We start from the raw sequence: 57,420 nt of genomic DNA, 5'->3' as shown, positions 1-57,420 counted from the left end.
GCGCACTTGAGCTAGGCACCCGCGGCCATGACGTCACCGTTGTCGAGTACGCCCGACAGCTCCGGCTCACCGGCACACCCATCGACATCCGCGGTGACGCGATCGAGGCCGTGGACAGAATGGGGCTGCTCGCGAAGATCCAGAAGCAACGGGTCCGGATGTCCGAGCGCACCCAGTTCGTCGACAGCGCGGGCGAGCCGGTGGCCCGGATCCCGATGGCGGAGATCAGCGACTCCGACGACGACATCGAGCTCCTCCGCGAGGACCTCGTGCGCATCCTCGCCGGAGCGCTCCCGGACACCGCGTCGATCCGCTTCGGCGACTCGATCGAGACCCTGACCGACGGCGGCGGGAGCGGGGCCGGTGTCGATGTGCACTTCGCATCGGGCCGCACCGGGCGGTACGACCTGGTGCTCGGCGCCGACGGCCAGCACTCCGCGGTCCGCAGGCTGGTGTTCGGGCCCGAGGAGGACTACCTCCGGCACCTGGGTGTCTATTTCGCCCTCGCCGACCATCCCGGCGAGGCCTTGTCCGAAGGCGCCAACTCGATCTACAACGTCCCCAGTCGAATGGCGGGCGTCTTCCGGTACAACGGCAAGGCCGTCGCGGTCTTCCAGTTCCGCTCGGAGCCCATCGACTACGACCACCACGACCTGGAGTCCCAGAAGAAGATCCTCGTCGAAGCCTTCGCGGGCCACCGGTCGTGGCGGATACCGGAGTTGCTCGATGCCGCCCTCGCCGATCCTGGTTTCTACTTCACCTCCGCGAGCCAGATCCACCTGCCCTCCTGGCACTGCGGCCGCGTCGCCCTCGTCGGGGACGCCGGGTACAGCCCGGCCTTCCTGTCCGGCCGGGGCACCTCACTCGCGCTCACCGGCGCCCGCTTCCTCGCCGAGGAACTCGAACGGTGCGGCGACGACCACACCGCCGCGTTCGCACGGTACGAGGCCCGGCAGCGCCCGTACGTCACCTTCGCCCAGAACCGTGTCCACAGCGGTCGCGACCGCATGCTGCCGACCACCTGGGCCGCCATCGCCGCCCGCAACGAGGCGCTGCGAGGGATGCGCACAACGCCCGACGGCCCTCAGCAGACCACCCCCCGACGCGCTGGAGAGAACGCAGAGTGAACGACACACTGGAAAAGCCCGCCCCTCGCGCCCAGGAGCAACGCTGGAGCAGGCAGCTCATCCTCTGGGCGGCCGTTCTCACCCTCGCCAACGTCCTGGCCGACGTGGTCATCGGCTCGCCCATGATGGTCCTGCCCCAGTTATTGGAGCATTTCGACACCGACCAGGCCGCCTGGCTGAACGCGAGCGCGATGCTGGCCGGGGCCATCTGGTCACCGCTGCTCGCCAAGAGCTCCGACATCTTAGGCAAGCGCCGGATCCTCATCGCCACGCTGCTCCTCGCCTGCGCGGGAGCGCTGGTCTGCCTCGTGGCCCCCAACGTCTGGGTCTTCCTGGTGGGGCGCTTCCTCCAAGGCGCCGCCTTCGCCGCGGTCTTCCTCACGGTGGCCCTCGCACGCCAGATCTGCACCCCGCGGGTGGCGATGGCCCTGGTCGGGCTCGTGACGTCCGGCTCGTCGATCGTCGGAATCATCGAGCCGTTCCTGATGCAGCCGGTCATCGATGCGTTCGGCTACCGGAGCGTGTTCATCGTGGCGGCGCTGCTCGCCGCGGCGGCCGCGCTCTGCGTGCGGTCCTTCATCCCGGAGTCGCCGATCCGCGGCACCGGCCGGATCGACGTCGGCGGGGCGTTCCTGCTCGGCGGCGGCCTCGGCGCGGTACTGGCCTACACCAGCCTCGGGGCCGACCTCGGATGGCTGTCCGCGGGCATGCTCACGCTGCTGGCTGCCGGTGCCGCCGCGTTGGCCGGCTGGGCGTTCCTCGCGCTGCGGGTCGACGAACCCATCATCGACATCCGGGGCCTCAGCGGCCCGATCCTGCTGACGCTGCTGGCCCTGGTGCTGGCGGCTGGCTCCTTCCGGAGCATGCTGCAGCTGACGGGCATCATCGCCCAGGTCCCCTCCGAACTGGGGCTCGGGTACGGGCTGGGCGACGGAGAGGCGGTCGCGGTGCTGCTCGCCGCACCCAATCTCGGCATCGTGATCGGCGGCACCTGCGCGGGATGGATCGCGGGGCGGTTCGGTCCCGCACTGCCCCTCCTCGGCGGCATCGCCGTCGGGACGGTGGCGACCTTCGCGATGCTGGCGGGCGTATCGGTACTTCCGCTGGCGGTCGCCTGCGGCGCCATGCTCGGCATGGCCGCCGGCGCGATCGGCGCCTCCGGCTACAACCTGGCGACGGACATCGAAGCGCCGGAGCGGCAGGGCACGATCGCCGGTCTGGTGTCGGTCGTACTCGCCCTCGGCTCGGTCGTCTTCAACTTCGCCGGGGGCGAGGTGCTCAAGGCGACGGTTGTTCCCGGGACCTCCGCCGACGGCGCCCCCGTGAGCACGGCGACCGGCGTGTACCTCTACGTCGCGATGGCGGGAGTGCTCTTCGTCCTCGCCGCGGTGCCCGCGATCATGCTGGCACGCGACCGGCGGGCACGGCGTGGGTGGGAGTGACGGACCCTCCCTGGCTTTCGCCCACGGCCCTAGCGTCGAGTCATGAACGCTGAACAATTGATCGCGGACCTGCACGGCCGGTGGTGTTCGGCTGGGAACGCAACGCGGGGGACGCGCCGTTCGACTTCCGGCGCACCTTCGGCGAGTTCTACGACTTCGGCTCTCCGGACGTCCGCCTCTACGACGACTTCGACCCCGATCAGCGGGTGGCGACCACAGCCGCCGGCTACGGCTCGATCTGGGAGCCCGGCTTTCGCGCGATGGTCTCCGCGCATCATGCCGTCGACGACGGCCCGCACGTCATCGCGGGCCACGATCTGGCCGCGTCCACCCTGACATTCGTAGCGCGGATCACCCTGCCCGACGGCGCCACGGACATCCGCACCACGACCTCACTGGTCTGGCACCGAACGCCGGACGGCTGGCGGATCGTCCGCGAGCACAACTCGACCAAGGTCCTGCCCGCGGGAACCCTCGACGGCGTGCTGCCCGGCGCGGGCCGCGGCTCCGTTTCGGGTTCCGATGGCGCCCCTGAATGTCCTGTGCGCGCCGCATCATGAGGAACGCCCCGGGCGGCCTACGGCAGGCGCCACTCCACCGGCGCGCTCCCCTGCCGCAGCAGCAGATCGTTGGCCCTGCTGAACGGACGCGAACCGAAGAAGCCGCGGTCCGCCGACATCGGCGAGGGATGAGCCGACTCGATCGCCGGGAGGTCTCCCAGAAGTGGCCGCAGATTGCGCGCGTCACGCCCCCACAGGATGGACACCAGGGGCTTGCCGCGACCCGCCAGGGCCCGGATCGCCTGCTCGGTGACCTCTTCCCAGCCCTTGCCCCGGTGCGCGCCGGGCTTGCGCGGGGCGGTGGTGAGCGCCCTGTTGAGGAGCAGCACCCCTTGCTGCGACCATGGCGTCAGATCGCCGTTGGACGGACGGGGCAGCCCCAAGTCCGTATGCATTTCGCGGAAGATGTTCTCCAGGCTGCCCGGCAGCGAACGCACCTCGGGCGCCACCGCGAAGCTCAGCCCGATGGCCATCCCCGGCGTGGGATAGGGATCCTGGCCGACGATGAGGACGCGGACGTCGTCGAAGGGCTGCTGGAAGGCCCGCAGGACATTCGCCCCGGCCGGGAGGTAGGTCCGGCCGGCCGCTATCTCGGCCCGCAGGAAGTCCCCCATCACGGCGATACGTTCGGCCACAGGTTCCAGGGCCTTCGCCCAGCCCGCTTCGACAAGTTCATGCAAGGGTCGTGGTGCCACAGCGCGTCACCCTACTGGCACACAACCGGTCCCCGCACAAGCACAGAACCCCTCACGCCCGTACGCCGCCCTCGGGGCTACGCTCTTCCTTCCGAGAAGGAGGGGAGCCCGTTGCGTCCAGTGACCGTGACCGGAGCGTCGGAGGGATCCGGGTTTCTCGCCGTGGACTCCGGCGGGTCCGGGCTGCGGGCCGTGCTGGGAACGGCCGGGCGCGGGCCGCTGGCCCGGCGGGAGTCGGCGGAACCGGTCCGCACGGGCGGCGACCGGGGCATCGACCCCGAGCACTTCATGGCCCGGCTGATGCCCTTGGTGCGCGCGCTGACCGCGGAGGCCGGGCCGGTGCGGTTGACCACTGTCGTCATCGGCGCCGCCGGGCTCGCCTCCCTGGGTGAGGCGCTGCGCGCCGAACTGCCGGGTGCCCTGGCCCGGGAGCTGGGGGTACGGAGGATCGCGCTGGCCGCCGACGCCGTGACGGCGTACGTGGGTGCCCTCGGGCCGCGCCCCGGTGCCGTGGTCGCCGGCGGTACGGGTCTGATCGCGATCGGCACCGACCTGACCGGCTGGCGTCGCGCGGACGGCTGGGGGCATCTGCTGGGCGACTGCGGGGGCGGCGCCTGGATCGGGCGGGCCGGTCTCGAGGCGGCGCTGCGCGCCCATGACGGGCGCGAGGGCGGCTCCGCCTCGCTGCTGGCGAGCGCCGAGGAGGTGTTCGGGCCCTTGGCCGGGCTGCCCGGTCGGCTGTATCCGCGGCCGGACCGGCCCGCCGTCCTCGCCTCCTTCGCACCCCACGTGGCCGCCTGCTCCGAGGGGGACCCCGTCGCGGCGGGCATTCTGCGCGCGGCCGCACGGCACATGGCCGACTCCGCGGCAGCCGTGTGCCCCTCCGGCGGCGAGCCCCGTGTCGCCGTCACCGGCGGCCTGTTCAGACTGGGCGATCCGCTCCTCGGGCCTGTGGACGAGGAACTGGCGCGGCGGCTCCCGCACGCACAGCGGGTACCGGCCGAGGGCGACCCGCTGCACGGCTCCGTGCGCCTGGCGACCGAGCTGAGCACCGGTGCCCTCACGCTGCCGGGTGACGGGACGATGCTGTCCGTGACAACCCTTTCGGGTGAATAATCCGACCCTCATGATCCGTACGTAACTCAATCCGTACGTAACTCATCAGACAAAACCGGACGTATACCGCTCACCTGCACCCTCCCCGAACAGGAGAGCCCAGGAAACCAGTAACATGCGGCGCCATGAGTTCCCCCACTGGACCCGAGTCCGGCCTGCCAGTACGAATGCCGCGACCCCGCCAGCCGGGACGGCACCGCCGCCCCGAGCCGCTGGTGGCTCCCGAGGGCGCGCCCGCGCTCGTCCTCGCCGTGCCGGGCACGCCCAGTAGCGCCACGCGCAGCCTCGCCGAGGAGGTCGTGAGCATCGCCCGCTCCGAGCTGCCCGGCCTCGACGCCCGGATCGGGTACCTCGACGGGGACAACGCGGAGTTCTTCACGCTCCAGGCCGTGCTCGCGCACGCCGCCGAGGAGCGCACCGCACGCTTCGAGCAGGCGCGTGCCGCCGGCATGGACGTCCGGGAGCCCGACGGGCCCGTCGCCGTCGTCGTGCCGCTGCTCGCCGGCCCGGACAGCGCGCTGCTGCGCCGAGTCCGCCAGGCCGTCATGGAGAGCCATATCGCCGCGGAGCTGACCGATGTCCTCGGCCCGCACCCGCTGCTCGCCGAGGCGCTGCACGTGCGGCTCTCCGAGGCCGGTCTGGCCCGCGCGGACCGCGCCCGCCTGTTCACCGTGGCGACCGCCGCGGACGGCATCATCCTGGCCTCCGTGGGCGGTGACGAGGCCGTGCAGGCGGCCGGGATCACCGGCATGCTGCTGGCCGCGCGCCTGGCGGTGCCGGTCATGGCCGCGGCCCTGGACCAGGAGGGCTCCATCGCGTCCGTCGCCGAGCAGCTCCGCTCCTCGGGCTCACAGCAGCTGGCCCTCGCGCCGTATCTGATCGGCCCGGAGATCGAGCCGGGTCTGGTCGAGGAGGCGGCCAAGGAGGCGGGCTGCTCCGCGGCGGAGTCGCTCGGGCCGTACCCGGCGATCGGGAAGCTGGCGCTGGCGAAGTACACGACGGCGTTGGGCATCACGCCGCAGCAGGTTCAGCAGACGCCGGCACGCTGACGCGCCCTGTGCATGACTGAGTGGGCCCGCTCCGGTTCGGGGCGGGCCTTCGCCGTAGGGGTGTCGATCAGCCGATGACCACGCACGACGCCGCCGTCACCCTCATCGAGCCCCCTCGTCGCGGGACGCCCGTGCGCGGGTCGGTGGCGAACCAGGTCACATCGCCTGAGCGTTCGTTGGCCACGTACAGGAAGCCGTCGGACGCGGTCAGGGCGCGTGGCCAGTGGCCGCCGCAGGGCACCGTTGTGACCAGGTGCAGGTCCTCCCCCTCGACGGCGAACACGGACAGGACGTCCTCGCCTCGGGTGGCGGTCCATACGAAGCGGCCGTCGGGTGAGGTGGCGATCCCCGAGGGGTAGGCGTCGCGCGCCGGTGCGCCCGGCAGGACCGGGGCCTCGGTCAGCGGTGTCAGCACGCCTTCCGCCGCGTCCCAGCGGCAGACGGTGACGGAGGGGCTGAGTTCGTTGACGACGTAGGCGTACGAGCCGTCCGGGTGGAAGGCCAGGTGGCGGGGCCCGGAGCCGGGCCGCAGGGCGGTCTCCCGGTGCAGGACCGGGGCACCGTCGGCCAGCGTGCACACCCGCACCGAGTCGGTGCCGAGATCGACGCTGACGGCCCAGCGCCCGCTCGGGTCGGGCTGCACCTGGTGGGCGTGCGGCCCGAGCTGGCGCGGGGTGTGCGGTCCCCCTCCGGTGTGCTGGAGCACGCCGGAGGCGGACCTCGCGAGCGTGCCATCGGGCCGGACGGGGACGGCGGTGACACTGCCCGAGCCGTAGTTGGCGGTCAGGACGTGTCCGGCGTACAGACCGAGGTGGGTCGGCCCGCCGGCGTCGACCGGCACGGGCGGTCCGGCCGGCTCGGGCTTGTCCCCCGTCACGCGGTACGCGGCCACCGCGCCCGCTGCCGTCTCACTGACCGCGTACAGCGTGTCCCCGTCGGACGCGAGGGCGAGGTAGGCCGGGTCGGGGACGACGTTCACGCTGCTCAGGAAGGTCAGCGCGCCGCTGTCGGCATCGACGGCCGCCGTCACGACGCCGGGGCCGCCGGCCGCCGTGAACGACCCGATGAACGCCCGCCGCCTGCTGCCGTCCGCCATCGCTGTGCCCTTTCGTCCCTGAGCCGTCCGGAATGACCGCGCGGTCGATCATGCGCGGTCTAGACCAACGGGTCAAGAGGGTGCGGCGGCTCGTCGCTCAGGTGCCGACGAGTCGCTCAGGCGCCGACCAACGGGGAGCCCGCGGTGTCCGCAGCGGCCTGGCGAGCTAAGCGAGGGCCCGTTCCAGGCCGTGCAGATGAGCCAGGACCGGCTCCGTCGCGGACGGTCCGTCCGGCTGGACCAGGACGTCGCCGCCCTGGGTGAGCGCCTGGACCGCGGCCTCCACGCGCCGGGCAGGCGGTGCCCAGGCGGGCGTCGTGGGAGGCCCCCGGGTCGGCGGCGACGGCGACCAGGCCGCGGACCTCCCGGGCGCAGTCGTCGAGGAGGGCGAGCACATGCCGCGCCCGCCGCGCAGGGCCCGCTGGATCCAGGCGTCGGTGACGCTGTGGGTGGTGACGGGCAGGACGAGGATCACGGCGAGTGCGGCGCCGAGCGCCCCGACGCCCGTCTCGGCGGAGGGTTGGCAGAGCGGGGCGCTGGCCAGCGGTCGCGCGGAGCACCGTTCAGGAAGGGACAAGCGGAGGGCGCGGAGAGGACCCGAGCGGCATGGCCAGCTCCGACAGAGCCTTCTCCAAGCCCCGCAGATGTACGAGGGCCGACTCCATCTCGTCCTGCTGAGGCATCTCGCCGCCGACGGACGCCACTCGCCTGCCCCCCAGGTCGCTGACAGTGAGTGCTGCCACCGCTCCCTCGACGCGCCAGCAGGCGGCGGCCAGACGGGCGTCGTGCGACGCGACAGGATCAGCGGCAATGGACACCAGACCCCGCACTTCGCGTGCGCAGTCGTCGAGCAGCTCGATGACCTGGCGGGCACGGGCTTTCCGGGCGCGGAAGGGGGCCAAAGGGTGCATCAACGGGGCAAGAGCCATCCGTACCCGGCCGAGCAGCAGTTCCAGTTCGGCGGCGTGCGGGGCAGGGTCGCCCTTCGGATCTCCAGCGAGGCGAGCGGTCGCTTCGGCCGTGGCAGCGTGGACGCAGTGCAGTGCCCGCCGGATCCAGGCATCGTTCGTGGCGTGCGTGGTGACCGGCAAGACGAGAGCCACGGCCAGCGCGGCACACAGCGCGCCCACACCGGTCTCCGCAAGACGGAGCTCGAGCAGGCTGGGGTCCAGCACGCCCAGCAGGCCGTACAGCAAGCTGACCATCACCGTCACCGCCAGCATCATCCATGAGTAGGAGACGGCGGCGGTGTAGAAGATGCCGAAGACGCAGACGGCGACCAGGGCGGCGGTGGGCGCGGGCGCGCCATGCAGCGGGATGGCGACCAGCAAACCGATGGCGATGCCGATCACGGTTCCGAAGACCCGGCGGAAACCGCGGACCAGGGTTTCGCCGCGAGAAGCCGTGTTGACGAAGATCCACCAGACAGTACCGACGGCCCAGTACCAGCGCTCCTCGGAGAGCAGCTGTCCGACCAGAAGCGCGAGAGTCGAGGCAGCAGTGGCCTGGAAGGCTTGCCGGGTGGTGGGCCGCGCCAACCCGCGGCCGGGCAGGGCCGGCGGGGTTGCCGCAGGTGGGGTGTGACGCTCGATGGGCCAGAGCACGAAGCGCGTGGCGCCGGCCGTGGAGAGGGCCAGGCCCACAGCGGTGTACAGCTCGGGCAACTGAGCGGGAACCGCGTGCAGGAACTGCGTGATGAAGAAGTTCATGAACGCGAAGATCCCGAGCGCATGGCCCCGCGGGCCCCAGCGGCGGGCATAGACCCCACAGAAGACGACGGCCAGGAACGCGGCGTCACGGGCCGAGGTGATGCCGTGCAATGCGGTGGCAAGCGCCAGCACGGGGAATCCCGCGATGGGAAGCAGGGCGGTGGTGATCCGCTGGTCACGGACGGTCGCATCGGTGACCGTGAAGAGGGCGAGCAGTGCCGCGAGTCCTGCGGTGATCGATGCGGTGAGCGACAGCCCGCAGAGCTCGGAAACGGCGACGGCGGCGGAGACACCGATGACCGCGCGGGTCGCGTTCCGCAGCCTCAAGCGCCCTGGGTCCGGAGCCACGAACATCCTCTTCACGGCGGTGCGCCGCCCCCCTTGCAGTGGTACGCGCCCCACCCACGTTCGTCCGGGGTGGCGGACGACAGGCAGGCAAGACGAAGGCACCGCGGTCTGGACCGGCCTCGTCGCCGTCCAGCGCTACGCGGCGCCGCAAGTACATGGATAGGGCATAGATAACCACCTGGGGGCCCACTGGCTCAACTGTCGAGCCAATGAGTGCGCCAATGGCACAGCTGATCAGCCTCGATTCCGACCGTTGGGAGGCCAATGGAACAGGCCCTACCAGGATTACTCGCCGAGACGAGGTTGCCGACCCGGACGAAGCGCTGGCTCCCGAGCTTCAGCGGCAGCTAGAGGTAGCGGCGAACGGACCGGACAGCAGCTTCGCGGGCCCGTTGCAGTACGGAGCGCTTTCTCCACTGCCCGGCCCGCATCCGTTCACTGGCAGCGATGTCCGCCTCGAAATGGGCATCGATGGTTGCGGTGAAGTCATCGTCCAAGACGGCGAGCATGACTTCCTCGTCGTGGTCGAGGGAGCGCCGGTTGAAGTTGGTCGACCCGACAAGGGATGCCGTGCGGTCCACGGTGATGACCTTGGCGTGCATCATGGTCGGCTGGTACTGGTAGATCTTGACCCCGCAGGCAAGCAGATCCTCGTAGAAGTGTTGTCCGGCCAGTTGGCAGACCCGCTTGTCGGTGTGCGGTCCGGGCAGCAGGATCTCCACGTCCACCCCGCGCCGGGCAGCGGCGCACAGCAGCTCGATGAAGTAGCCGTCCGGGGAGAAGTAGGCGGTGGCCAGCCGGAGTCGCTCCTCAGCCGACTCGATCATCACTCGGATCAGGGTCTGCATGTCCTGCCAGCCGAAGCTGGCCGAACCGCGCACCACCTGCACGACCGCCTCGCCCTGCGGGCGGTGGCTGGTAAACCGGTCGCGGTTGTCGAAGAGTTCGTCGTGGCATTCGGCCCAGTTCTGTGCGAACGCGGCCGCGATGCCGTCCACGGCCGGCCCGCGTACCTGAATGTGGGTGTCCCGCCATTCCTGTGGATTGCGGGCATCGCCGCACCACTCCTCGGCGATGCCCACACCGCCGGTGAACGCCACCTGCTCGTCCACGACCAGCACCTTGCGGTGGCAGCGGTGATTCTGCTTGAGCGGTGACAGGTACAGCGGCTTGCGGAACCAGGCCACCTGCACGCCCGCCCGGCCCATCTCCGTCAGCAAGTCCTTGTCGATCAGCCGGCTGCCGAAGCCGTCCAGCAGCAGCCGCACCCGGATCCCGGCCCGGGCCCGTTCCGCCAGTGCGTGCGCGAACTCGCGAGCGATGTCGCCCTTCCAGTACACGAACGTCATCATGTCCACCGTGTGCCGGGCGGAGCGGATGGCGTCGAGCATCGCCGGGAAGATCTCGTCACCGTTGCGAAGGGCCACCAGCGCGTTTCCCTCGGTGGCCGCGATGCCGATGAGGCGTTCCAGCCGGCGCCGTATCCGCACCGCTCTCTCGTCAGGGGTGCTGCCGCGGCCCATGCGATCCGCGGGCTCCGTCATGTCCTGAGTGCTGGTCATTCCTACCCCTCGGCCGTCGCCGTCCTGTTGTCCGCTCACTCTGCGTGCTCCGGATGGTCCGTCAGCGCGGGCTGACCGCGGGTGTCCTCCGCCGCGGGTGGCAGGCAGAAGCAGGCGGTGACTGACTTTCCATAGGGACAGGGGCGGGCCTCCCAGTCGTCGGCGAGGGCGTCGACGAGGAACATGCCCCGGCCGCCAAGGCGGTCGCGAGGGTCTCCAGATGCTCGCGCGCCCAGCCGCGCGCCGCCCTGGGACCGGCACTCATCGGCATCGAGCGGGCCCAGCCCACCGCCCGTACTGACGCTTGCTCCACTAAATGTCCTCCTCGGCCGGGATCCTCCCCTGCCGCGCATACGACTGGGCACGCTGAAGCTCAGGCGTTGGTGAGCATGCCGTCGCGCAGGCGGGCCAGGAGGCGGGCGGTCAGGCGCGAGACGTGCATCTGCGAGCAGCCGAGGCGTTCGCCGATCTCCTTCTGGGTGAGTTCCTCGACGAAGCGCCAGTGAAGGATCTGCCGGTCGCGTTCGTCGAGTTCGGCGATCATCGGGGCCAGGGCGTGGAAGTCCTCGACGAGTTCGAGGGCGGTGTCCTCGGTGCCGATGAAGTCGGCGAGGACCGTTTCGCCGTCCTGGCCGGTGCTGATGGCCGCGTCCAGGGAGGCGGAGTTGTAGCCGTTGGACGCCAGACGGGCCTCGCGGACCTCCTCTTCCGGCAGGCACATCAGTTCGGCCAGTTCCTTGGTGGTCGGCGTGCGGCCCAGCCTGCTGCGGAGTTCCTCGGTGGCGCGGGTCAGCTGGGCACGCGCCTCCTGCAGGCGCCGGGGCACGTGCACGGCCCAGGAGGTGTCGCGGAAGAACCGCTTGATCTCTCCGACGATGTAGGGCACCGCGAAGGAGGTGAACTCGACCTCACGGGTCAGCTCGAACCGGTCGATGGCCTTGATCAGACCGATCATGCCGACCTGGACGATGTCCTCCATCTCGCCCGGACCGCGGCTGCGGAACCGGCCGGCGGCGTAGCGGACGAGGGACATGTTCATCTCGATCAGTGTGTTGCGCGCGTACTGGTACTCGGGCGTGCCCTCTTCCAGTACGGCGAGCTGGCCGAAGAACAGCTTCGACAACTCCCGCGCGTCCTGGGGCGCCACCTTCGAGGGGTCCGCTATGTCCGGCAGGCCTGTGGTGGTCTCAGCGACAGCGTGCACGGTTGTCGTCATGATCTGTTCTCCCAGTCGGGCGACCTCTGCGATCGTCGGCCCGGGCCGACGCAGCGGCGTCTACCCCGTTCTTGGCGGCGCACGCTCGGGGCCTTGCGAGTTCGCGGCGCGGGGGTGCTGTTCAGTTCTCCGAAGCGGCTTCGGCACCATCGGAGAGTCCGGCGCCCGGGGTCGTCAGGTGCTCGTGGGTGCCGGTGAGGGGGAGCAGACGTCGCAGCGCCGGGCCGGTGTTGTCGAGAACAGGATGCCGTTCCCGCCGGCGTTGCGGTGGATCTGCAACAGGACCGTGAGTCCGCGACCTCGTAGTCCAGGTCACCGGCCAGGGCCACATGCAGCTCGTTCGGACCGGTGGCGGGCAGAATCCGGACGATCTCTGTCTGAGGGGAGGAGCACGGGCATTTCCAGCGTCTGTGGGAGGCGAGCTGTCGACAGACTGGACCTGGGCCCCGCGCCGCTCCCGCGGCAAGCAGGACCCGCTCCACCTCCGGTGCGGACGCCGGAACGGTCCTGCCATGGAACAGTGGAACAGGGGCAACACGGGCCGTGCGGGTCCTGCCGAGGTGCACGCCAGGCGAAGGAGGACGCGATGAGTCACCCTGTGCTGGCGGGAGTCGACGGGTCCGCAGACAGTTCGGCGGCGGCCGTCTGGGCGGCGCGAGAGGCTTCGCTGCGTGGCGTTCCACTGCGCTTGATCCATGCCTCCCCTCCGCTGCCGGGCACCGCCGTGCCGGTCCCGGCCGTGGACAGGCTGCGCCACATGGGTGAGCGGATACTCCGGCGGACGGTCACCGACCTGAGCGACCGCTACCCGGACCTCGAGATACGAGGCGAGCAGGCCGATGACGCCCCGGCCTCGGCACTCCTCTCCGCCGCACGCACTGCCGGGCTCCTCGTCGTCGGTACGCGGGGGACGGGCGGCTTCGACGGCCTCGTGGTCGGCTCGGTGGCCTTGCGGATGGCGATGGCAGCCCCTTGCCCCGTCGTATTGGTGCCCCAAGGGCACGCCGGCGCATTCGGAGAAGGGACACACGCGACACACGGCACCGACCAGGTAGTCGCGGGGTTCGATGCTCATCGCCCGGTCGGTGAGGTGGCGGACTTCGCGTTCTCGGCAGCCGAGGCACGGGGAGCACGTCTGCGGGTGGTCCAGGCATGGGCCTTTCCCGCCGACGCCGTGTCTCCCCGGACATTGGCGGTGACCGAGGAGGACCGCGCCATGTGGGAGGACCAGGAGGTCTTGCGGCTCTCCGACGCCCTGCGCGCGTGGCAGGAGAAGTATCCGCAGGTGACGGTCCGTCCCGACGTCATGCTGCTGCACCCCGCCGAAGCGCTCCTGAACACGTCACGCGGCGCGGAGCTGCTCGTCGTGGGCCGCCGTACCGATCCACAGGCGGTCGAGGGCAGACTGGGGCCCGTCACTCACGCCGTGCTGCACCACACCCGCTGCCCGGTGGTGGTCGTTCCGCACAACCGCTGAGGGCGGATCGGCAGGTCTGGTGGCGTTCCGGTAGCAGGTGCCGGGGCAGTCAGCCGAAGAACACCTCGAACTCGTCGTACAGCGACCGATCGACCCGCTTGGTCTTTTCCGTGGCATCGGCGAGGGGGATGCGGACGATGTTCGTGCCGTGCAGGGCCACCATCACGCCGAAGTCTCCGTCCTTGACCGCGTCAACGGCGTGCAGCCCGAAGCGCGTGGCCAGCCACCGGTCGAAAGCGCTCGGCGTACCGCCGCGCTGGATGTGGCCCAGGACCGTGGTGCGGGCGTCCGTGCCGGTGCGTGCCGAGATCTCCTGGGCAAGCCACTCGCCGATGCCGGACAGTCGTACATGACCGAATTCGTCAAGCGTCTGATCCTTGAGCATCATCTGTCCCTCGTGGGGGACGGCCCCCTCGGCCACCACGACGATCGGCGCATAGTTGATCTTGAACCGGCTCCGCACCCACCCACAGACCTGCTCGATGTCGAACGGCTGCTCCGGGATGAGGATCACGTTGGCGCCGCCCGCGATGCCGGCCTGCATCGCGATCCAGCCGGAGTGCCGCCCCATCACCTCGACCACCAGGGTGCGCATATGCGATTCGGCAGTGGTGTGGAGGCGGTCGATGGCCTCGGTCGCGATGCCGACGGCGGTGTCGAAGCCGAAGGTGTAATCGGTTCCGGAAACATCGTTGTCGATGGTCTTCGGTACCCCGACCAGGTTCACCCCCTGACGGCTCAACTCGGTGGCCACACCGAGCGTGTCCTCGCCGCCGATCACGACGAGCGCGTCCACCTCGTGATCGGCGAGGGTGTCCTGCACGCGCCGCAGCCCGTCCTCGTGCTTGAACGGATTGGTACGGGAGGAACCGAGGATCGTTCCGCCGCGGGGGAGGATTCCGCGCACGCTGGAGATGTCGAGCGGCACCACATTGCCCTGGAGCGCGCCGAGCCAGCCGTCTCGCAGACCGACGAAGTCGAAGGCGTACTCCTGGACGCCTTTGCGGACGACGCTGCGGATCACAGCGTTGAGGCCGGGACAGTCACCGCCGCCCGTCAGCACTCCGACCCTCATGGCTTCCTCCCATCGACCGCTCACCCGACCTGGCGGCAGCCTTCTCGGCGAGAGAATCCGCTGCCGGGGGACACGGATCTCCTCCCCTCAGGCTCCCCCCGTTCGGTCCGCAGTGGCCACTCGACGAAAGCGGGACGTGCGGCCCGTGCCTGGTGGCCTCCTTCGGATCGGTAGGCAGCCCGTAGGGGAATCCCCGGCCTGGTGCCGGTGTGCCGGGAGATCTTCGACGGCGTCCTCGGTGACCGACCGCAGTTCGACTCCACCCCCGTCCTCGTCAATCACTTCGACGGCGAGGCGAGATCGGCCGCAACAGCGGCGTTGCGCTTGGTCTGCGGAGCATCGTTGCCGGAGGACGCACCTCACGCCAGGAGGGGGCGCCAACGAGCTGACTCCGCCAGGTCCTCCGTGCGGTGCGCCTGCCGTCCTCGGACATCAGCAGGTCGACGTGCCCGCGCTCCGTCATCCTCGGCAGCCGGATCTGGCCGCCGGCTCGATGATCTCCTCCCCTACGGCGCCTCCCGACAATCCACCCGCGCGCGGGGGCACGGGCGGGCCGCCCCGCGCCCGCTGGGCTGTCGCCTGGTGCGCCTGCTGAGGCTGGTAGCCGCCGTTGCCCGGCTGGATGATCACCGGAAACAGGAGGAATTGCATCAGCTGCAACACGCTACGACATGGCTCGTGTACCAATCACGCTGGTCAAAGCTCTGGCAGTTCGACAGTCGCGAGATCACTCGTAACGGTGACCTGCCAACAAGGATCAGATGCATCGATGTTGTTTCAGACGCATCCGCGCAAGGAGTGCAGTGTGTGCGGCCGTGTTCGGGCCGGCAACCACATCGACGGTGGCCGGGGCGCCTTCCACTGCGACACGTGCATTCCCCGGCCTCTTCGCGCCTGCGGAATCTGCGTGCGTCTACGGTCGGTCAAGATCTTCTGGCCGCTGGGGCCCGTGTGCTCCGCCTGCTACCGCCGCAGGCGGGCTTCCCCCTCGCCCTGTGCCGGGTGCGCCGCCGCGCGGATTCTGGTCGGGATCACGGATGACGGCGAGTCGAGGCTGTGCGCGACTTGCTGCGCCCAGGGTGATACCCCCGGCGGTGTCGTCGGGGCATGCGCGACGGGCCAGGTCAGCGCGGACCTGCGGCCGGACGGCCGGTGCCCAGGATGTTCGCCGCGCACAAGGTGCACGACCTCCTCACCGACTCCAGCGGCAACGTCCCCGTCGGCCTTGCGCCGCTGGAGGCCGTCCTGGCCGACGTCACCAACCACTACCCGGTCCTGGAGTGGATCCGCCGCAGCCCCGCCGCGCGGCTGCTGGCCCGCCTGGCCCAGTCCCCGGACGCACTCACGCACCACGCCCTGGACACGCTCCCGCCGGACGCGAACACCTCCTACGTCCGCGGACTGCTGGTCACGGCCGGCGTGCTGCCACCACGGCAGGAGAACCTCGCAGGGCTGGAGACCTGGCTGGCCGCCAAGCCCGCCCAACTCCCTCCTCACCACGTCACCCTGGTGCGACCCTTCGCCGAGTGGGGCATTGTCAAAGACACCCGGCGGCGGGCGGCCCGCGGCCGCTACAGCCTGAGTGCCTACAAGGGCGACTGCACCGACATCCGCGTCACCATCCGCTTCCTCGCCTGGCTCGACGCCCACGACCTGCGCATCTGGGACCTGGCACAAGCGCACCTGGACAATTGGGCGAGCACGCATCCGACTCGGCGCACTCGTCTCATCCCGTTCGTCCGCTGGGTCCACGCCCGTCACATCGTCCGTGACCTGGAGATCCACCACCGGCCGAGGCAGCTCCCCGGCACCTTCCAGGACGAAGCAACCCACCAGGCCGAACTGCGGCGCTGCCTTACCGACACCGGCCTTCCCCCCTGCCCGTACGCATCATCGGCGCCCTGGTCCGCCTCTACGCCCTGCCCCTGACCCGGATCGTCGAACTCACCACCGACCAGTTCCACCGGGAAGCCGAGACCGCCTACCTCACCCTTGACCGACACCCGGTCCTGCTCCCACCGGCGCTGGCCACCCTGCTCGATGAACAGATCACCCAACTCCCCGCCCCACAGCCCCCGCAGGGCCGCCAGCATCTCCTCCTGCCGGGCGCCCTACCTCGCCGCCCGGCAGCGATCACGGCCGTAACGGTCGACCGGCACGGCTGTCACCAGCGGGTTCGGCGGCAGCAGATGCTTCGCCCATGTGTTGTTGCCCTGATGGCACGGTGAGGCACAGTGCACGGCCGACGCCCGCCCCGGCCACGACCCGCCCGAGCCCGAGACGCCTGCAACTACGGGCCTGCGCGCCTCGCCAGAGCGTTCGCGCTCACGGAGAGCGTCGCACCCTCTTGCATGTTCTATGCCATCCCCCTTAAGTTACTGAATGGTAGATGCGTTGCTTGATGCTTCGCCGTAGGCAGGAAAGGACACCGGGCATGTTCGAACGGGCACGCGCCACGGGTGCGCCCGCACAGCTCGCAATCCGCGAGGTGATGGCGGCGTGACCCCACGCAAGGGCGGCAGCCGGGACCGCATGGTGCTCAGCGCCGCCGCGCTGCTGAGCGAGTACGGGGCCAGCGCCACGAGTATCGACCGGGTACTCGCTCACAGCGACGCCCCGCGCGGCTCGGTCTACTACCACTTCCCCGACGGGCGGGCGCAGCTCATCAATGAGGCGGTCGCGCTCGCGGGTGACTTCATCGCGGGGCTGATCGACGCCGCGATGCAGGCCGATGATGCGCTGGCGGCGATCGACGCGTTCTTCGGGCTCTGGCGTCAACGGCTCGTCGACAGCGACTTCCGCAGCGGCTGTCCGATCGTGGCGGTGGCCGTGGAGACCAATGATGACGCGCCGCAGCTGGCCCGCTCGGCGGCGGCCGTGTTCTCCCGTTGGCAGGAGGCCCTCGCCGGCCTGTTCCTGAAAAACGGTCTGCCGGAGGAGCGCAGCAAACGACTGGCCGCGTTCATCATCGCCGCGGTCGAAGGCGCGGTGATCATGTGCCGGGCCGAAGAGAGCACCGCCCATCTCGAGGCAGCCGCAGCCGAGATCCACGAGCTGCTCGCCCTCACCCTGCCGCGCCGTCCCTGAGCCGCGCCACGTGCCATCGGCGTGACGCATATCCATCCCACCGCACCCAGGAGGACCCCATGCCCACTCTCGACCGTCAGGAAAGCGTCTTCGTACTCGACCTCGGGGACGACGAGAACCGCTTCCACCCCGACTGGATCAACGCCGTCAACGCCGCCCTCGACGAGGTCGAGAAGGCGGAGGGCCCGCGCGCCCTGGTCACCGCCGCCACCGGCAAGTTCTACTCCAACGGCCTCGACCTGGAGTGGCTGTTCGCCCACGCCGACCAGCACCAGGACTACGTCATCTCGGTCCATGAACTGTTCGCGCGGATGCTGTCGCTGCCGGTCATCACGGTGGCCGCGCTGCAGGGGCACACCTTCGCCGCCGGCGCGATGTTCTCCCTCGCCCACGACTTCCGTGTGATGCGCGCCGACCGCGGCTACTGGTGCCTGCCCGAAGCGGAGATCAACATCCCCTTCACCCCCGGCATGGCCGCCCTGATCCAGTCCCGGCTGTCGCCGCAGACCGCCCATGCGGCCATGCTCACCGCCCGCCGCTACGGCGGCGCCGACGCCGCGGCCGTCGGCATCGTCGACCAGGCGGTCAGTGAGGACGCCGTGCGCTCCACCGCGATCGAGTTCGCCCAGGCGCAGGTGAACAAGGCCGGCGACACCCTCGGCACCATCAAGGCCCGCATGTACGCCCCGGCCCTGGCCACGCTGCGCGACACCACCAATCCCATGGGCTGACCTCACGGTCCGCACGTCCCTACCCGCCGCCGCCCCGTCCCGGGCGGCGGGCGCCCGCGCCAAGACGGTTGGCGGTGTTGACGAGGAGGAATCACATGACTGACCAGGCCGACACTGCCAGTTGGCACAAGACCGCGTGCATTCTGTGCGAGAACAACTGCGGCATCCAGATCCAGACCGACGGCCGCCGTTTCGCAAAAATCCGCGGCGACAAGGAACATGTCGCCACCAGCGGCTACACCTGCAACAAGGCCCTGCGTCTCGACCACTACCAAAATGGTGTGGAACGCCTGACCACGCCGCTGCGCCGAGAGGCAGACGGCAGCTTCACCCCCATCGACTGGGACACCGCGGTGCGCGAGATCTCCGCCCGCCTCAAGTCGGTGCGCGACACCCACGGCGGCAAGTCGATCTTCTTCTACGGCGGCGGAGGCCAGGGCAACCACCTCGGAGGCGCCTACAGCGGCGCCCTCATGGGCGCCCTAGGCGCTCGCTACCGCTCCAACCCCCTGGCCCAGGAGAAGACCGGCGAAGGGTTCGTCGACGCCCATCTGACCGGCAGTCACACCGTCGGGGACTTCGAGAACGCCGAGGTCTCGATCTTCATCGGCAAGAACCCCTGGCAGACCCACGGGGTCTCCCGGGCCCGCACCGTGCTCAAAGACATCGCCAAGGACCCCGCCCGCACCATGATCGTCATTGATCCGGTGCGGACCGAGACCGCCGACCTCGCCGACATCCACCTGCAGCTGAGGCCCGGAACCGACGCCTGGTGCCTGTCCGGCATCCTCGGCGTCCTGGTCCAGGAGAACCTCGTCGACCACGCCTTCCTCGACACCCACACGACCGGGGCGGCAACAGTGCTCGAGCAGCTGAAAGCTGTGGACGTGGCTCGCTGTGCCGCCACATGCGGACTCGACGAGGAACTCCTGCGCACGACGGCCCGCCGGATCGCAGCCGCCTCCAGTGTCTCCACGTACGAGGACCTGGGCGTTCAGCAGGGCCCCAACAGCACTCTCGTCTCCTACCTCAACAAGCTGATCTGGCTGTTGACCGGCAACTTCGCCAAGCAGGGCGCGATGCAGCCGCACTCGTGGGTCGTACCGCTCGCCCGCTACAGCACCCGCCCGCGCCGCACCCCTGTCACCGGCGCGCGGATGCCCGGCGGCCTGGTGCCCTGCAACGTCATCGCCGAGGAGATCCTCAACGACCATCCCGACCGGTTCCGGGCGATGGTCATCGAGTCCTCCAACCCGGCGCACTCCCTCGCCGACTCCGCCGCCTTCGCCAAGGCCCTCGACAAGCTCGACCTGGTCGTCGTCATCGACATCGCGCTGACCGAGACCGGGCACCGGGCCGACTACGTGCTGCCTGCCGCGTCCCAGTACGAGAAGTGGGAAGCGACCTTCTTCACCTTCGAGTTCCCGCACAACACCTTCCACCTGCGGGCCCCCGTGCTCGACCCGCTGCCCGGCACGCTGACCGAACCCGAGATCTACGCCCGCCTGATCCGGGAACTCGGCGCCGTCCCCCGTAGTCGCCTCTCCCTGCTGCGCGCCGCGGCCCGCCTCGGCCGCACCCCGTACAAACTCGCGTTCGCCGCCCTGGCGGTTCTCGACAAGAGCACCGTCAAGCTGGCCCCGTATCTCCTCTACGAAACCCTCGGCCCCACCTTGCCCAATGGTGCCCGCTCCGCCGCGGTGCTGTGGGCGCTCTGCCAGCGCATCGCCAAGGACTATCCCAAGGCCATGCGTCGCGCCGGGCACGCCGACGCGGAAGCCCTGTTCGAAGCGATCCTCAAGGGTCGTTCCGGAGTCATCTTCACCGAGGACGAGTACGACGACGCCTGGGGCTACGTGCCGCATCCCGGCCACCGCATCCCGCTGCCCATCCCCGAACTGCTCGACCTGCACGCCGGCCTGGACACCACTGCGGCCGTGCACACCACCGAGGAGTTCCCGATCGTCCTGGCCGCCGGCCAGCGGCGTGCGTTCACCGCGAACACCATCATCCGCGACACCACCTGGCGCCTGCGTGACAAGGGCGGCACCCTGCGCATCAGCCCGCACGACGCCGAGCAGCTCGGACTCGACAACGGGGCGCTCGCCCGGATCACCACCGAGCGCGGCACCGCGAACGCCACCGTCGAGATCGACGACCGCATGCAGGCCGGACACGCCGCCCTGCCCAACGGTTTCGGTCTCGATCTGCCCACCGGCGACGGCGGGACCGAACGCACCGGCGTCGCCCTCAACACCCTCACCGACCTGCGCAGGCGCGACCCCATCGCCGGCGTCCCCTGGCACAAGCACGTGCCCGCCCGCATCGAGGCTCTCCCCGCCTGACCCCCACCCACGACAGGCCAACACGTCCGCGGACCTCGCTGCACGACTCCGCGGGCACGCGGCACACCCGAGGAGAACGACCGTGCCACGTGAGCACCCCGGCTCACGTGCGGCCGCTTCGGTACCGACCAGGGCGTCTTCCGTGGACACGTCACCTCTGCCAACGAAGACGACGTCATCGTCCATGACGCCTACGACCCCAACCCGGTAACGGCCTTTGCGCTCACCCGCCTCACGAACGCCGCGACGCTCCACCACACCCCGATCGGCGTTCTGCGCTCGGTACGACGACGGTGTACGACACGCTGATGGCACAACAGCTGGAGCGCGCAGAGATCGAACAGGGGCGCGGCCACCTCGGCGCACTCCTGGCCGGCAGCGACACGTGGACCACCACCTGACCCAAGCCCTTCTCCGCTCATTCCCTCGTCTCAGGAGCCACCCGTGACCTATGTCATCGCCGAACCGTGCGTCGACGTCAAGGACAAGGCGTGCATCGAAGAATGCCCCGTGGACTGCATCTACGAAGGCCCCCGGTCGCTGTACATCAACCCGGACGAATGCGTCGACTGCGGCGCCTGCGAGCCCGTCTGCCCGGTCGAAGCGATCTTCCTCGAGGAGGACCTGCCGATCGAATGGACGGCGTATACGAAGGCCAACGCCGAGGTGTTCGACACCGCGCCCGGCGGAGCCGCGCAGCATGGTCCTCTCGACCGCGACCACCCCCTGATCGCCCAGCGCGACGAGACGGGATCCTGAACGATGCTCCGGGACAGTCATGGACGGGTGGCGACCGATCTGCGTGTCTCACTGACCGACCGCTGCAACCTTCGCTGCACCTACTGCATGCCGGCCGACGGCCTGGCATGGCTTCCGTCCGAGTCGGTACTGACCGATGAAGAGGTGGTGCGGCTGGTGAGCATCGCTGTCGAGCACCTGGGCGTGCGCGAGGTCCGCTTCACCGGCGGCGAACCTCTGCTGCGCCCCGGGTTGCGGGGCATCCTCGCGGCCGTCGCCGACCTGCGGCCCCGTCCGGAGATCGCCCTCACCACCAACGCCGTCGGCCTCGAGACGCTGGCCGACCCGCTCCGTCGTGCCGGCCTCGACCGGATCAACGTGTCCCTCGACACGTTGGACGCCGCAGTCTTTCACCGTCTGACGCGACGGCACCGGCATGCCGACGTGCTGGCAGGTCTGGCGGCCGCCGACGCCGCGGGCATGACGCCGATCAAGATCAACTCGGTGCTCATGCGCGGGATCAACGATCATGAAGGGCCCGAACTGCTGCGCTGGTGCCTGGCCCGGGGGTACGAGCTTCGGTTCATCGAGCAGATGCCGCTGGACGGCGACCGCGCCTGGACCCGGGACGGCATGATCACCGCTGAGGAGATCCTCGAACGCCTCCGCGCCGACTTCGGGTTGACGCCGCAACCGCAAGACGTCCGAGGCAGCGCCCCCGCCCAGACCTGGCTGGTCGACGGCGGGCCTGCCCGTGTCGGTGTCATCGCCAGCGTCACCGCGCCGTTCTGCCAGGCGTGCGACCGTACACGACTGACCGCAGACGGGCAGGTGCGGGCCTGCCTCTTCTCCCGCACGGAGTCCGACCTACGTGGCCCCCTGCGCTCAGGCGCTACGGACGAGGAGATCGCCACCCGGTGGCGGACCGCCATGTGGGGCAAGCAAGCGGGCGGCGCCATCGACGGAGACGCCTTCGAGCAACCCGCCCGCACGATGTCGGCCATCGGGGGCTGAACAGTTGACCAAGGGCACCCACCAAGGCCGAACCGATCACATCCGGCCCATCGTGACGCACAGTTCCACGTCCGCCGATCGCAGCGGGCACGATGCCCCCCACCACGAGCACCGCGAAACTCACCACCAGTCGTCCGTCGTGTCCTGGGACCAGGCGCGCGCATACGCATACTCCGCGGCCTTGCCGTGCCCCGCTGTGCGGGTGGCGCTTCCGGACGCGCTGGGAGAGCGCCTCGCCCGACCGCTCACCGCGCTGAGCGCCATGCCGGCCTTCGACGCCTCGGCCATGGACGGCTTCGCCGTCTGCGGCCTCGACACCCAACGCTGGACCATCGTCGGCAGGCTCCTCGCCGATGCCGCCGACCAGGACATGGACCTTGCCCCCGGACAGGCCGTCGAGATCGCCACCGGTGCCGCCCTACCCCTAGGTGCCAGTGCTGTGTTGCCCTACGAGCACACGCAAAGGGAGGCGAATTCGGTCATCGCCGTCAGGGCGATGGGGCGTGCACTCAAGCCCCGACAGCACATCCGGCATAGGGGCGAGGAGTATGAAGCGGCGGACGTCCTGCTTCCGGTGCGTACAGAGCTGACCGCCATGGCACTCAGGCTGGCCGCTGCTGCCGGACACGACGCCCTGGAAGTGATGGGGCGGCCCTCCGTGCGAGCCCTGGTCACTGGAGACGAGCTGATCACCTCGGGCCTCCCTCGACCGCTCGCGGCGTGCGCCGCTCCATGACGACGTGGGCAGTCGCGGTGAGGCGGGACGCGACGGATCGCGCGTCGGGCAGCCAGGCCACCACGAGTTGGGTGGTGGGGTGTCCGTAGACGGGCACCGCCCGTACGGTTCCGCCGAGGCGGTCGCTGACGCTGTCGCCCACGACGACCACGAGCCGGCCGAGCGCGACGCGGTCGACCATGGCGTCCAGCGCCTCGTTGGGCAGATCCGCCTCGTACCCCGGCAGAGCCTCCACCTCGGTGAGGGTCAAGAACGGGCGCTCGGCCAGAGGGTGGCCTGCCGGGAGCAGGAGGACCGGTTCCTCCGGGCCGAGTTCCATCAGTTCGAGACCGGGGACGGCAACCGTCTGGCACATGAGGGCGACGTCAGCGATGCCGTCTTGAAGGGCGCCGATCTCGTCGTAGGTGAATACGACGTCGGTGACCACGCCGTCCGAGCCTTCCGCGCCGGCGGCGAGCAGGGCGGACAGGATGCCGGGAGCGGCAGCGGGGCGGGCCGCGACGGTGACCCGCTGCTGCCCGGCGGCATTGCGCGCCTTGCGTACGGCGGTGTCCATCGATGCTTGCCGACCCGGCACTACGGCGACTCTTCCTCGACTACGACCAGGCGTACCATCTCGACGCCGACGATCCCCGTATCGCCGACCTCGCCCGCCGAATCGTCGAGGCGACCCAGGCACGCTACGGGCCGAACGAACTGCCCGAGCTGGATGCGGCTTCCGAGATCCCCGCCCTCATCCAGGGCACGGTCAACGCCTCGTCCCCTGCATGGGAGCGACTCGACGCGCTCATGCGCGAACAACTGGACGCGTGACGGTGAGCGTCACTACTCGATACGCACCCTGCCCTTTTCCGGCGAGACGAGGCGGCCCCTCAACCGCAACAGTCGCACCCCGGACGGCAGCCACATGCTTCGCTCGCCCCTGCCTTTGAATCAGGCCGGCCGGCACGATACCGGGGACGGAGCGCTCGGCCTCGCCGCTGCCCGTCAGGGCGCGGACGGCGTCGACGCTGACGTAGGCGGCGAGCGCGAAGAACGACAGCGCGATGATCCGCAGGGCAGCGTTCTCGCGAGCCTCGCGTACGGCGTGCTCCCGGGAGGAGAACTGCCAGGCGACCGCAGCGGCTGAGGAGACCTCGATGATCGAATCCAGGCCGAAGCCGATCAGAGCGGTGGAGGAGGCGCGGGTGCCGGCGGTGATGGCGACGATCACCTCGATGGCGTTGTACGTGATGGCCGCGGCGACCAGCACACGTATTCGGCGGGCGAGCGCATCACGGCGGGCCGGGGTGGGCCGAGGGATATCGAGGTTGCCATCAGCAGCACCCCTGCTCGTCGGCCTCCACGCACGTGCGGTCCGCGGCGACAGCAACCACGGCTGTGCGCAGGTTGTCCAGGGCGTGGCCGAGGCGTTCGTCGGCAAGCTCGTAGCGGGTGCGGCGGCCGTCGGGGCCTGAATTCTTGGCTGGGTAGTTCCGGATGACCAACCCCTTCAACACCGCTCACCAAGGAGGCCACTGGCTCAACCAGATCCCTCTAGACTGGCCCATTGGTACAACCGTGGCGGTCGGAGGACGGCCGTGGCAGAGCCAACGGACGAGGAGGGCGCGGTATGCCCGTGGACGAGCTCGACACCCGCATCCTGCGGCTGCTGCTGGAGCAACCGCGCACGAGCGTGCGTGAGTACGCCCGTATCCTCGGCGTGGCCCGGGGCACGCTCCAGGCCCGGCTCGACCGGCTGGAGCGCGACGGCGTGATCACCGGCACGGCACCGGACCTCTCCCCCGCCGCGCTCGGCCATCCGGTGCTCGCGTTCGTGCACATCGAGGTCACCCAGGGCCATCTCGACGAGGTGGGCGACGCGCTGGCCGCGGTGCCGGAGATCGTCGAGGCGTTCTCCATCACGGGCGGTGGGGATCTGCTGACCCGGGTCGTGGCGCGGGACAACGCTCATCTGGAGGACGTCGTGCAGAAGCTGATCAGCCTGCCCGGGGTCGTCCGCACCCGCACCGAGATCGCCCTGCGAGAGCGCGTCTCCCACCGGCTGCTGCCGCTGGTGGAGTCGATCGGCCGCGCGGCCCGCTCCTGACCCCTCACGCTCCCTGGATCATGGCCTTTGACATGCTGACACCATGAGCAATCTCGGCGGCCTTTCGGTCATCTTCGATCTCGACGGAACGCTCGTGGACAGCGAGCCGAACTATTACGAGGCGGGCCGGCAGACCCTCGCCGAGCACGGCGTCCCCGGCTTCAGCTGGGCGGACCACGAGCGGTATGTCGGCATCAGCACGCAGGAGACGGTCGCGGACTGGAAGGAGCGGTACGGTCTGCGGGCCCCCGTGGAGGAGCTGTTCACCGTCAAGAACCGCCGCTATCTCGAACTCGCCCGCAACTCCACGCGCGCCTACCCCGAAATGCGCGAGTTCGTCGAGCTGCTGGCGGCCGAGGACGTGCCCATGGCCGTGGCCTCGGGATCCTCGCCCGAGGCCATCCAGGCGGTGCTGAGCGGCACGGGCCTGGACGCCCACCTGCGGACCGTCGTCTCGGCGGACGAGGTCGCGCACGGCAAGCCCGCTCCCGACGTCTTCCTGGAGGCGGCCCGCCGGCTCGGGGCGGATCCGGCCGGCTGCGTGGTGCTGGAGGACGCCGCCCCCGGCGCCGCCGCCGCGCACGCGGCGGGGATGCGGTGCATCGCGATCCCCTACGTCGCTGCGCAGGCGGACGCCCCCGAGTTCGCCACCGCCGGACTGCTCCTGCGGGGCGGTCAGGAGGAGTTCACGGCACAGGCGGCGTTCGACTGGCTGGTCCGTTCGGCGGGCCCTTCCTGAACTCACCTCTCCCGACCCGTTGACGCTCCCCCGTCCCCTCCCTAGGGTCTGGTCGATCACTCGCACAGCGTTCGATATATCGAATAGCTCGAATGCGTCGAGTCCGTGGACCCGTTGGCCCCGTGGAGGAGCACACATGGCACGGCCCCTCTCCAGACGAATCCTTCTCCAGGCGGCGACCCTCGCCGCCGCCGTACCCGCGCTCTCCGAGGCGGCGACAGGCCGGGCCGTCGCGGCCCCCGCCGGCATCCCGTCCTCCTGGACCGTACGGCCCTTCGGTCTTGAGGACGTGAGCCTCGGCCGGGGCGTCTTCGCCGACAAGCGGCGGTTGATGCTGGACCACGCCCGCGGCTACGACGTGAACCGGCTGCTCCAGGTGTTCCGCGCCAACGCCGGTCTCGCCACGGGCGGCGCGGTCGCCCCGGGCGGCTGGGAGGGCCTGGACGGCGAGGCCAACGGCAACCTGCGCGGGCACTACACCGGCCACTTCCTGACCATGCTGGCGCAGGCGTACCGGAGCACGAAGGAGCAGGTGTTCGCCGACCGGATCGGCACCATGGTCGGGGCGCTGACCGAGGTGCGGGCGGCGCTACGGCGAGATCCCGCGGTGCTGAGCGTCGCCGGGAAGTTCGGGACCGCCGCGGACCAGGTACGGGGCTCCTACCAGTACGTGGATCTGCCGGCCGCCGTGCTCGGCGGGGCCTCGGCGCTCACCCTCTCCGTCTGGGTGCGGCCCACGCACGACGCCAACTGGACCCGCGTCTTCGACTTCGGCAACGACACCACGCGCTACCTGTATCTGGCCGCCCGCAACCAGGCGGGAGTGCCGCGCTTCGCCATCACCACGTCGGGCGCGGGCGGCGAGCAGAGCCTCGACGGCACGGCCCCGCTGCCGCTGAACCAGTGGAGCCATCTGGCGGTGACGATCGCGGGCGGCACCGGCACCCTCTACGTCAACGGCACCGCCGTCGCCCGGAACACCGCGATGAGCCTCACCCCGGCGGCTCTCGGCGCCCTGAAGAACAACTGGCTCGGCCGCTCGAACTACTCCACCGACCCCGTCTTCGCGGGCGCCTTCGAGGAGTTCAACGTCTTTTCGCGGGCGCTGACGGCCGCCGAGATCACCGAGTTGCAGAGCCGCCGGGCCTCCGACGCCTCGACGGGCCGGGGCGATCTGGCGTCGTACGCCTTCGACGAGACGGCCGGCGGGGCCTTCGCGGACACCTCCGGCCGGGGCCTGACCGCCGCCCTGCGCCGCACCTGGGGCGGGCCCAGCCACCCCGGGTTCCTCGCCGCGTACCCGGAGACGCAGTTCATCGATCTGGAGTCGAGGACCTCTCCCGACTACACGAAGGTGTGGGCGCCGTACTACACCGCGCACAAGATCCTCAGGGGTCTGCTCGACGCGTACACCGCCACGGACGACGACCGGGCCCTGGACCTCGCGTCGGGCATGTGCGACTGGATGCACTCCCGGCTGTCCAAGCTGCCGGAGGCCACGCTCCAGCGGATGTGGGGGATCTTCTCCAGCGGGGAGTTCGGCGGCATCGTCGAGGCGATCTGCGATCTGCACGGCATCACCGGCAAGGCCGAACACCTCGCGCTGGCCAAGCTGTTCGACCTGGACCGGCTGATCGACGCGTGCGCCGCGAACAACGACATCCTCGACGGGCTGCACGCCAACCAGCACATCCCGATCTTCACCGGGTACGTGCGGTTGTACGACGAGACGGGTGAGGAGCGCTATCTCACCTCGGCGAAGAACTTCTGGGACATGGTCGTCCCGCACCGGATGTACGGCATCGGCGGCACCAGCACCGCGGAGTTCTGGAAGGCCCGGGACGTGATCGCGGGCACCCTGAGCGCGACCACCGCCGAGACCTGCTGCGCGTACAACATGCTCAAGCTGAGCCGGATCCTGTTCTTCCACGCGCAGGAACCGAAGTACATGGACTACTACGAGCGGGCCCTGTACAACCAGGTGCTCGGCTCGAAGCAGGACAAGCCGGACGCGGAGAAGCCGCTCGTCACATACTTCATCGGGCTGACGCCCGGTCATGTCCGTGACTACACGCCCAAGCAGGGCACGACCTGCTGCGAGGGCACCGGCATGGAGAGCGCCACGAAGTACCAGGACTCGGTGTACTTCGCGAAGTCCGACGGCAGCGCGCTGTACGTCAACCTGTACAGCCCGTCCACGCTGACCTGGGCCGAGAAGGGCGTGACGGTCACGCAGACCACCGGCTATCCCAGGGAGCAGGGCAGCACGCTCACCTTCGCCGGCGCCCGGGCCTCCTTCACGCTGCGGCTGCGCGTGCCGTCCTGGGCGACCGCCGGGTTCCGGGTGACCGTCAACGGGAGTGCGGTGCCGGGCACTCCGAAGCCGGGGAGCTACTTCGCCGTGTCCCGGACCTGGCGGGCAGGCGACACCGTCCGGGTCACCCTGCCGTTCCGGACGCGGGTGGAGAAGGCCCTCGACGACCCGTCCCTGCAGACCCTGTTCCACGGACCGGTCAACCTGGTCGCCCGCTCCTCGGCGACGGAGCTTCTCAAGGTCGGGCTGTACCGCGACGCCGGTCTGTCCGGCGACCTGACGGCCTCCCTCACTCCGGTGCCGGGCAAGCCGCTCCACTTCACGCTGGACGGGACCGAGTGGGCGCCGTTCTCCGAGGGGACGGAGGATCCGGCGCACACCTACTTCCGGCGCGCGGAGCCGAAGGCCGTCTTCGGCGGCCGGGACTCGGGCGTCGCCAACCCGGCGAAGGCCGACGGCACCACGCTGCTGGACGAGATATGGGCCGGGGCGCCCTTCCGGAACAAGGGGGCGCTGGTGGCGCGGGTACGGTCCACGGCGGACGCGTGGGTGACGGCCGGGCTGCTGAGCAGGGCCGACGGGGACAAGGTGGTGAGCACGGCGGCAGCGGCCTCGTACGAACCCTGAGCGGACCGGGCCGCGTTCGGGTGGGCCCGGTGCTGTGCGGATCCGGCACCGGACCCCGTCACATCCGGAACTTTTTTGCGGCAGGGGTGATTGTTTCGCGTCCGGCATCCGTACTTCTCGGTGTTGGGCCGTTCATACCCCAGGAGGCACGATGCGCATCTCGCGCAGCACGGCAGGAACCGCGTTCGTGGGCGGTGCGATGATCCTGACGCTCACCGCGCTCGCATACCCGAGCATGCTGGGCGTGGAGAACACAGCTTCCGGTCAGGACCGCATCATCGCCAACACCCAGTACGGGCCGCTGACCGAGGCGGATCGCGACTTCGTGGTAAAGGTGCGCGCGGCCGGGCTGTGGGAGCAGCCGCTGGGGCAAATGATCATGGAGCGGAGCAAGTCGCCGGCGATGATCGAGGTCGCGGAACATCTGCTCGTGGGGCACGGCCGGCTCGACGCGGGCTGCCGCAAGGTCTCCACGGACCTGGGCATCACCCTGCCGAACGAGCCGTCGCCGCAGCAGCAGCAGTTCGTGGCGACGGCGGAGGGCAGCACCGGCAGGGAGTTCGAGTCCACGGCCGTGACCCTCATGCGCATCGCACACGGAGGCATCTTCCCGACCATCGCCAAGATCAGGGCGACCACCCGGAACAGCATGGTGCGGGAACTCGCCGACACGACCAACGACACCGTGCTCGACCACATCACGGTCCTGGAGAAGACCGGTCTGATCAACCACGAGCAGGTCAGCTTCCAGATCACCTCCCCGCCCAAGCTGCCCCAGGACCAGACGACGCCCCCGCCGCCGCAGCAGGGCGCGCCTGTCCGTGTACTGGAGGTCCCGGAGAACCTGAAGGACCTGCAGACGGTCGCTCCCAACCCGTCCTACGGGGCGGCGCCGCAGCCGACCCAGTCGGGCGGCTGAGCGAGGAACGGGTCGGGGTCGCCCCCTCCTGCGGCGGCCCCGAGATCAGGAACGGCGGCGGGGCTTGCCGCGCCTGTCGCCCTTGGGGGCGCCACGCCCGCCCTTGCCGGTGCGCTTCGCACCCCCGGCCTTCCCGGCCGCAGACTTCCCCGGCACCGGCTTTCGCCGGGCGCCGCCCCGGTCGGCGGCCACGGACTCGTCCGGCTGCTTGCGGCCCCGGGTGCTGTTGACCGTACGGCCGCGCACGATGCCGATGAAGTCCTCGACCTGGTCCGTCGTCGCCTCCTGGGGCCAGGCCAGTGCCACGCTCGACTCGGGGGCGTCCTTGAGGGGACGGTGCGTGAGGTCCTTGCGATGGTGGAGACGGGCGAGCGACAGGGGCACGACGAGGACGCCGATCCCGGCCGCGACGAGTTCGACGGCGTCGGCCGTGGTGGCAGGACGTTCGAAGGCGGGCCGCCCGGGGAGGTTCTCCCAGTCGAGGACGTCGTCGAGGGGATGCAGCACGATGTCGTCGGCCAGATCTTCGGGGGACACCTCGTCGACCGCCGTGACCAGGTGGTCCTTGGGCACCACGACGACCGTCTGCTCGGTGTAGAGGGGGATCGCGCTGAAGACCGTCCGGTCCACGGGCAGCCGGACGAGCCCCGCGTCGGCGTCCCCGCCCAGCAGCCGCTCCGCCACCGCCCCGGCGGCCACCTGCGTCAGATCCAGCGGGACGTCGGGCTGCCGCTCGTTCCAGATGCGCACCCACTTGCCGGGCATCACCCCGGGTACGTACACGAGCCGGAACGAGGGAGAAGTTTCCGAGCCTGTCACCTCGCCAGGTTACCGGCCGTGGTCAGCGGTCGTGCACACGCTCGATACGCTTGATGCCATGACGTCGCACCAGAGCACCCAGACGATGAAGCCCGCCACCGCGGCGAAGAAGCTGGGTGTGTACCTCGAGGCCACACCCGCCGAGTTCCAGGAGGGTGTCGTCTCACGCGCCGAGCTGAACGAGCTCCAGGCGAACCCGCCGCAGTGGCTCCAGGACCTGCGGCACAACGGCCCGCACCCCCGCCCGGTGGTCGCGGCGAAGCTCGGGGTCTCCATCGCGGGGCTCGCCCGCGCCGGTGTCACCGAGCCCCTCACCACCGAGCAGATCGAGACACTGAAGCAGGAAGGCCCCGAGTGGCTGGAGCGGGAGCGCGCCACCCAGGCCGAGGTCCGCAAGGAAGCGGCCAGGATCAAGAAGAAGAACGCCGAGCACCAGGCCTGATACCCGGCGCACTCCCTTTCAGGACGGCCCCCACCGGATCATCCGGTGGGGGCCGTCGCTGTTACCCCTGGATGTCGTCAAAGTTTTCGGCCATGTCTTGACATGGCGAGGAGGCGATCCGTAGCTTGGCCGATCATTTAGATTCGTGAAGCACGTTCACGAATATGAACGGAGCAACCACCATGCGGGATCGCCTTCGAAGTCCGCGCCTGGCCGCCGTGCTCGCCGTCTCAGGGCTCCTGTTGGGAACGGCCGCCTGCGGCTCCGGTTCCGGCAGTGCCCGGGCCGGCGATCCGAACACGCTGGAGGTGTGGACCCGGAGCGATCCGGAGTCCGCCCAGACCTATCAGAGGGTGTTCGCCGCCTTCACCAAGAAGACCGGCATCAAGATCGACTACCAGCCGGTCATGAACTTCGACCAGCAGTTGCAGAGCCGCGCGTCCACCAAGGACCTGCCGGACGTCATGATCAACGACACGGCCCTGATGGGCAGCTACCAGGCCCAGGGCCTGCTCAAGCCCATCACCCCGGACTCGATCGCCGGACATGACGAGATCACCGCCAAGTCCTGGTCCTCCACCGTGGGCCTCGACGGCCGGCACTACGGCATCCCGTACTCCCGTCAGGCCATGACCCTGTTCGTCCGCAAGGACTGGCGGGTCAAGCTCGGCCTGCCGCAGCCGAAGACCTGGCAGGACACCCTCGCCCTCGCCAAGGCCTTCGCCACCCGCGACCCGGACGGGGACGGCAGGAAGGACACCTACGGCATGGTGGTCCCCGGCAGCGCCCAGAACGGCTATGTCGCCTGGTGGGGTTCGAGCTGGCTGTGGCAGGGCGGGGTGCGGATCCTCCAGAGGGAGGGCACGGGCTACCGGCCCGCCATGGACTCGGCGGCCGCCCTGCGCACCGTCACCTGGATGAAGAAGAACCTCTTCTGCGGCGACAGCGGTGTCATCCAGCCCAGCGCCCTGACCTCCGTCACCGCGAACACCACCAACTTCCAGGACGGCAACGCCGGGATGTACCTCACCGGCCCGTACAACATCTCCACGTTCGACAAGGCGCTCGGCAAGGACAAGTACGAGGTCCTGCCCGCGCCCTCGGGCCCGGCCGGGAACAACGACGTGCTGGCCGACGGCGAGAACGTCTACTTCGGGGCGAAGACCGGAAAGGCGAAGCAGGAGCGGACGCTCGCCGCCTTCCTCGTCTCCCCCGAGGGCCAGACGCTCGCCATGACCGGCGAGCACCAGCCCGTCGTGCGCATCCCCGTCAACTCCACGCTGGACGCGGCGAAGGTGCGCGACGACCCGCGCTGGAGTGTCGTGCAGAAGGCGTACGAGGACGACTCGCAGCAGTTCCCCAACGCCCCCGACTGGGCCCCGATGAAGCAGGACACCGCCGACGCGCTCAACGCGATCTTCACGTACTGCGGCAGCGACGTCCGCTCCGGCCTGAAGGAACTCAACGACACCCTCGCCGGTGACCTCAAGGACCAGGACCTGTTGAAATGACCGCGACCGTGACGACACCCGGGCCGCGCAGAGCCCGGATCCTCGGCAAGAAGACCGTACTGCCCTGGCTGTTCCTCGCCCCGGGCCTGCTGCTCGCCCTCGTCTTCAAGTTCCTGCCCATGGGCAAGGGCGTCTGGCTGAGCTTCTTCGACGTGCGGCCCTTCCTCGGTGACAAGTGGGTCGGCCTCGACAACTACACCCGGGTCCTGACCGACCACCGCTTCCAGGACGCCATCGGCCACACCCTGCTCCTGGGCATCGGGATGTCCCTCGGCGGCATCGTCGCCGGCTTCCTCCTCGCCCTGCTGCTGGAGGGTCAGGCCCGCTCGCTGAAGATCATCCGTACCGCCGTGTTCCTGCCCGTCGTCACCGCGACCGCGGTGGTCGGCGAGATGTGGCGGCTGATGTACTACCCGACCTCCGACGGCCTCATCAACAGCGGTCTCGGGCTGCTGGGCCTCGGGCCGGTGCCCTACCTGGACAACCCCGACACCGCGCTGTGGGCGACGATGGCCATGGGCATCTGGATGCTCGCCCCGTACAACATGGTGATCATCCTCGCCGGACTGGCGGGCGTGGACCGCTCGTTGTACGAGGCCGCCGCGATGGACGGCGTCTCGCTCTGGCAACGGCTGCGTCACATCACGCTGCCCGCGATCCGCCCCGCCCTCGGCATCGTCCTCACCCTCGCCGCGATCCGCGGACTGCGCGTCTTCACCGAGGTGTACGTCCTCACCGGCGGCGGCCCGGCCGGGTCCACCGATGTGTGGATGACCCGCGCCTACACCCTCGGCTTCACCCGTAACGACATCGGCGGCGCCTCGGCCGCCTCCGTGGTCCTGCTCTGCGTGACGCTGCTGCTCACCGTCACGGTCAACTACCTCCGCAAGAGGGGAGACGTGAGATGAGCGCTCCCGCCATCGACCCCGTCCGGACCCCGGTGACCGCCTCCCCCGCGCGGAAGTCCGCCGGGAAGCAGCGCACCACCCCCGCCCGCTTCGACACCGCCCTCGGCTGGAGCGACCGGCCCGGCCCTGCCTGGGCGCTGCGCGTCCTGCTCTGTGTGCTCGCCCTGGGCGTCTTCGCGGCGCCGTTCCTGACGATCTTCTCCGGTTCCTTCAGCGAGAAGGCCAGCGGCTCCACCCTGTCGTTCCTCCCCCACCATCCGACCCTGCTGAACTTCAAGGTGGCGGGCGAGCGCGGCATCTGGGACTACTTCGGCAACTCCCTGGTCATCGCCGGCGGCGGACTGCTGCTCCAGCTCGTCGTCTGCACGCTCGCCGCCTACGCGCTGGCCCGGCACCGCTTCCGTGGGCAGGCCCTGATCCTGACCCTGTTCATGCTGACGATGATGCTCCCCGAGGAGGTCATCGCCATCCCGCTGTCCCTGGTCCTCGGGCATGTACCCGTGGTCGGCGTCGATCTGAAGGGCACCGTCTGGGGTGTGATCCTGCCGCTCGGCGCCTGGGGCTTCTCGGTGATGGTGCTCACCGAGTTCATGAAGGACATCCCCGCCGAGATCGAGGAGGCCGCCCGGATCGACGGTGTGGGCGAGCTGCGGATGCTGTGGCAGGTCGTCCTGCCACTGTGCAAGCCCGCGCTCGGCGTGGCCGGGGTGCTCGGCTTCATCATGATCTGGGACCAGTACCTGCTGCCTCTGATCGCCGCCAAGGACCCCACCGACTACACGGTCACCGTCGCCCTGTCCATCCTGCGCACCGACCCCGAGGTCGGCTCCGGGGTGGTACTGGCCGGTGCGGTCATCGCCCTCGTCCCCAGCCTGATCGTCTATCTGCTCCTCCAGCGCTCGCTGGTCACCGGCATCGCCGCCGGGGCCACCAAGGGCTGACCCCCGCCCCCCCACATATGAGGGAGACATGAAGTTCCACGGAGTGCTGTTCTTCCCGGTCACGCCGTTCGCGGCGGACGGCTCACTGGACGAGGAACGGCTTGCCCAGCACATCGAGTCCGGTGTCGCCGCGGGCGCGGGAGGTGTGTTCGTCGCCTGCGGCACCGGCGAGTTCCACGCGCTGTCGCCCGAGGAGATCGAGCGGGCCACCCAGGTCGCCGTCCGGACGACCGCCGGACGGGTTCCGGTCCTCGCCGCGGCCGGCGGACCGCCGGTGGTCGCCCGGGACCAGGCCGCCCGTATCGAACGGGCCGGTGCCGACGGCATCCTGCTGCTGCCGCCCTACCTGGTCAGCGCCCCGCAGCAGGGTCTCGTGCGGTATGTCAGGGAGGTCACCGCCGCGACCGGGCTGCCCGTCGTCTTCTACCAGCGGGGCACCGCCCGGCTCACCGAGGACACGGCCGCCGAGATCGCCGCCCTGCCCGGGGTCGTCGGGCTCAAGGACGGCATCGGGGACATCGAGCTGATGCACCGGATCGTCCGCGCGGTACGTGCCGTGCCGGGCACGGAGGACTTCCAGTTCTTCAACGGCCTGCCCACCGCCGAGATGACCGCGCCCGCCTACCAGGGCATCGGCGTCGAGCTGTACTCCTCGGCGGTGTTCGCCTTCGCCCCGGAGATCGCCCTGGCCTTCCACCGGGCCCTCGCCGAGGGCGACGACGCCCTGGTCTCCCGGCTCCTCGACGAGTTCTACGGCCCGCTGGTCGCCCTGCGCGACGAGGTCCCCGGTTACGCCGTGTCCCTCGTCAAGGCAGGGGTGACGCTGCGCGGCCCGGACGTCGGCGGCGTGCGGGCGCCGCTGCTCGATCCGACGCCGGAACACCTCGCCCGGCTCTCCGAACTCCTCGACCACGGACTGAAGGTGGCCGCCGCATGACCCCCACGCGCATCCGCGAGCTGATCGTCACCCCGATCGCCTTCGGCGACCCGCCGCTGCTCAACTCCAACGGGGTGCACGAGCCGCTCGCCCTGCGGATCATCCTCCAGCTGGTGCTGGAGGACGGCACGGTGGGGCTCGGCGAGTCGCCGGGCGGCACGGCCCGCCTGGAGCGGCTGCACACCGCCGCGAAGACGGTCGTCGGCATGGACGTCTTCGACACCACGGCCGTGGCCGCCGCGATCGACGCGGCCCTGCTGCCGGCCGTGCCCAGTTCCCACGAGCGCGGCTGGACCACCTCGGCGATCGAGGTGGCCTGTCTCGACGCCCAGGGCAAGCTGCTCGGCCGCCCGGTCAGCGATCTGCTCGGCGGCACGGTCCGCGACTCGGTGCCGTTCGCCGCGTACCTCTTCTACAAGTGGGCCGAGCACCCCGCGCTCGACGGCCGCCCGGCCGTCACCGACGACTGGGGCGAGGCCCTGGACCCGGCCGGGATCGTCGAGCAGGCCCGGCTGATGCGGGAGCGGTACGGCTTCCGGTCGTTCAAGCTCAAGGGCGGTGTCTTCCCGCCCGACGAGGAGATCGCCGCCATCCGGGCGCTCGCGGAGGCCTTCCCCGGGCAGCCGCTGCGTCTCGACCCCAACACGGCCTGGACGGTGGAGACGTCGAAGTACGTCGCCCGTGAACTCGAGGGCGTCCTGGAGTACCTGGAAGACCCGGTCAAGGGCATCGAGGGCATGGCGGAGGTGGCGAAGGAATCGCCCATGCCGCTCGCGACCAACATGTGCGTGATCGCCTGGGAGCATCTGAAGCCGGCCGTCGAGCAGAACGCCATCCAGGTCCTGCTCACCGACCACCACTACTGGGGCGGACTGCGCCGCACCCGGGAACTGGCCGCCGTCTGCGAGGCGTTCGGGCTCGCACTGTCGATGCACTCCAACTCGCATCTGGGCATCAGCCTCGCCGCGATGACCCATGTCGGCGCGGCCATTCCCAACCTCGACCACTCCTGCGACACGCACTACCCGTGGAACTCGGCCGACGACGTGATCGTGCCGGGCGTGCTGGAGCTGCGCGACGGGGAGGTCAAGGTGCCCACCGGTCCCGGTCTCGGTGTGGAACTCGACCACGCACAGCTCGACCGGCTGCACCGGCGGTACGTGGAGTCCGGGATGCGCAGCCGGGACGACACCGGCTACATGCGGCGCTTCCAGCCGGAGTACGAGCGGCTGCTCCCCCGCTGGTGACACCCGTGCGCCCCTCCGCGGAGAGGGGCGCACGCTCTCACTTCCCGGACTTGGGCACCTTCAGCCGGTCCCAAGTGAGCTTGCCGGGGATGCCGTCGGCGTCCTTGCCGGAGAAGCCCTGCTTCTGCTGCCAGAGCGCGTAGGAGCGGCGGTCGGCCTCGGACCAGTCGGGGCTCGGCCCCTCCTCGTAGCGGCTGCAGCCCTCGGCGACCAGGCGGCGGCCCATCGCCGTGATGATCGGGGAGCGCTGCCCGACGTGGAAGAACCCGGCGCCCGGGAACGGCTCGTAGGACGGCTTGGGCGCGGGCTTGGGGTCCGGGGCGGGCTTGGTGCCGCCCCCGTGGCCCTTCAGCCGGTCGGAGATGCGCTTGCGCATGCCGTCCATGGTGAAGCCGCGCGGATCCACCTTGCCCGGCTGCCACTCCTTGTGGCCGATGACGGAGCGCTCGGACCAGCCGTGGTGCCGGCAGATCGCCGCCGACACCTTCTCGATGGCCTCCTTCTGCGCCTCGGGCCAAGGGTCCTTGCCGTTGCCGAGGTTGATGCACTCGAAGCCGTAGAAGTGCCGGTTGCCGTCGGTGTCGGCCTCGTTGTCGCCCGGCAGCTTCGACTCGTTGATCACGGCGCGCAGGACGTCGCTGTCGCCGAGACCGGCGTGGTTGGCCCGGCCGTTGCCGACCAGGTGCACATGCCCCTTCTTGTCGATGACGCCGTGGCACAGCGGGCCGGGCAGGTTCGAGTAGCCGTCGTAGCAGATGTCGACGGACGAGGCGGTGCCGGAGGTGACGGTGTGGTGGATCATCACACCGTTCACCGGTCCCCAGGGGCCCTTGCTGTTGCGGTTGTGGGTGCGCCAGCTGCGGACCTCGTGGACGGTCACGCCCTCGGCTCGCAGGATCTCCACCAGCTTCGACGCGCTGAGCGGCTTGGCCATCAGTTGTCTCCTTCGACGGCGGCTTCCGCCTCCGCTGTGGTCTGGGACCTCCCCTGTGAGGGGTCCTCGGCGGCCAGCTCCTCGCGGCGGGCCTGTTCCTCCGCGGCGAGCGTCGCCTCGTCGGCGGCCGGCATGCTGCTCGCCAGCGGGCCGAACGCCAGACGCAGATCGACCGCGCTGCCCTCGCCCTTGATCAGGGCCAGCGGGGCGAAGTGCCGGGCGATGCCGGCCGGTCCCCGCAGCAGCGGGCGGCGGGCCGGATCGACCGGCCACTCGACGCTGCCGGTGGCGGTGCGGGCGGGCACGATCCAGTGGTCGCCGGTGCGGTAGGCGCCGCCCTTGGCGAAGTACACCTCGACACCGTCCTCCAGGGGCAGCCACTCGCCCTCAGTGACGGGGATCGCCCCGCCGCGCAGATCGGTGCTGCGGCCCTTGCGCTTCGGTCCGCCTCGGTGGTCCCAGCGGCGCAGGTACGGGTTCAGGTGCGCCAGTCGTCCGACGCCCGGGTCGGGTTCGGCCGAGAGGCGGACGCGGCGGCCGGGCAGGTCCAGTTCCTCGACGCGCAGCAGCGGCAGGGGCTCCAGGCGGGAGGCGTAGGCGGTGTCGACGAACTCGACGTGGTCGCCGACGTCCAGGTCCAGCTTGTCGTCGTGGCCGAGGGAGGCCAACTGCACCCAGGTGCCGTCGAGTTCGTCGACGGGGAAGACGACGGAGCCGTTCTCGCGGGACCACTTGAAGGTGGCGTCCTTCGCCTCGCCTCCGGCGTGGACCTCCACCCGGTACAGCTGGTTCTCCGGGCCTCGGTAGCGGGCGTCCGGCTTGACCAGGCACGGGTCCTCATCCGCGTGGTCGGGCCGCTCGCTGCGGGCGCCGAGCCGGGCCGAGGGGGCCGACTGCCGCTGCGCCCAGCGGGTGAAGGCGGCCCGGACGACCTCCTTGGACGGGTCGGTCTCCTCGATCTCCAGCTGGGTGAGGGACAGCGGCAGCACCTGCCAGACGACCTTGAGGCGGGCGGCGGTGTCGGGCATGGCAGCGCCGAGGGCGACCTCGCGCAGGGCGGGGTCCTCGGCGGCGCTGACCGAGCGCTCCCACACGTTCAGGTAGACGAGGAACGGCGTCTGGGCGGGCGAGGGCAGCCGGTCGCCGGGCTTCTCCGGGTCGCGGAAGGCGTCGGGCTGGTCCCAGTAGGTCCACTGCGGGGGCGGCTCCGGCGCGGACTCCTCGCTCTCCTCGTCGGTGACGGGCACCCCGGCCGCCGGGCGGTCGGCGTCGCACAGGATGCCGTCGACGTAGTAGCGGCCGCCGTGGACGACGAGGGTGTCGATCTCGTGCTTGCCGCCCACGTACTCGATGCGGAATCCGGCCGCGTCGCGCGGCCCGCCGTGCGGTCCGATCAGGTCGGCGGCGAGGCTGCGGGCCTGGTGGAGCTGGATCGCGGTCTGCTCGTTGAGGTCGGCGTCGAGCTGGACGCGGCCCTGCTGGGCGACGACCGCGGAGTAGTGCCGCTCCGGCCGGAACGTGGAGCGGGAGAGGTCTGCGTGCATGAAGGGTGTTCCCCCCTGGTTCAGAAGTGCGGGTTCACGAAGTCGGTGGCGAGACGGCTCGGCCGGTGGCGGTACGGCTCAGCCGGTGGCGGTGCGGCTCACGTCACGAAGAAGATCCCGGCGTCGATGCCGGCCGGCGTGTACTCGGCGAGCCGGGCCCTCAGACCGTCCTCGCGCTGCGGCCGGTACAGGTCGTGGAAGGCGCCGAGTTCGGCTCCGTCGTCCGCGCCGCGCCGGATCTCCTCGGCGCAGCGGTCGGCGAGCAGCGCGTACCAGGGCGTGCCGTAGCGCTGGGACGTGAACGACGGCTTGGTGTCCGGGCAGCGGTGGCGGCGCGGGGTGCGTGAGCCGGAGGGGACGTAGGAGTAGCGCAGACAGCCGATGCCGCGCCGGGCGACGTGGAGCCGACCCGTGAAGACGCTGTTCTCGGCGATCTTCACGGCGTGCGTGTGGATCTCGCCGATGACGGTGGTGCGGTGCAGGTGCAGCACGGCGTGGGCGTGGCGGCAGTCCGGGGCGGACAGGGCCTCGCGGTCGTCGGCGGTGGCGTCGAGGACGCTGTCCCGGATGTGGATGTCGAGGGGGTCCTCGCTCACCTCGTCGCCGATGATCTCGATGGTGCCGAGGATGCTGTGCTCGATCTGGAGGCAGGCGGTGGTGCGGTCCAGGACGATGCTCGGCTCCTCGGGCGAGTGTGGAGCGCACTCGGGCTCCAGGGACCAGCCGGGCACGAGGGTGCTGTGCCGTACGACGACGGCGCCCATCGCGCCGGTCACGTTGATGCCGCGTCCGGCGACCAGCAGTCCGTCGAGGACGACGCGGGGCCGCTCGTGCGGGGCGCAGTCCTCGGACACCGCGCGGATGTTGAGGGCGTCGGGGCGGTTGCTGTACCAGTCGAGCAGGCGGATCACGGGGCGTGTGCCCTCCGCCGCCCGCAGTTCGAGCCGGTCGCCCGGGTCGAGGTCGAAGTCGAGCTGCTCCTGGTAGGCGCCGCTGTGTGTGATCTCGATGTTGCCGTCGGGTCCGGTGCGCCCGGCCCGGCGGTCGTGCTGCCAGGCCCGGTAGGCGTCCATGATCTGCCGGTAGGGCTGTCCGGGCCCGACCCGGTAGAACTCGGCGTCGGGACGCGGCTCACGGTCGCGCTCGTACTCGCCGCCGCCCATGTCGGCGCCGAACGCGTAGTGGTAGTCCACCCACACGCCCTGCCGGGGCGCGGACCGCGAACCGAAGGCGATCCGGCCCAACTCGGGGTCCACGGCCACTTGTCCGCGCTTGGGGCGGTAGCGCCAGTCGGACAGGTCGGCGACCACGATGTCCGAGGGCGGTACGGGGTTGTCCTCGCCGTCGCGCCGGATGACGAAGCTCTTGCCGGGGCCGTAGTAGTCGAGCAGCCGGTCGTGCAGGAGACGGCGGGTGATGAACGCCGGGACGTTGTCGACGGTGGCGATGTGCGTCGGTGAGGGCTCCGGGAACGGCTTGGTGGCCAGCGGGGTGTCGTTGCCGAGGATCGAGAAGGTGTAGAGGTTGCGGGCCCGGTCGATGCAGTAGGCCGGGGTCCGGGTCAGCGCGTACGCCTTCAGCCGCCACACGAACAGGGCGACGCCGGCCGGGGTCCAGCCGCCCTGCCGGTGCCGTGACTCGGCGCGGCGGACGTCGGCCGTACGGGCGCTGTTCGCGAAGGGGCCGCCGCCGAGGGCGAGTTCGGCGCCGTCGCGCAGATCGGTCAGCCGGCCGCGCTCGCCCCGGTGGGTGCCGGTGCCGTACAGCTTCACCGGCTGGGTGTGGGCGACCTGCCGGGACAGTTCGACGGCGCGCGCCGGCCAGGCCGCCACCTGTTCGGACAGTTCCTCCAGCAGGTGCAGGGTGCCCTTGCGGCGGCGGCTCGCGACTGTGGCGGCCACGTCCCGGCGCGGGGCGACGGCCTCGGCGAGGGCGGCCCGGCCGCCGTCGTGCAGACCGGTGGTGAGGACGCGTTCGTAGCCGGGCAGGGTGCGGTAGCCGACGAGATCGCCGAGGTACGGCAGCACCCAGGGGGCCGCCGTCTCCACGAACAGGTCCTCGTAGCCCTGCTGGACGCCGTCGCGGACGCGGTCGAGTTGCTCGGCGATCACGGCGAGCAGGGCGCGCAGCGGCTCGCCCTCCTCGGCGTCGCGCAGCCGGTGCCAGCGGGGCAGCAGGTCGGCGAGCCCGTCCGGCTCCCTCGGCACCACCGGGGCCGGGGTCTCCAACTGGGGATCCGGGGACATCACTTGACCTCCGTCAGAATCAGGGTGTCCGCGGCCCGGGGCGACAGCAGCGCGAGCTGGGCCGGGCGGATGCCGCGGAAGACGTACACCGACCGGCCCTTGGGCAGGCGCCGGGTGTCGGTGATGTCGGGGTTGAGGCGCAGCAGTTCGGCGAGCGGGACGCCGTACTTCGCGCAGATCTCCGACAGCGTCTCGCCGTTCTCGGCGCGGACCGTGTGGATCTTCTCGTCGTACGTCGCCGGGTGCGCCGGGACGGACGCCTTGGGCGGGCCGGGCCGGGTGAGCAGCTTGGTGAGCTCCTCCGGGGTGGCGGAGGCGGGCACGCCGGTGAAGACGTCGACGTCCACGTAGTCGACGCCGGGCACGGTGTGGGCGGTGGCCAGGACCTCGGAGAGGCGGGCGGGCCGGCCCAGCTCCCGGCCCTCGAAGCCGAGCCGGTTCAGCAGGGCGTGCCGCAGGCGCGGCTCGACGGTGTGCCAGGCGTGGTCGGGGGCCACCTTCACCTTGGCGGCGATCAGCAGCAGGACCAGTTCTCTGCCGTCGACGCGGACCGGGAGGTTGGGGTCGCCGTACTCGGTGAGGGCACCCCGCAGGGCGCGCAGGGTGTCCGAGTCGGGGGCGATGGGCACATCGTCCGTACCCGCGACCGTCACGTGCAGCACGCGCCGCCGCCCGTCGAAGAGCTCGCGTGCCGAGGCCCGGCCGATGCCGGCGCGGGAGCGGGCGAAGTCCTCGTAGTCGGACTCGGACACCAGCCGGTCCAGCGCCGAGACGGCCAGCGGGACCGTACGCCGGGTCAGGCCGGGGCCGTCGGCGTCGGCGCCGCCGGTGGCCGGGCGCGGGTTGGTGACCGCGGTGACGCCCAGGGGCCGGGTGAGGGGCTGGGTGACGCGGTCGGCGGGCACGTTGGCGGCCCGGCCGGTGCCGAAGCGGTACCGGGCGCGGACGTTCTCGTGGCCGGAGGGCAGCCGGGCCCCGTGCACACCGTCGCCGAAGGTCACGGTCGTCCGGCCGTCGGCCGTGGCACCGCTGATGTAGACCCGCTCGGTCGGGCCGCGTCCGGCGAGGCTGTCGACCTCGTGCCACAGGACGCCGTCGACGCGGAGCTCCAGTACGGGGGTGGCGCCGAGGGGGTTGTCGTCGGCGAGCCAGGTCAGCGGGGACTGCCAGAGCGCGAAGGTCTGGTTGACGCGGTCCGAGTCGCCGCTGCCGATGGCCTCCTCGCGGCTCTCGCCGTGGGTGGCCTCGACGACGTTGCCGAGGATGCGGACCGTCTCGCGACGGTAGCGGTGGGCGAGGTCCGCGGTGAGGGTGAGCCGGGTGTGGACGTGGTCGCCGGGGAGTCGGGGGTCGACCGACGGGTCGGCGGCGGCGACGGTGACCACCTCGGTGGCCTTGACTCCGGCCGTGCCCGGGATGTCGCTGCGTTCGCCCGCCACCATGAGCGTGCGGCCGGGCGGCAGCCCCTCGTACAGCTCGGCGAGTTCGATCTCGTTGCCGTGCACGTCCTCGCCGAGGGGCTCGTCGGCTAGACGCAGGGGCTCCCCGGCCGCGTGCACGGTGGTGTCGCGGATGTGCGACAGCAGCACGTCGAACTCGTCCAGCCAGGGGTCGGCGAGGGTGAGTTCGGTGCCGCGTCCGGTGATGCCGTAGTTGGTGTACGCGGCCGTACGCGCGGCCACCACCTGGGTGGTGACGAACGCCAGCTTCGGATCGCCGGGCACACCGCCCTCGGCTCCCTTGGCGGGCCGCTGGATAGCCACCCAGCTGCCGACGGTGATGGCCTCGTGCACGGTGTCCAGCTGGAGCGTGCGGCGGTTGACCGGCTCCGGCTTGCTGGCGATGACGACCTCGACGCCCGGCTCGGCGCTGCCCGATGTGTACTTGAGGCTGACCTCGTGGTCGCCGTGCGTGAACTGCTCACTGGCGCCCGGCCGCAGGGCGATCTGCTGGGAGGTGCCGTTGTGGACGCCGACGTGGACCAGGCCCTCGTCGTCGGGCCGGGACACGAAGAGCGTGCGCTCGGGCAGGGCGGACAGGAAGCGGGCCGTGACGCCGGGCTCCTGGGAGTCGGCGGGCCGGCGGTTGAGCCAGCTCAGGTCGCGGTCCTGGCCGGAGCGCACGGACAGTTCGACCCGGCCGGGGCCGAGGGTGAAGGTGACGGGCTGGGCGACGGGCAGGTTCTCCGCGCGCTGGTCGGAGCTGCTGCCCTCGACGTACTGGAACTCGGCCCGCACCGGGGACTTGCCCGCCGTGTCGAAGACGACCCGCATGGTCGCCAGCACCGCCCCGGTCAGCGGCCAGTCGGCGGTACGGATGACCCGTCCCCGATCGTCCTGGACCGGCTTCAGCGGGGCCGTGGCACCGAAGGGTGCGGCGGTGACCCGCAGGGCGAGCAGCTCGCGCAGAAGCTGCGGGGCACCGGGGGCGGCGGCCGTGCGCCAGGCCGGATAGAGACTGCCGAGCCCGGGGTTGAGGGCGGAGAGGAGGCGGGCGGTGTCGGTGCCGGGGAGCTGCCGGCCGGTGGTGCCAGGGGGCTTCGGGGCCGTGGCACGAAGGGCGGGCAGTACTCCGCCCAGGGCTTTCAGAGCGGCGGCGCGCGAGTCGCCCTTCAGGGGCGCGGGGAACTGCGCGACCAGCCCCGACGGCGCAGCAGCCGGCCGCGCACCCACCACCACACCCTCCTCATCCGTACCCGTATCCGTCTGCGCAGGCGCCAACTCCAGCGCCCGCTCGACAAGTTCGGCCAGCACCGCTTCCAACTGCTCGAACCACGCCGCCACCCCCTCATACGCAGCAGCCAGCACCTGCGCCTCACCGAGCCGGGCAAGAGGCTCGGCAAGACGGACCGCGAACCGCTCGGGCGTCTTGATCTCTTCCAGGTCGTCACGGAGCGGTTCGAGACCCTGATCCTCGAAGTCCTCGATCAGCCGGCTGACCGGACGCGGGTTGGGAACCTCCGGCGTGGGCGGCTCCTCCCCCGGCTCTCCCGGCTGCACGGGCGCAGCCGTCCAGCGCCGCACTGCATCGACAAGTTCCTTCAGCGTCGCCGGCGCCGACTTCGGCAGCGAGATCGCCGTGATCTCGTCCTCCCGGTCGACCCGCGTCCTCGCCACCGGCAGCAGCTTGCGCGCACCACCCGCGCCTTCCCCGAAGACGAACAGCAACTGGTCGCCGGTCTGCAAGGAGAGCCCCGTGCCCTCGACGAACAGCTCGGAACGCTTCTCGAGGTCCTGCGGCGTGAGGAGCGAGGGACGACGGCGGCGGACCTTCAGCTCGTTGAAGTCCCAGCGGGCGTTCAGGTCCCGGGCGGTCTCGAACGTCAGCGACGCCTCATCGGCGTTCGCGGGGACGCTGTGGCTGCGCGCACCGCGCGGGATCAGCACGTTCTGCGCCTCGGCGCGCGGGTCGCGTTCGAGGGTGTACGCCAGATGCGTGGCGGCGGCGACACCGGGACGCGGCCGGTGTCCGACGAGCCGGCCGAGCAGCACCAGGGAGCGGTGCTCGTCGGCGGTGCGGAGGTAGGCCTCGTCGGCGATCCGCTCGGAGTGGAAGGTGAGCAGGTCGCCGAGGACGGCCGTGGCGTCGAGAAGCCCAATCGCCGGGTCGTCCGGGGTGCGGACGGTCAGGCGGTTCAGCGCCGGGTACGCGGGCGAGGCGAGCCGGTCGAGCAGGGCGGCCAGGAACGAGCCGTACTCGCCGACGCGGTAGTCGAGCGCGGTGCGGCCGGGCGGGTTGTGCGGCGGCGTCGGCGCGAGGCGCTCGTCGTGGCCGCCGCGGCAGGCACCGCCGCAGCCGCAGTCGTCGGTCACGGGGACCGGGTACGGGTCCGTCATCGGGCACCTCCCAGGGATATCGCCAGCAGGCCGTTCTCCGGCCGGTCCGGGTCGTTGTCGCAGGTGGCGATCTCCAGCGGGCCGAGCCGCAGCACGCCGTCCTCCCTCTCTCCTCGGTCCTGTTCGGACAGCCGGCGCAGCCGGGTGACCTCGACACTCTCCACCCCGGGCACGGCGGCGGCCACGGCGACCAGTCGGCTGAGCCGGACCGGTTCGCCGAAGGTCAGCGCGTCGGGGTGGAAGAAGCCGAGCCGTCCGCCGGGCAGCCGTCCGCTGCCGAGCACGCGGTACAACTCGGCCAGAATCTGCCCGTGTTGATGGCCGGGCTTGGCACAGACGCTCAGCGCGATGTCGAGCGGCACCAGCCGGGCCGGCCCCACGACGAGGTCGTGGCCGATGCGCCGGTACGTCTCCAGGGCCTGGGCGACCGAGTCGAGCAGCCCCGGCGCCGGGTCGGCGGTGCCGTACGCGTCGATCGCGATGTGTGCTTCCTGGACGCTGCCGGTCCAGCGGATCTCGGCCGCCGCCCGCTGCACGCCCGGCAGGGCGCCGGCGAGGGCGGCGTAGTCCTCGGCGGTGACCGCGCGCAGCCGGGTTCGGCGCAGGTCGAGCGGGGCCAGCTGGCGTACCTGCTCGACGGGTTCGGGCTGGATGCCGCCGGTGGCGGGCAGCGGATTGCGCACCACGGCGGCCGGGGCGTCGCAGTCGCCCTGCACGACCAGGTGGTTGATGGCCTCGGCGCCGACGTTGCCGGCGGTGCCACCGCCGAGCCGGTAGCGCAGCTCCAGGCGGGAGCCGGGCCTGGGCTTCGCGCCGTGCCGGCCGTCCCCGAACCGCAGCGCGAGGCGCCCGTCGTCCTCCAGTTCGCCGACGAAGTGCCGCTCGCGCGGCCCGCTGTCGAGCAGGTCGCGGCGCGGCACCCAGGTCTGCTCCCCGTCGTGCGGGTGTACGGCGGGCAGCGCCCGGCGCGGGTCCTGGGCGAGGGCGGCGGTCGCCGAGCCGCGCAGCACCGTCTCCTCGGGGTGGAGTCCGGTCGCGTAGGCCGGGCCCCAGGCGTGGGCGATCTCCCAGGCGATGTGCCCGTCGAGGACGGTTCCGGCCCGGGCGCGGGCGGCGAGGACCTCGACGCGGCGCAGCTTGGTGTCGAGCAACTGGTCGCTGCGGTAGAGCAGTTCGCGCAGGGAGCGGACCGGGTGGCGGTGCAGTTCGAACCGCTCCAGCACGTTGAGGCCGTAGATCACGGCGAGTTCGGCGATCTCCTCCTGGCCGAGTCCGTCCCGGTCGCGGGCGCTGCGCCACAGCTCGACGAGGCGCTGCCGGACCCGGCCCGGGATCGCGGCGATCCGCTCGGCCTGCCCGGCGGCGACGGTGCCGGGGTCGGGGAAGGGCACCGCCTGGGTGACGGGCGTACGGCCGAGGACCGGGCGGAAGCGGGGCGCGATGCCCGGGTAGACGGACTGGGCGAGCAGGGTGCGCAGGGCGGTGGCCTGGGCGTACGCGGTGCCGGGGACGACCTGTTCGTGCCGCTGCCCGGCACTCTCCAGGCCGAGTCCGGCACGGTTGGTCGCGGCCTCGCCGACGACATCGAAGAGTTCTCGGACGTCGTCGGGTACGAGGGCCCGGCCCGACTCGGTGCGGTCCGTCAGGGCGTTGATCAGCCGGGCGGGGGCGTTGCCCTCCTCGGTGTCGTGGCAGCCGAAGGCGGGAGGGTCGCAGGGGGCCGTCACGGCGGGCACGGGCGGCACGGTGACCGTCTCGGGCAGACCGGTCAGCGTCCGTCCGTGGTCGGCGAGGACGACGTTGCCACGGGCGAGGGTGACATCCTCGACGGGCAGGCAGTCGCGTCCGCCGCGGGTGGTGAGGCAGAGCGGGAAGCGCAGCGCGTCCTCTGCGGCCCAGGTGACCTCCAGGACCGGCTGGTCCTCGATCCGGTCGAGGCCCGGGGTCACGGAGGTGAGGCGGACGGCCTGGCGGTGGGCGGGGTCGGCGTCGCCAGGGGTGCCGGTGCGCGGGCCCTTCACCTCCTCCAGGACGAGCACGTCGCCCGGCCTGAGGGCCAGCCGGCGCTCGCGGCAGGTCTCCGGATCCACCCAGGCGTCCCGCAGGGTGGCGGCGGTGGCGCCCCGCGGCAGGGTGCACACCTCGCCGCCCCAGGTCCACAGCCGGATGGCGTTGTGCGCGACCCGCAGCTCCAGCGGGTCGGTGGCGACGACCGGTTCGAAGACCTCCACCGAGCCGCGCTCGTCGAGATCGCCGAGGTCGGCCTCGTCGATCACCGTGCCCGGTTCGGGACGGTCGTGCGGGTCGAGGCTGCGCACATCGACGGAGGCGAAGCGGAAGGTGCCCGGGGCGAGCGTGACGTCGTCGGCGGTCCGGACGGTGACGTACGCGCGGGCGTTGCAGCCGTCGTGCATCGCGTAGTCGATGAGCTTCACGTGACGGCGTACGGAGACCCGGCGGCGGGCGGTGTCGAGGTAGGCCTCGGTGGCGACCGCGTCCTGGTGGTAGCTGATCTGGTCGCCGGTGTGGGCGAGGAGTTCGACGAGGGTCATGCCCAGGTCGGCGGGGTTGCGCTCGACCCAGTCGGGGGTGGTGAGCGCGAGCCGGTCCAGGAGCAGTTTGCGGATGGTGTCGTAGTCGCGGGCGGTGTAGTCGATGACGGGCGCGGCGGGGAAGTCCGTCTCCGGCCGGTGCTCGTCCTTGCAGTCGAAGGGGGTGGGGCAGTCGGGCCGGAAGGAGAACGTGGCGCTGTGGTACCGCTGGTCGAAGCCGCGGTACGGCTCGGTGCCGGGCCGTCCGTAGGGGTCGGTCTCGACGAGGGAGAGCCGGTAGCGGGAGGTGTCTCCGGCCCGGTCGAGGGTGACGTAGAGCCGGTCGTCGAGCTCCGGGTCCTCCTCGCGTTCGGCGGTGACGTCGACGGCGGTGATGCCGGTGACGCGGCGACCGCCGTCGATGCGGACGTTCTCGGGGCAGAGGCCGTGCGGGGCCTTGCCGAGGAAGGTGACGGTGAGCAGCAGGCCGTCGTCGCCGGTCTCGACGGTGTCGACGCCATTGAGCTGGGCGGCCCTGACCTTGGCGCGGCGGGACGCTGTGGTGCCGGTCGTCATGCGGCGGCCCTCCCTTCGAAGACGTCGTCGCGCCGGGTGCCGGTGGCCCGGACGGCGTACGACAGGAACACGCGGACGGAGTGGTCCTCGCTGACGATGTCGAGGGCCGTGATCTCGATGAGGTCGCCGAGCCAGCGCTGCAGCGCGGCCTGCACGGAGAGTTCGAGCGTGCTGATCAGCTCGGGGCTGTTGGGCGCGAACACCAGGTCGAGCAGTCCGCAGCCGAAGTCGGGGCGCATCACGCGCTCGCCGGGGCTGGTGAACAGCAGCTGCTCGATCAGATCGTGGACGTGCTCGCCGTGGCCGGCGTGCGCGGTGCGGCCGCGGCGGTCGGCGCGGAAGGGGAACGCGACATCGCTGCGCGGGCCCCTGGCACCCACGGGAGCGGTGGCGTTGCCGGGATTCATCGGGCTCGTCGAACTCATCGGACGGTGACCTTTCGCTGCGCGGCCTGGACGACGGGCGGCCCCTGCGGGAGGAAGGCCGCGCTGAAGCACTGGGCCGCGGAGGTGTCGAGGAGCACGGGCGCGCCGTCGACCGTGATGCCGGTGGTGTCGGCGGTCCAGCGGACCGTGACGCACGGTGAGGGCACCCGGTCGACGGTGTGCGGGCAGCCGGTGACCACGTAGGAGTGCGCGGCCGTGGCGACGGCGGCACCCGCGACGCGGACGCCGCCGGAGGGCGGGGTGGCCGCGGTGACGCGCCCGCCGTGCGGGCAGCCGAGCACGGTGCCGGCGTCGAGAAGTCTTCTGGTCGTTCCTGTCACTTGCTGGGTCCCCCGTCGTCTATCGCTTCGAGAGCACGGTCAACTGGCCCTCGTTGATCGTCACTTCACGTCCGCGCAGCACGACCTCGGCACCGGCGCCGGTCGCGATGACCACGGCTTCCTTGGTGATGCGGATGTAGGCGCCGCCCTGGGCCTGCAGGAGGATCCCCTGCTCGGCGCCGGGTGTGTCGTTCATGACGAGCTTGTGCGCCTGGGGTGTCTGCACGACGACCGGCTTGCTCGGCGAGTTCGCCTGGAGTTCGCGGCGCGCGTCGGGCGGCAGTTCCTCGGCGGCGCCGTACCAGCACCCGGTCCACACCGGGAAGCTGGGGTCGCCCTGCTCGAACTCCACCCATACGCCCGCGCCGGGCGGCGGCACCACGAACTGCCCGGACTCCGGCCCGGTGAACGGCAGGCAGGGCAGCGCCCAGGTCGACGGCTCGTCGCCGAGCACGTCGGGGACCTCGACGGTGACGCGGCCGATGCGCAGCGGGTCGTTGTTGTCGACGACCCGGCCGCGGAATTTGCCGAGGTAGCGATTGCTGGGTGCCGCCATGGTGGAGGTGCTCCTGGTTGATGGTCTCGGGGGGGTGGGTTACGGCCGGACGTAGTCGCTGCGGGCTTCGAGCCCTTCCCTGGAGAGGGTGAAGTTCTGCTGGTACGAGCCCGGCCGCAGGTTGTGCGTGACGGACTTGACGTAGTAGTCGCCGTCGTAGGCGCGTCCGGCGCCCCGTACGCCGACGAGCTGGCGCGGCTGGAGGATGTAGCCGTGCCGGTTGACGTCGAGGGAGCCGGAGCCGGAGACGACGTCGGCGGAGACGGCCGCGCGGGCGAGCAGTTCGGCCTCGGCCTGCTCGCGCTGCTGCTTGGCGGTGCCGGACAGCGTCTTGCGCTTCAGGGCCGGCGTGGGGCGCCTGCCGAGGGGCGGGCGCAGCGGGCTGATCGGCGGTTGCGGCAGCAGGGTGGACTGCCGGGTGCCGGGGTCCTGCCAGCGTGCCTGCGGTTCTTCCCTGGCCGTCCCGTCGTAGGCGAACGTCAGCTGGTCGACGGTGGACTGGGCGTCCATGTTGACGTTGAGGGCGTGCTGGCGGATGCCGAGCCGTACCTCGGGGCCCCAACGGGCGGAGGACTGCCCAGGGTTGGGACCGGGCTCCAGGTAGAAGGTGTAGCCGTTGGCGCGGGCGAGCTCGGTGACGTACTGGAGGTCGGTGCCGGTCTGGTAGTGCACGCGGAGGTCCTGGTGCGGGGGCTGTGCGACCTTCTCGGTGTAGACGTCGGGCCGGATGCCGTAGTCGGAGTAGCGGCGCAGGATGGCGAGGGCCCGCTCGGAGGGCGGCAGGTTGGGGTAGCGGGCGGTGCGCTCCTCAAGATCCATCAGCAGGGTGAGGTCCTCGCCGGTGACGGTGAGGGTGGAGTGCCCGGGCCGGTTGCTGGCACCGACCTCCTGCCGTACGACGAGCCCGTCGAAGAGCACGGCAGCCGTGCCCCGCACGTTGACGGTGACGATGAGCCGGGTCTTCGGGTCGAAGTACCCCTCGGGCAGCAGCCGGCGGCTGATGATGCCGTTCTTGGTGAGGTCGAAGGCGAGCTGGAAACCGCTGCGCTCGCCCGCGGTGGCGGTGATCTGCGCGGAGAGCAGGGCCTCGGTGACCTCGGCGGGCACGGGGCGGGCGAGCTTGGGCCCCATGAGGAGGGTGATGTGCACGGGGCCCTGCCCCACGGGCAGGTCAAACACGCCGGTCCCCCCGCGGGAAGCCGCCGGCGGTCGGTATGCCGATGATCCGCCCGGCCTCGTCGGTCAACTCGCGGGGATCCAGCACGGGGTTGGCGTCGGCGATCTGCCACCACTGCCCGGGGTCGCCGAAGTACCGCTGGGCGAGCAGGTCGGGCCGCTCCCCCGCGCCGACGACATGGGGCTGTGCCTCCCGGTCACCGCCGTCGTCGTCGAGGGGCGGCAGCAGCCGGCGCTTGGTGTACCGGACCTCGCTTCCGTCGGGGCGGCGGTGCACCCCGATCTCGGCGTCGTGGTACCGGCTGGTGCGCGGATAGGGATGAGCGCCGGGTATGGCGTCCAGGGCGCTCTCGTACGGTTCGATGTCGGCCATGGTGTGGCTCAGCCCCTCCCGATCGATGCGCTCGCCGCTGCTCCGATGCCGCCGCCGAGCCCCAGCGCGCCGAGGCTGCCGCCCCTTGCCGCCGCGGCCAGCCGCTCCTTCTGCGCGAGGTGTGCCATGTACAGGTCGGCGCCGCGGTGCCCGGCGGGCAGATCGCTGACGGTGAGGATCTTCATGCCGATGCTGAGGGAGGCGCGGATGGGATTGAGGTTCACGTCGAAGGCGGACTCGTTCACGGACAACTCCGTCAACCGCACGGGCATGACCCGCTTGCTCCCCCATGTGAACAGCGTCAGGGGCATCTCGATCGGGCTGATCTCGATGGCACCCTTCTGCGACAGCTTGCTCGCGGCGCGCAGTTGCGCGGTGGTCGGCTGTACGAGCATCTCCAGCGTGGCCAGCTGGGGATGGATCCCGTCGGGCGCCGCGATCTCGAACTGGTCGGTCGCGTCGATCTCGGCGGTGAATTTCCAGGTCTCCTGCGCGGGCCCCTTGAGCCGCAACGCCTCGTTCCGGTCCCCACTGCCGGTCCCCCCGCCTCCGGCGTCCCCGCTGTCACCCGCCGACTGGGGGCTCACGCTGCGTTCGAGGGTGTCCGGGTTGAACTGCAGCACGATGATGCGTTGGGGGGTGCCGGTGTCGGGGTTGACGACGACGATGCCGGAGCGGATGGGTTTAGGGATGTCGGCGTAGCGGGTCACAGGCGGGCCTCCAGACGGGCGCGAAGGTCCGAGTAGTCGTGTGCGGGGAAGAGACGGGGGAAGAGGTCGAGCATTCCCGACAGCCGCCGCGCGGTGCCCTCGTGGTCCTTCTGGGCCAAGGAAGCCTCGGTGAAGAGGTACTGCCAGCCGAAGGTCCCCTTCGTCACGCGCAGGGCATCCAGGTACGCGCAGAAGTCGATGTCCATCCGGTGCACACCCAGCGGGCCGGCGTCGAACCACAACTCGGGATTCGCGACGCCGGGCTGGACACGCAGCGCGGTGAGGTGCCCGACCCCGGTCGTCGTGGTGCCGTCGAAACCGCGGAGCTGGGAGGCGAGTTCACGTTCGTCGGCGGTGGGACTCGGCCAGCCCAGTTCGGGAGGATCGCCGCTGAGGACGTCGGAGATATGACCGACATCGAATTCACCGGCGATGGACGTATCCGATTCGACGACCTCCCAGGCGGCGGCGATGGAGATGAACCGGAAGTAACACGTCTGGAGCGACGGATCCAGTGAGATGTCGTCGAACTCGGCCAAGTTGGAGAACTCTGTCGAGGCGTCACCGAAAACCTGGCTCACGGGTCCCTGCTCAGCCCGGGAAACCCGGAGCGCAGCACAGGATCGCAGCTCGTCGAGCACGCTGACCCAACTGCGTTCGTAGGGCGTCAGATCTGTCATCTTTCCTCGATTCCCAAGGCATACAAGGCATACGTGAAGCAGGAACTATTCAGTCTTTGTAGCGCAGCATGTGCTTGGCGTCCTTCAATTGTTCGATCGCCGCACTGCGATTCTCATTGACTCCTCCGGAGGGCACCCCGCCTGATCCCGCGAGGTCCAGTCTCGCCTGCAGAGCGCGCGTGAGCTCCGAGAGTTTGTTGAAGACGATTCCCTGTTCTCGAATCTTCACGATGGCTTCCGCGAAGTGGGGGCTGATACCGGTTGCGGCCCGGATGGTGGTGGCGGCCGCCGTGTTGACGTTGACCGTGGAAGGCTTTCCCGGCGGATCGAACTTCCCCGGCCAGCTTCCCTTCGCGTTCTTGTCCCGGACCCACTGGTTGTTCGTGACCTGGTATCCGCCCCAGGTGACGTCCACGTTCTTCGGGAATCCCTTGTGGTTCGGCCAGTACGCGATGTCCACGTCGTACCAGATCATCTTCTCCGGCTTTCCCGTGGGGCCGACCCCCTTGACCACGTGCCCGAGGGCGCGCGCCGCCGGATGTTCCACCACGTTGGCCGCATCGTTGTTGTTGATTTTCCGGGCCGGCACGAGATTGGACGTGGACGCATGGCCGCCGAGCCGGGCCGGGAGCATATGCATGCGCACCCAGTTGTTCTTCCGCTCATCATTCGCGGTCGGCACGGCGTTCCACCCTTCGGGAAGGGCGCCGGTCCGGTTCTCGGCCTCTGTACCCGCGGGCGTCGACTTCTTGATGTACGACGCCTTGAAGTTGAAGGCGAGAGGGCCGTCCGCGAAGGGCGGGAGCACAGTGGGGGGCAAAGGAGGTTCGCCCTCGGCCGACTGTCGCTGTTCGAGGAGCTCGGCCAAGGACTCCATCAGTGTTCTGAGGCTCTCCACCTGACGCTGGAACGCCGCGTCGCCCAGGGGCCTGCCGCTGATGCCGTAGGGGCTCCGGGTCGGAGGCAGAGCGTCCTGCGCGCCCTCGACCACATGGTGCTGAGCCTCCGCGGCCCTGAGAGCCCGGTCCTGCCTGGCCCAAAGGTCCGGGTCCGAGTCCTTCAGCCCGGCGATCTCCTTGCTCCAGCCGTTGAGGTACTCCCTGATTCCCTGCAACCTGCTGCGCGTTGCGAGGTCGGCGCTCCGTCCCTTGCCCTTGAAGAGCAGCGTGTGCGGGTCACCGTCCATGGTCCTGAACCTCACCTGCGGCAGGTCGTAGTCCTTCCTGCCCTCCGGCTCCCGCTGTCTGTCCCGGTCCGGTGTCCGGCGCTTGTCGCGCTCTCGGGTCCGTTCCTGCCGGCGCCGCCACTGCTCCCGCAGCCTCCGCAACCGCTCGTTGAGCCCGTTGCCGACCCTGCGGCGGGCCTTGCCGAAGAGCTTGCCGGCCGCGCGGCGGGCCCTGTTGACCGCTGACTTGATGGTCTGGCGGGCCCGTCGGAGGGGGCGCCGGCGGGGGCGGTCCTTGTCGGTGTCGCGGCGGCGGTCGTCGGCGCGGCGGCGGTCCTGGTCGCGGCGGTCGGCGGACGGTCGCCGGTCGCTCCTGCGGTCGTCGTCCCGGCGGCGGTCGTCGGCGCGGCGGTCGCCCGTACGCGGGTCCTTGGGGTCGCGGTCGCGGTCACGGTCGTTCGCGTCGCGGCGGCGGTCCGGGCGCATGGTGTCGCGGGCCGGGCCGCGGCGGGGCGGGGTGTCGCGGCGGTCGGGCCTGTCGTCGTCCTTCAGGCGGCGGTCCGCGTCCCGCATGCGCTTGCGGGCCGCGTTCACCTCGCGCCCCTCGTCGCGGCGTTCGTCGTCGTCGCGGCGCCTCTTCGGGCGGGTGGTGTGGGCCGGGCGGCGCTTCTTCTCCGGGGCGGAACGCTTGCCGGGGCGGGGCTTCGACGGAGGGCGGGAGGTCTTGTCGGGGGACGGCTTGCGGGGCGATGTCGGGCGGGTGCCGGGCTTGTCGGCCGGGCGGTCGGGGGACGGCGTGCGGTCGTCCGTGGGGGCGGGGCGCTCGTCCTTCGGCTTGGCGGGGGCGTCCGGCTTGTCGTCGGACGGGCCCGGCTTGTTCTTCTTCGTGCGGAGGTTCTTGAGCATGCCGCCGAGCCGCTCGGCCACCTTGCCCATGAAGCGGCCGACGCCCTCGATGAGGAACTCGTAGACCAGTTCCAGCAGTGCCACGACCCCGGCCGCGACCGCCTTGGCGAACGGCAGCGCGCCGTTGCCGCTCTTGACCGACTTCAGAAAGTCCATGAACAGGCCGAAGGCGGCGAGGATCTCGCTGAGGGCGCCCCACGCGGTCTGGAGGGCGTCGATGACGGCCATGACCCAGCCGGCGCCGGGGATGAGCTTGGCGACGACCTTCTCGACGACCATGACGCCGATGATGACGGGGAGTTGGGGAAGGGCCTCGTCCCAGGCCATCTGCGCCATCTGCTCGACGGTGACGCCGCCGGAGATCAGCTCCTGGAAGTCCTCCATCGGGATGCCGATGATCTCCTGGACCTTCTGGTTGAACCAGGCCCGGACCGCGGTCTTGATCTCCTCGAAGAGGTGTTCCTTGGCGCCCGTCTCCGCGGCGGCACCGGCCTTACTGATCCAGTCGCCCGGGTCGGAGACGATGTCGTTGAAGATGGCCGCCCACTCACCGAGGGCGGCAACGGCGGCGGCGCCGAACTCCAGCGCGCCGACGGTGACCGTCTCGGCGATGTCGACCGCTGCCAGCAGACCGCCTTCCAGCGCGTCGAGGCCGGCCAGGAGCGCGCCGCACAGGCCGTCGAGGAGCTTTCCGGCGACCTCCTTCAATGCGTCGGCCGCCTCGTTGACCTTCTGCACGGCCCAGTCGCGCGCCCCGTCGATGGTGTTGCGCCACTTGTCGCGCATCGCCGGGTAGTCGGCGAGGAGTTCGTCACCGAGGGCGATCAGCGCGTCGGCGAAGGTGTTGATCTGGTCGATGACCCAGTTGCGGGCGTCGTCGATGAGCTTGAAGACCTGCTGCTTGAACTTGTCGATGAGGTCGGTGACGACCTGGCGGGCCTTCTCGAAGACGCTCTTGATGGCGTTCTTGAGCTTCTCGAAGAACTCCTTGAGCTTCTCGATGGCCTCTTCGAGCCAGTTGTCGGCGTCGTCCTTGCCGTCCTCCTGCTTCTTCTCCGCCTCCTTCTCGGCGCCCGTCTGCTCGTCGTCGATCTTCTTGTTGTCGTCCTCGGTCCGCTTGTCGACGTCCTTGTCGGTGTCCTCCTCCTTCTTCTTGATGTCGTCGCGGACCTTGTCGTACTTCTTGCCCTTCTTGCCGTCGATCTCCGAGACCTTGGCGTCCTGCTCCCCGCGCCACCGGTCCCGTGAGTCGGCGATGTCGGACCGGCCCTTGTCGCGGGCGTCGGACTGCTTCTTGCCGCTGGCCGTGACCTCCTTCTGGAGGTCCTGGTCGTGCTGCTTGCGGTCGTCCGCCGCCTTCTTGTCCTTGGCCCGGCGCTCCTGCCCCATCTTGTCCCTGCCCTGGGAGAAGCCGGCCTGGATCTGCGGGCCCCGGTCGTGCTCGGCGACCGCGGAGGCTGACTCGATCGGCACACCGCCGCCCGACACCGACCGAGCGCCGCCGCCCTTCGCCGTCTTCTTCCCGCCGGCCACCTTGCCCGTCAGGGTCTCCTTGGGCACATCGGGATAGATCTGGTCCTCGCCCATGGGGCGGGCCGCGTCGTCACGTCCCGACTGGTGCAGCTCGTTCTTCCGCTCGTCGAGCTTGCGGCCCTGCTCGTCGGTGCGCCGCGGGTCCGAGTCGTTCTCCAGCGGAAGCCTCGGGGCGTCGCCGACACGGGCGTTCTTCAGCCCCTCGTCCTTGGTCGGCAGCCCCAGGATGGAGTCGATCAGGTCGTCGAGCGGGAGGATCTCCTTCAGCAGCTTGCCGAACAGCTGGGCACCGATGGTGACGGCGATGTCCCACCAGCTCGGCTCCGGCACGTTCGCGCCCGGGACGTCGCCTTCCGGCTTCTGCTCGCCCTTGATCTCGGGCGTCTTGCCCTGAGCCGCGTCCGTACGGGCGACCTTGGCGTTCGTGTACGTGCCCGGGGCCGCCGCCCGCGGGCCGCCTGGGACGGTGCGCGGGGAGCCGGAGGGCCGCTGCATCTTCGGCGGCGCCTTGCGCAGGCTGGTGCGTTCCTTGTCGACCGAGCGGCCGACCGCGCTGCCGACACCCTTGAGCGTTTCCAGGGCCTGGTGCGGCTTGAGCCCCGCGGCCGTCGACAGACCGGACTCGGGGGTGGCGTTGGAGACGTCCGGCGGCGGGGTCTCCTTCTTGGCCTTGGGGCCGGCCTTGGATCCGCCGGATGCGGAGGGGCGGCCGCCGGAGCGGACGGGCGCGGGGGCCGGGGACTTGCGGCCGCCTCCTCCGCTTCCGCCGCCGCCCCGGCGGGACGCGGTCTTCGCTGCCTTTCGTGCCGCCTGGCGCTTGCTGCCCGTCGGGCGGGAGCGCGGGCCCGTGGAACCGCTCGATGCTCCGCCGGCCCCCGGGGACTCGGCGGCCTTCGGGGTGTTGGTCTTCGCTTCCGGTCCTGCTGCCATAGGCGAAGGCCCGTTGCCCGCTGCCAGTTTGGGCGCTCTCGTGGGCCCCGGGGTGGAGACCTTGTCCGGGCCGCTCTCCGGGCCGGGGGTGGTGGCCGGGCCCCTGCCTTCGGTAGCGCCCTGGCCGCCGCCGGTCGACGTTTCGGGTGCGGGAGCCGTCGCCCCCTGGTCCCCGCCGGTCTCACGCCGGTCGTTCGCCGAGCCGGCCTCGGGCTTGCCGGCCTGCTTGTCCTTGCCCTTCTCGACCCCGGAGTCGGCATCCTTGCCGCCGCTGCGGTCGGGAGTTCCCGCCTCCGGCTTCTTGGCGCTCTGAGCTTGGCTCTCGCCGCCGCCCTTCTCCGT

General features: G+C 70.8%; 46 protein-coding genes and 4 pseudogenes (1 of these 50 only partly in view). 25 read left to right on the top strand and 25 right to left on the bottom strand.

Annotated features, from left to right (window positions below; translation table 11 throughout):
• The 3 genes from ACWIF2_RS17425 to ACWIF2_RS17415 form a co-directional block, all read left to right on the top strand.
• Positions 1-1,127, top strand: partial view of an FAD-dependent monooxygenase gene (locus ACWIF2_RS17425; protein ID WP_454361281.1) — the 3' portion only. It extends 43 nt beyond the left edge of the window; the window shows 1,127 of its 1,170 coding nt (coding positions 44-1,170); its start codon lies beyond the left edge, outside the window; it ends in the stop codon at positions 1,125-1,127.
• Complete coding sequence (locus ACWIF2_RS17420; protein WP_454361279.1) at positions 1,124-2,569, top strand: MFS transporter; 1,446 nt, start codon at positions 1,124-1,126, stop codon at positions 2,567-2,569. The genes ACWIF2_RS17425 and ACWIF2_RS17420 overlap by 4 nt, the downstream gene beginning before the upstream one ends.
• An 80-nt stretch (positions 2,570-2,649) precedes the next feature.
• On the top strand, positions 2,650-3,129 hold the full coding sequence (locus ACWIF2_RS17415) for a YybH family protein (RefSeq protein ID WP_454361277.1): 480 nt from the start codon (positions 2,650-2,652) through the stop codon (positions 3,127-3,129).
• A gap of 17 nt (positions 3,130-3,146) precedes the next feature.
• Here the strand turns inward: ACWIF2_RS17415 and ACWIF2_RS17410 are convergent, their stop codons facing one another.
• Entirely contained in the window at positions 3,147-3,824 is a 678-nt protein-coding gene (locus tag ACWIF2_RS17410; RefSeq protein ID WP_382487791.1) for a uracil-DNA glycosylase, read from the bottom strand.
• A 111-nt stretch (positions 3,825-3,935) separates the two neighbouring features.
• Here ACWIF2_RS17410 and ACWIF2_RS17405 point away from each other — a divergent pair, with 111 nt between their 5' ends.
• Together ACWIF2_RS17405 and ACWIF2_RS17400 are read left to right on the top strand one after the other, a co-directional pair.
• A complete protein-coding gene (locus ACWIF2_RS17405; protein WP_454361275.1) occupies positions 3,936-4,940 on the top strand; it encodes an N-acetylglucosamine kinase in 1,005 nt (334 codons plus the stop codon).
• 125 nt (positions 4,941-5,065) lie between these two features.
• Positions 5,066-5,989 (top strand): sirohydrochlorin chelatase, encoded by a 924-nt coding sequence (locus ACWIF2_RS17400; RefSeq protein WP_454361273.1) that lies wholly within the window; start codon positions 5,066-5,068, stop codon positions 5,987-5,989.
• Between the two features lie 67 nt (positions 5,990-6,056).
• On the opposite strand, the gene ACWIF2_RS17395 is transcribed toward ACWIF2_RS17400, so the two are convergent.
• The 6 genes and pseudogenes from ACWIF2_RS17395 to ACWIF2_RS17370 form a co-directional block, all read right to left on the bottom strand.
• Positions 6,057-7,085 (bottom strand): lactonase family protein, encoded by a 1,029-nt coding sequence (locus ACWIF2_RS17395; protein ID WP_454361271.1) that lies wholly within the window; start codon positions 7,083-7,085, stop codon positions 6,057-6,059.
• A 166-nt stretch (positions 7,086-7,251) separates the two neighbouring features.
• A pseudogene (locus ACWIF2_RS17390) lies at positions 7,252-7,599 on the bottom strand (FUSC family protein); the annotation flags it as partial.
• 49 nt (positions 7,600-7,648) lie between these two features.
• A complete protein-coding gene (locus ACWIF2_RS17385; RefSeq protein WP_454361269.1) occupies positions 7,649-9,148 on the bottom strand; it encodes an FUSC family protein in 1,500 nt (499 codons plus the stop codon).
• A gap of 341 nt (positions 9,149-9,489) precedes the next feature.
• A complete protein-coding gene (locus ACWIF2_RS17380; protein ID WP_454361268.1) occupies positions 9,490-10,704 on the bottom strand; it encodes a phospholipase D-like domain-containing protein in 1,215 nt (404 codons plus the stop codon).
• Between the two features lie 35 nt (positions 10,705-10,739).
• Positions 10,740-10,975, bottom strand: a pseudogene (locus ACWIF2_RS17375) (ATP-binding protein).
• A 102-nt stretch (positions 10,976-11,077) separates the two neighbouring features.
• A complete protein-coding gene (locus ACWIF2_RS17370; RefSeq protein ID WP_454361266.1) occupies positions 11,078-11,920 on the bottom strand; it encodes an RNA polymerase sigma factor SigF in 843 nt (280 codons plus the stop codon).
• Between the two features lie 586 nt (positions 11,921-12,506).
• Between ACWIF2_RS17370 and ACWIF2_RS17365 the strand changes: the two genes are divergently transcribed.
• Entirely contained in the window at positions 12,507-13,397 is an 891-nt protein-coding gene (locus ACWIF2_RS17365; protein WP_454361264.1) for a universal stress protein, read from the top strand.
• 49 nt (positions 13,398-13,446) lie between these two features.
• Here the strand turns inward: ACWIF2_RS17365 and ACWIF2_RS17360 are convergent, their stop codons facing one another.
• Complete coding sequence (locus ACWIF2_RS17360; RefSeq protein WP_454361262.1) at positions 13,447-14,472, bottom strand: 6-phosphofructokinase; 1,026 nt, start codon at positions 14,470-14,472, stop codon at positions 13,447-13,449.
• Between the two features lie 1,107 nt (positions 14,473-15,579).
• Here ACWIF2_RS17360 and ACWIF2_RS17355 point away from each other — a divergent pair.
• The 8 genes and pseudogenes from ACWIF2_RS17355 (at position 15,580) to ACWIF2_RS17320 (ending at position 23,123) form a co-directional block, all read left to right on the top strand.
• Complete coding sequence (locus ACWIF2_RS17355; protein ID WP_454361260.1) at positions 15,580-16,401, top strand: hypothetical protein; 822 nt, start codon at positions 15,580-15,582, stop codon at positions 16,399-16,401.
• 570 nt (positions 16,402-16,971) lie between these two features.
• On the top strand, positions 16,972-17,559 hold the full coding sequence (locus ACWIF2_RS17350) for a TetR/AcrR family transcriptional regulator (RefSeq protein WP_454361258.1): 588 nt from the start codon (positions 16,972-16,974) through the stop codon (positions 17,557-17,559).
• A gap of 59 nt (positions 17,560-17,618) precedes the next feature.
• Positions 17,619-18,290 (top strand): enoyl-CoA hydratase-related protein, encoded by a 672-nt coding sequence (locus ACWIF2_RS17345; protein WP_454361256.1) that lies wholly within the window; start codon positions 17,619-17,621, stop codon positions 18,288-18,290.
• A 95-nt stretch (positions 18,291-18,385) separates the two neighbouring features.
• Entirely contained in the window at positions 18,386-20,635 is a 2,250-nt protein-coding gene (locus ACWIF2_RS17340; protein ID WP_454361255.1) for a molybdopterin-dependent oxidoreductase, read from the top strand.
• Between the two features lie 117 nt (positions 20,636-20,752).
• Positions 20,753-21,036: pseudogene (locus ACWIF2_RS17335) on the top strand (2-oxoacid:ferredoxin oxidoreductase subunit beta); the annotation flags it as partial.
• Between the two features lie 43 nt (positions 21,037-21,079).
• The gene (fdxA, locus tag ACWIF2_RS17330; RefSeq protein ID WP_454361253.1) at positions 21,080-21,394 is read left to right on the top strand and encodes a ferredoxin; all 315 of its coding nucleotides are present in this window, start codon (positions 21,080-21,082) and stop codon (positions 21,392-21,394) included.
• Positions 21,395-21,397: 3 nt separating this feature from the next.
• The gene (gene moaA, locus ACWIF2_RS17325) at positions 21,398-22,387 is read left to right on the top strand and encodes a GTP 3',8-cyclase MoaA (protein WP_454361251.1); all 990 of its coding nucleotides are present in this window, start codon (positions 21,398-21,400) and stop codon (positions 22,385-22,387) included.
• Positions 22,388-22,391: 4 nt separating this feature from the next.
• Entirely contained in the window at positions 22,392-23,123 is a 732-nt protein-coding gene (locus ACWIF2_RS17320) for a hypothetical protein (protein WP_454361250.1), read from the top strand.
• Here the strand turns inward: ACWIF2_RS17320 and ACWIF2_RS17315 are convergent.
• Complete coding sequence (locus tag ACWIF2_RS17315; protein ID WP_454361249.1) at positions 23,077-23,679, bottom strand: LysR family transcriptional regulator substrate-binding protein; 603 nt, start codon at positions 23,677-23,679, stop codon at positions 23,077-23,079. The genes ACWIF2_RS17320 and ACWIF2_RS17315 overlap by 47 nt on opposite strands.
• A 2-nt stretch (positions 23,680-23,681) precedes the next feature.
• Between ACWIF2_RS17315 and ACWIF2_RS17310 the strand changes: the two genes are divergently transcribed.
• Entirely contained in the window at positions 23,682-23,936 is a 255-nt protein-coding gene (locus ACWIF2_RS17310) for a hypothetical protein (protein WP_454361248.1), read from the top strand.
• On the opposite strand, the gene ACWIF2_RS17305 is transcribed toward ACWIF2_RS17310, so the two are convergent.
• Complete coding sequence (locus ACWIF2_RS17305; protein ID WP_454361246.1) at positions 23,911-24,375, bottom strand: hypothetical protein; 465 nt, start codon at positions 24,373-24,375, stop codon at positions 23,911-23,913. The genes ACWIF2_RS17310 and ACWIF2_RS17305 overlap by 26 nt on opposite strands.
• Positions 24,376-24,439: 64 nt before the next feature.
• Positions 24,440-24,574: pseudogene (locus ACWIF2_RS17300) on the bottom strand (transcriptional regulator); the annotation flags it as partial.
• Between the two features lie 161 nt (positions 24,575-24,735).
• On the opposite strand from ACWIF2_RS17300, the gene ACWIF2_RS17295 reads away from it, so the two are divergent.
• The 4 genes from ACWIF2_RS17295 (at position 24,736) to ACWIF2_RS17280 (ending at position 29,811) form a co-directional block, all read left to right on the top strand.
• A complete protein-coding gene (locus tag ACWIF2_RS17295) occupies positions 24,736-25,212 on the top strand; it encodes an Lrp/AsnC family transcriptional regulator (protein WP_328336874.1) in 477 nt (158 codons plus the stop codon).
• A 43-nt stretch (positions 25,213-25,255) separates the two neighbouring features.
• Complete coding sequence (locus ACWIF2_RS17290) at positions 25,256-25,951, top strand: HAD family hydrolase (RefSeq protein WP_454361244.1); 696 nt, start codon at positions 25,256-25,258, stop codon at positions 25,949-25,951.
• 136 nt (positions 25,952-26,087) lie between these two features.
• The gene (locus ACWIF2_RS17285; protein WP_454361242.1) at positions 26,088-28,892 is read left to right on the top strand and encodes a beta-L-arabinofuranosidase domain-containing protein; all 2,805 of its coding nucleotides are present in this window, start codon (positions 26,088-26,090) and stop codon (positions 28,890-28,892) included.
• Between the two features lie 151 nt (positions 28,893-29,043).
• Positions 29,044-29,811, top strand: coding sequence for a DUF4142 domain-containing protein (locus ACWIF2_RS17280; protein WP_382487780.1), 768 nt, complete (start codon positions 29,044-29,046; stop codon positions 29,809-29,811).
• Between the two features lie 45 nt (positions 29,812-29,856).
• Here the strand turns inward: ACWIF2_RS17280 and ACWIF2_RS17275 are convergent, their stop codons facing one another.
• Positions 29,857-30,630, bottom strand: a complete 774-nt coding sequence (locus tag ACWIF2_RS17275; RefSeq protein WP_454361240.1) for a LysR family transcriptional regulator substrate-binding protein — start codon at positions 30,628-30,630, stop codon at positions 29,857-29,859.
• Positions 30,631-30,688: 58 nt separating this feature from the next.
• Between ACWIF2_RS17275 and ACWIF2_RS17270 the strand changes: the two genes are divergently transcribed.
• The 6 genes from ACWIF2_RS17270 to ACWIF2_RS17245 all read left to right on the top strand — a co-directional run bounded on the left by ACWIF2_RS17270 (position 30,689) and on the right by ACWIF2_RS17245 (position 36,616).
• Positions 30,689-31,072: a DUF5997 family protein gene (locus ACWIF2_RS17270; protein WP_382487776.1), complete on the top strand. Its 384-nt coding sequence runs from the start codon at positions 30,689-30,691 to the stop codon at positions 31,070-31,072.
• Between the two features lie 182 nt (positions 31,073-31,254).
• Complete coding sequence (locus ACWIF2_RS17265; protein ID WP_454361238.1) at positions 31,255-32,583, top strand: sugar ABC transporter substrate-binding protein; 1,329 nt, start codon at positions 31,255-31,257, stop codon at positions 32,581-32,583.
• Positions 32,580-33,491, top strand: a complete 912-nt coding sequence (locus ACWIF2_RS17260; RefSeq protein WP_454361236.1) for a carbohydrate ABC transporter permease — start codon at positions 32,580-32,582, stop codon at positions 33,489-33,491. The genes ACWIF2_RS17265 and ACWIF2_RS17260 overlap by 4 nt, the downstream gene beginning before the upstream one ends.
• Positions 33,488-34,432: a carbohydrate ABC transporter permease gene (locus ACWIF2_RS17255; RefSeq protein WP_454361234.1), complete on the top strand. Its 945-nt coding sequence runs from the start codon at positions 33,488-33,490 to the stop codon at positions 34,430-34,432. The genes ACWIF2_RS17260 and ACWIF2_RS17255 overlap by 4 nt, the downstream gene beginning before the upstream one ends.
• Positions 34,433-34,460: 28 nt before the next feature.
• Positions 34,461-35,369 (top strand): 5-dehydro-4-deoxyglucarate dehydratase, encoded by a 909-nt coding sequence (locus ACWIF2_RS17250; RefSeq protein WP_454361232.1) that lies wholly within the window; start codon positions 34,461-34,463, stop codon positions 35,367-35,369.
• Positions 35,366-36,616, top strand: a complete 1,251-nt coding sequence (locus ACWIF2_RS17245) for a glucarate dehydratase family protein (RefSeq protein WP_454361230.1) — start codon at positions 35,366-35,368, stop codon at positions 36,614-36,616. The genes ACWIF2_RS17250 and ACWIF2_RS17245 overlap by 4 nt, the downstream gene beginning before the upstream one ends.
• A gap of 37 nt (positions 36,617-36,653) precedes the next feature.
• Here ACWIF2_RS17245 and ACWIF2_RS17240 read toward each other — a convergent pair whose 3' ends face one another.
• The 13 genes from ACWIF2_RS17240 to ACWIF2_RS17180 all read right to left on the bottom strand — a co-directional run.
• On the bottom strand, positions 36,654-37,550 hold the full coding sequence (locus ACWIF2_RS17240) for a peptidoglycan-binding protein (RefSeq protein ID WP_454361228.1): 897 nt from the start codon (positions 37,548-37,550) through the stop codon (positions 36,654-36,656).
• Entirely contained in the window at positions 37,550-39,094 is a 1,545-nt protein-coding gene (locus tag ACWIF2_RS17235) for a DUF6519 domain-containing protein (RefSeq protein WP_454361226.1), read from the bottom strand. Before ACWIF2_RS17235 ends, ACWIF2_RS17240 begins: the two co-directional genes overlap by 1 nt.
• Positions 39,095-39,192: 98 nt before the next feature.
• On the bottom strand, positions 39,193-41,340 hold the full coding sequence (locus ACWIF2_RS17230) for a hypothetical protein (RefSeq protein ID WP_454361225.1): 2,148 nt from the start codon (positions 41,338-41,340) through the stop codon (positions 39,193-39,195).
• Positions 41,340-45,176 (bottom strand): putative baseplate assembly protein, encoded by a 3,837-nt coding sequence (locus tag ACWIF2_RS17225; RefSeq protein ID WP_454361224.1) that lies wholly within the window; start codon positions 45,174-45,176, stop codon positions 41,340-41,342. Before ACWIF2_RS17225 ends, ACWIF2_RS17230 begins: the two co-directional genes overlap by 1 nt.
• The gene (locus ACWIF2_RS17220) at positions 45,173-48,283 is read right to left on the bottom strand and encodes a putative baseplate assembly protein (protein ID WP_454361223.1); all 3,111 of its coding nucleotides are present in this window, start codon (positions 48,281-48,283) and stop codon (positions 45,173-45,175) included. The genes ACWIF2_RS17225 and ACWIF2_RS17220 overlap by 4 nt, the downstream gene beginning before the upstream one ends.
• Positions 48,280-48,690, bottom strand: coding sequence for a GPW/gp25 family protein (locus ACWIF2_RS17215; protein WP_399016235.1), 411 nt, complete (start codon positions 48,688-48,690; stop codon positions 48,280-48,282). The genes ACWIF2_RS17220 and ACWIF2_RS17215 overlap by 4 nt, the downstream gene beginning before the upstream one ends.
• A gap of 14 nt (positions 48,691-48,704) precedes the next feature.
• Positions 48,705-49,049, bottom strand: coding sequence for a hypothetical protein (locus ACWIF2_RS17210; RefSeq protein ID WP_454361222.1), 345 nt, complete (start codon positions 49,047-49,049; stop codon positions 48,705-48,707).
• A 19-nt stretch (positions 49,050-49,068) separates the two neighbouring features.
• Positions 49,069-49,605, bottom strand: coding sequence for a phage baseplate assembly protein V (locus ACWIF2_RS17205; RefSeq protein ID WP_193483451.1), 537 nt, complete (start codon positions 49,603-49,605; stop codon positions 49,069-49,071).
• Positions 49,606-49,644: 39 nt separating this feature from the next.
• On the bottom strand, positions 49,645-50,784 hold the full coding sequence (locus tag ACWIF2_RS17200; RefSeq protein ID WP_382487755.1) for a hypothetical protein: 1,140 nt from the start codon (positions 50,782-50,784) through the stop codon (positions 49,645-49,647).
• A complete protein-coding gene (locus tag ACWIF2_RS17195; protein ID WP_454361221.1) occupies positions 50,777-51,154 on the bottom strand; it encodes a hypothetical protein in 378 nt (125 codons plus the stop codon). The genes ACWIF2_RS17200 and ACWIF2_RS17195 overlap by 8 nt, the downstream gene beginning before the upstream one ends.
• A gap of 8 nt (positions 51,155-51,162) precedes the next feature.
• Positions 51,163-51,864 (bottom strand): hypothetical protein, encoded by a 702-nt coding sequence (locus tag ACWIF2_RS17190; RefSeq protein ID WP_454361220.1) that lies wholly within the window; start codon positions 51,862-51,864, stop codon positions 51,163-51,165.
• A complete protein-coding gene (locus ACWIF2_RS17185; protein ID WP_454361219.1) occupies positions 51,861-52,445 on the bottom strand; it encodes a hypothetical protein in 585 nt (194 codons plus the stop codon). The genes ACWIF2_RS17190 and ACWIF2_RS17185 overlap by 4 nt, the downstream gene beginning before the upstream one ends.
• Positions 52,446-52,593: 148 nt before the next feature.
• On the bottom strand, positions 52,594-57,420 hold a 4,827-nt coding region (locus ACWIF2_RS17180; RefSeq protein ID WP_454361218.1), incomplete at its 5' end, for a helix-hairpin-helix domain-containing protein.

This window comes from Streptomyces sp. NPDC055506 (assembly GCF_053643595.1).
Note: the sequence above shows the minus strand (reverse complement) of the source record. Positions and strands in the feature narration are given on the sequence as shown.

Excerpts from the sequence above, each read along its gene's own strand:
- ACWIF2_RS17215 (WP_399016235.1), bottom strand. The coding sequence starts at position 48,690 with ATGAATCCCGGCAACGCCACCGCTCCCGTGGGTGCCAGGGGCCCGCGC.
- ACWIF2_RS17245 (WP_454361230.1), top strand. The coding sequence starts at position 35,366 with ATGACCCCCACGCGCATCCGCGAGCTGATCGTCACCCCGATCGCCTTC.
- ACWIF2_RS17400 (WP_454361273.1), top strand. The coding sequence starts at position 5,066 with ATGAGTTCCCCCACTGGACCCGAGTCCGGCCTGCCAGTACGAATGCCG.
- ACWIF2_RS17255 (WP_454361234.1), top strand. The coding sequence starts at position 33,488 with ATGAGCGCTCCCGCCATCGACCCCGTCCGGACCCCGGTGACCGCCTCC.
- ACWIF2_RS17315 (WP_454361249.1), bottom strand. The coding sequence starts at position 23,679 with ATGGACACCGCCGTACGCAAGGCGCGCAATGCCGCCGGGCAGCAGCGG.
- ACWIF2_RS17340 (WP_454361255.1), top strand. The coding sequence starts at position 18,386 with ATGACTGACCAGGCCGACACTGCCAGTTGGCACAAGACCGCGTGCATT.
- ACWIF2_RS17205 (WP_193483451.1), bottom strand. The coding sequence starts at position 49,605 with ATGGCGGCACCCAGCAATCGCTACCTCGGCAAATTCCGCGGCCGGGTC.
- ACWIF2_RS17360 (WP_454361262.1), bottom strand. The coding sequence starts at position 14,472 with ATGAGGGTCGGAGTGCTGACGGGCGGCGGTGACTGTCCCGGCCTCAAC.
- ACWIF2_RS17385 (WP_454361269.1), bottom strand. The coding sequence starts at position 9,148 with ATGTTCGTGGCTCCGGACCCAGGGCGCTTGAGGCTGCGGAACGCGACC.
- ACWIF2_RS17370 (WP_454361266.1), bottom strand. The coding sequence starts at position 11,920 with ATGACGACAACCGTGCACGCTGTCGCTGAGACCACCACAGGCCTGCCG.
- ACWIF2_RS17235 (WP_454361226.1), bottom strand. The coding sequence starts at position 39,094 with ATGCACGCAGACCTCTCCCGCTCCACGTTCCGGCCGGAGCGGCACTAC.
- ACWIF2_RS17270 (WP_382487776.1), top strand. The coding sequence starts at position 30,689 with ATGACGTCGCACCAGAGCACCCAGACGATGAAGCCCGCCACCGCGGCG.
- ACWIF2_RS17195 (WP_454361221.1), bottom strand. The coding sequence starts at position 51,154 with ATGGCCGACATCGAACCGTACGAGAGCGCCCTGGACGCCATACCCGGC.
- ACWIF2_RS17295 (WP_328336874.1), top strand. The coding sequence starts at position 24,736 with ATGCCCGTGGACGAGCTCGACACCCGCATCCTGCGGCTGCTGCTGGAG.
- ACWIF2_RS17290 (WP_454361244.1), top strand. The coding sequence starts at position 25,256 with ATGAGCAATCTCGGCGGCCTTTCGGTCATCTTCGATCTCGACGGAACG.
- ACWIF2_RS17345 (WP_454361256.1), top strand. The coding sequence starts at position 17,619 with ATGCCCACTCTCGACCGTCAGGAAAGCGTCTTCGTACTCGACCTCGGG.
- ACWIF2_RS17230 (WP_454361225.1), bottom strand. The coding sequence starts at position 41,340 with ATGTCCCCGGATCCCCAGTTGGAGACCCCGGCCCCGGTGGTGCCGAGG.
- ACWIF2_RS17355 (WP_454361260.1), top strand. The coding sequence starts at position 15,580 with ATGCGCGACGGGCCAGGTCAGCGCGGACCTGCGGCCGGACGGCCGGTG.
- ACWIF2_RS17220 (WP_454361223.1), bottom strand. The coding sequence starts at position 48,283 with ATGACGACCGGCACCACAGCGTCCCGCCGCGCCAAGGTCAGGGCCGCC.
- ACWIF2_RS17380 (WP_454361268.1), bottom strand. The coding sequence starts at position 10,704 with ATGACCAGCACTCAGGACATGACGGAGCCCGCGGATCGCATGGGCCGC.
- ACWIF2_RS17250 (WP_454361232.1), top strand. The coding sequence starts at position 34,461 with ATGAAGTTCCACGGAGTGCTGTTCTTCCCGGTCACGCCGTTCGCGGCG.
- ACWIF2_RS17285 (WP_454361242.1), top strand. The coding sequence starts at position 26,088 with ATGGCACGGCCCCTCTCCAGACGAATCCTTCTCCAGGCGGCGACCCTC.
- ACWIF2_RS17225 (WP_454361224.1), bottom strand. The coding sequence starts at position 45,176 with ATGACGGACCCGTACCCGGTCCCCGTGACCGACGACTGCGGCTGCGGC.
- ACWIF2_RS17240 (WP_454361228.1), bottom strand. The coding sequence starts at position 37,550 with ATGGCCAAGCCGCTCAGCGCGTCGAAGCTGGTGGAGATCCTGCGAGCC.
- ACWIF2_RS17310 (WP_454361248.1), top strand. The coding sequence starts at position 23,682 with ATGCTTGCCGACCCGGCACTACGGCGACTCTTCCTCGACTACGACCAG.
- ACWIF2_RS17365 (WP_454361264.1), top strand. The coding sequence starts at position 12,507 with ATGAGTCACCCTGTGCTGGCGGGAGTCGACGGGTCCGCAGACAGTTCG.
- ACWIF2_RS17395 (WP_454361271.1), bottom strand. The coding sequence starts at position 7,085 with ATGGCGGACGGCAGCAGGCGGCGGGCGTTCATCGGGTCGTTCACGGCG.
- ACWIF2_RS17265 (WP_454361238.1), top strand. The coding sequence starts at position 31,255 with ATGCGGGATCGCCTTCGAAGTCCGCGCCTGGCCGCCGTGCTCGCCGTC.
- moaA (WP_454361251.1), top strand. The coding sequence starts at position 21,398 with ATGCTCCGGGACAGTCATGGACGGGTGGCGACCGATCTGCGTGTCTCA.
- ACWIF2_RS17280 (WP_382487780.1), top strand. The coding sequence starts at position 29,044 with ATGCGCATCTCGCGCAGCACGGCAGGAACCGCGTTCGTGGGCGGTGCG.
- ACWIF2_RS17260 (WP_454361236.1), top strand. The coding sequence starts at position 32,580 with ATGACCGCGACCGTGACGACACCCGGGCCGCGCAGAGCCCGGATCCTC.